The organism is Pararoseomonas sp. SCSIO 73927, assembly GCF_037040815.1.
GTDB lineage: Bacteria > Pseudomonadota > Alphaproteobacteria > Acetobacterales > Acetobacteraceae > Roseomonas.
This window is the reverse complement of record NZ_CP146232.1, coordinates 1,975,224-2,031,270: the sequence shown is the minus strand read 5'-3', so window position 1 is coordinate 2,031,270 and position 56,047 is coordinate 1,975,224. Positions and strand designations below refer to the sequence as shown.

The following is a 56,047-nucleotide window of genomic DNA, read 5'->3' as shown; positions in this document are numbered from 1 at the left end:
GGGCGCGGTGCGCGGCGAAGGGGCGGCCCTCGGCCTCGTCAGCAGGGGCCTCGGCCTGGGCGGCGATGGCGGCGTCTAGCGCATCCTCCAGCGCCGAATCCGGGGCGCCGTGCTCGGGATCGGAGAGGATGGAGTCGATCGCCGCCAGGATGGCCAGCGGCTCGGAGAGGCGGCCCGTGCCGCTCTCCGCCTCCGCCATCAACCCGTCCTCCGGCCCGACGAACTGGACGCCGCGCGCCATCAGCGTCGCCACGTTCGCCCCCGTGGCGGGGTGCGCCCACATGGTCGGATTCATCGCGGGCGCGACCAGCACCGGCCCGTTCCAGGCCAGCAGCACGGCGCCCGCCAGGTCGTCCGCCATCCCCGCGGCCATGCGCGCCAGCCGGTCGGCGGAGGCGGGCGCGACCACCACCAGGTCCGTCTCCCGCGCCAGCCGGATGTGCCCGCGGTCCGCCTCCTCGCGGAGCGACCACAGGTCCTCGGCCAGCTTCCGCCCGGTGATCGCCTGCAGCGCGTGCGGGGTGACGAAGCGCGCCCCGCCCGCCGTCAGCAGCCCCGTGACGGTGGCCCCCGCCTTGCCCAGCAGCCGGGCCAGCTCCAGCGCCTTGTAGGCAGCAACGGAGCCGGAGACGACGAGGAGGACGCGCTTGCCGTTCATGGATTCAGGCCCCGGATGTTTGGGTCGAAGGCAACGGCCGTGCCGGCGTCGAACCACGCGGCGGCATTCCCCGCCCCCGCGCTGCCCAGCGCGGGGTGTCGGCCGAGGCCGGGGACGTAGAGCTGGTCGATCAGCAGGTGCGGGGCCTCGGGCGCGATGACCCGGCGCTCTCCCCCGCCCTCCGCCGTCAGGCCGGGCCCGGCATGCGCGGCCAGGAGGATGCCGGGGCGGATGCGCACGCGCACGATCACGTCGGCATCCGTCCACTCCTGCGGCAGGGCGAGCTGGCGGCGCGCCATCTCGACGAGGCCGACGCCCGCCTGCCGGGCGCGGGAGAGGAGGAGGAACATCCGGTCCTCCTCCATCCACCAGGGCGAGTTGAGCAGGGGCGCGAGGCGCTCGGCCTTGGTCCAGACGCCGCGGCGGGCGTAGGCGAGGGCTGCGAAGCGGTACATGACGTTGTCCTGCGCCAGCACCAACCGGCGCTTGACCATCAGCCCACCGTTGCGCGCGAAGAGCCCGCGCGGGTTGCGCTTCAGCGGGTCCGGGTTGGGGTCCTCGATCTTCGCCCAGTCGCCCCGGCCGCGGTCGTACTGGTAGCCTTCCGCCTCCATACGGAGAAAGCTGTTCGCCCACCAGCGCTCATTCGCGGCCGCCATGATCCCCTCCTAGAGGCGCCAGCCGGAGTGGATCGCCACGATCCCGCCGGAGAGGTTGCGGTAGGACACGTTCTCCATCCCCGCCCCGCGGAACATGCCCGCCAGCTCCTCCTGGTCCGGCATCATGCGGATGCTCTCGGCCAGGTAGCGGTAGGATTCCGAATCGTTCGCCACCCGCGCCCCAATCGCCGGCAGCGCCCGGAAGCTCCAGGCATCGTAGAGCGGGTCCAGCGCCGCCACCTGCAGGCGGGAGAATTCCAGCACCAGCGCCCGCCCGCCCGGGCGCAGCACGCGCCGCATCTCCCGCAGCACCGCCGCCTTGTCCGTGCAGTTGCGCAGCCCGAAGGCCATGGAGATCCGCTCCACGGACCGGTCCGGCAGAGGCAGGCGCTCCGCGTCGCAGCACACGAAGTCGAGGCCCGAGGCCAGCCCGCGCCCCAGCGCCCGCCCCTGCCCCACGTTCAGCATGGCGTGGTTGATGTCGGCCAGGATCACCCGCCCCGCCCCGCGCTCCCTCGCCAGGAAGCCGACATCCCCGGTGCCGGCCGCCAGGTCCAGCAAGGTGTCCCGCGGCCCCGCCCCGATGGCGTTGACGAAGATGCGCTTCCACACCCGGTGGATGCCGAGCGACATGAGGTCGTTCATCACGTCGTATTTCGGCGCCACGCTGTCGAAGACCTCGCGCACCAGCCCGGCCTTGCGGTCCCGGGGGACGGGGGTGAAGCCGAAATCGATGGTCTCGTTCATCCCGGGAAGATAGGCGCCGCCACCCCGGGCGTCACGGGTGCGCCCGCCGTGGACGAAACGGCCCCGCCGCCCCCATATCCCGGCCATGCCCGAACTGCCCGAGGTGGAGACCGTGATGCGCGGCCTCTCCACCGTGCTCACCGGCCGCACCATCGCCCGCGCCGAGACCCGCCGCGCCGGCCTGCGCTGGCCCTTCCCGGAGGGGCTGGCCGAGCGCCTCTCCGGCCGGCGGGTGGAGGGGTTCCGCCGCCGCGGCAAGTACATGCTGATGCGCCTGTCCGAGGGGGAATCCGTGCTGATCCACCTCGGCATGTCCGGCCGCATGGTCGCCCGCCCGCCCGGCGCCGATCCCGTGCCCCGCATCGCCCCCCAGGGCGCCTTCTCCGACGCGCGCGGGGCCCTGAACAAGAATGGGGGGGACGGGCTGGCCCACGAGCACCTGCTGCTGGAGACCGGGGATGGCTGGCGCGTGGGGTTCCAGGACCCCCGCCGCTTCGGCTGCGTGGACCTGATGCCGACCGAAGCGGAGGATTCTCACAAGCTCCTCGCCGGCATGGGCCCGGAGCCGTTGGAGGATGCCTTCACCCCCGCCGCCCTCTCCGCCGCGCTGAAGGGCAAGGCCACCCCGGTCAAGGCCGCGCTGCTGGACCAGGGCGTGGTTGCGGGGCTGGGCAACATCTACGTGGCGGAAGCCCTGTTCCGCGCCGGCATCTCCCCCCGCCGCCTCGCCGGCACCGTCCCTGGCGCCCGCGCCGAACGGCTGGTGCCCGCGATCAAGGCCGTGCTGACCGACGCCATCGAGGCTGGCGGCTCCTCTCTGCGCGACTACGTCCGCAGCGACGGCGAGCTGGGACGCTTCCAGGACCGCTTCGAGGTGTACGACCGCCTGGGCCAGCCCTGCCCCCGCTGCCCCGGCCCGCCCGCCTGCGAAGGCGTGCAGCGCATCGTCCAGGCCGGGCGCAGCACCTTCTTCTGCCCGCGCACGCAGCGATAACGCTTCGGTCCGTGGCCAGGGAGAGGAAGAAGGAATTCTTCCTCTCCCCGGACCCCTCACCATCATCTTTTTCTAGGCTTTGGATTTACTCCGCTGACGGTGCGCCTCGGGTCGACGACCCGAGGCGACTGCGGAGGCAGGAAGAAGCCCCTCACGCAGAGACCCCGTCTCAGGACGGCGCTGCGGCAGCTAGAAGGGGGTCCAGGGGCCTCAGGCCCTTGGCGGGGGTCCAAGGGGCGGAGCCCCTTGGGGCAACCCGGCACGATCCCGCTTGCACGAAGATAGTTTGCCCCCCTACGATCCCGACATGAACGGCGCGCAATTCAGGATGCGCCGGTGACTGGAGGAGCGATTCCGTGGCCCAACCATCGCGGTCCGCGCAGAGCCGTGCCCCGCGTCCGGCCGCCGGGGATGCGCCGCGCCTGCGCGTGCTGCCGGGCGGCGCGCCCGCGCTGCGCCTCGGCCCCTTGGGGGAGGCGTTGGGCTTTCATCTTCGCCTCGCGCAGGAGGCGTCGTTCGCGGCCTTCGCGCGCCGTACCGGGGCATCCGGCCTCAAGCCCGGCTTCTTCGCCACCCTGGCAGTGATCCACGAGAATCCCGGCCTGTCCCAGACCGCGCTCGGCAGTGCCGTGGGGCGGGACAAGTCCACCCTAACCCCGCGCCTGGCGGAGATGGAGCGGGCGGGGCTGATCCGCCGCGGCCGCTCCACGACGGACCGGCGCAGCTACGCCCTGACCCTGACGCCTGCGGGAGAGGAGGCGCTCTCCATCCTCGCCACGCATGCGGCCGCGCACGACGCGCAACTGGACGCGCTGGTGGGGACGGAGATGCGCGGCGCCCTGCTCGACGCGCTGCGACGCCTCAACCAGGGGCTGGAACCGGAAGACGAATGATGGACGGCAACACCACGGCGCGCATGACGGTGCGCGAGGCGACCTTCGCCCTGCTGCGGGGCTTAGGCGTCGACACTGTGTTCGGGAATCCTGGCTCCACGGAGCTGCCCTTTCTCGATCGCTGGCCCGCCGACATCCGCTACGTGCTGGGGCTGCAGGAGGCCAGCGTGGTGGGGATGGCGGACGGCTACGCCCGCGCCACCGGGCGCTGCGCCTTCGTGAACCTGCACTCCGCGGCGGGGGTGGGGCACGCGCTGGGCAACCTGTTCACGGCGCAGAAGAACGCGGCGCCGATGGTGATCACGGCGGGGCAGCAGGCGCGCGCGCTGCTGCCGAACTTCCCCTTCCTCGGCGCCACCGAGGCACCGCAGTTTCCCAAGCCCTACGTCAAGTTCTCCATCGAGCCCGCGCGGGCGGAGGACGTGCCGGCGGCCATCGCCCAGGCGCACCGCATCGCCACCACGCGCCCTTATGGCCCGACCTTCGTCTCCATCCCCTCCGATGACTGGTCCGCCCCCTGCACGCCGGTGCTGCCCCGTGCCTGGTTCCCCGACACGGCGCCCGATCCCGCCGCGCTGGCGGAGGCGGCGCGCCTGATCGCCGCCGCGCGCCGCCCCGTGCTGGTGGTGGGGCCGGAGGTGGACGCAGAAGGCGCGGGCCCCGCCCTGGTGGCGCTGGCAGAGCGCATGGGCGCGCCGGTCTGGACGAGCCCCTTCTCCTCCCGCCTCTCCTTCCCCGAGGACCACGCGCTGCACGCCGGGCACCTGCACGCGGCGCCGCAGCAGGTGAGCGACACGCTGATCGGGCACGATCTGGTGCTGGTGATCGGCGCGCCCGTCTTCACCTTCCACGTGACGGGCGAGTGCGCGCTGTTCCGCTCCGGCATCCCCATCCTGCACATGACGACGGATCTGGAGACCGCCGCCTCCGCGCCGGCCGGCACCTCGGTGCTGGGCAGCCTGCGGCTGGGCCTGCCGGCCCTGGCCGCCCTGTTGCCGGAGGAGGGGCGCCCCTGGCCCGCGCCGCGGCAGCGCCCGGCGCCGCCCGCCGCCTCCAGCCCGCTCAACGCCGCCTACGTGCTGCACCGCCTGGGGCAGGCCATGCCGCCCGGCACGGTGCTGGTGGAGGAGGCGCCCTCCCACCGGCCGGCGATGAACGGGCACCTGCCGGTCCGCGATTGGGGCGGGTTCTACACCATGGCCAGCGGCGGGCTGGGCTACAGCCTGCCCGGCGCCGTGGGCGTCGCGCTCGGGGGGCGCCGGCGCGTGGCCTGCCTCATCGGCGACGGCTCCTTCATGTACTCGCCCCAGGCGCTGTGGACGGCGGTGCAGGAGCGGCTGCCGATGGCGGTGATCGTGATGAACAACGCGGGCTACGGCGCCATGCGCTCCTTCTCCCGCGTGCTGCAGGTGCGGGACGCGCCGGGGATCGACCTGCCGGGGCTGGACTTCGTCGCCACCGCCCGCGGCATGGGCTGCCCGGGGCGCGCCGTGAGCACGCCGGAGGAGCTGGATGCCGCGCTGGCCGAGGCCTTCTCGGCCGATGGGCCGATGCTGGTGGAGGTCGCCGTCGATGGCGCCATCGCCAACCTCTACGACAAGCACTGAAGGAGGAGAGAACGCCATGCTGGACGTGCCGCTGATCATCGGTGAGACCGACCGCCCCGCGACGGGAGAGGCGGTCTTCGAGCGCCGCAACCCCGTGACGGGCGAGGTGGCCACCCGCGCCGCCGCCGCGACGGTGGCGGATGCGGGGGCCGCCTGCGACGCGGCCGCCGCCGCCTTCCCCGCCTGGTCCAAGCTCGGGCCGAATGCCCGCCGCGCCATCCTGCTGAAGGCCGCCGATGCCCTGGCCGCGAAGGCGCCGGAGTTCATACGCCTGATGGCGGAGGAGATCGGCGCCACCGCCGGCTGGGCCGGCTTCAACGTCCACCTCGCCGCCGGCATGCTGCGGGAAGCGGCGGCGATGACCACCCAGACCACGGGCGAGGTCATTCCCTCCGACAAGCCGGGCTGCCTCGCCATGGCGATCCGCGCGCCGGTGGGCGTTGTGCTGGGCATGGCGCCCTGGAACGCGCCCGTCATCCTCGGTGTCCGCGCCCTCGCCCTGCCGCTCGCCTGCGGCAACACCGTGGTGCTGAAGGCCAGCGAGACCTGCCCGGGAACCCACAGCCTCATCGCCCAGGCGCTGCGCGATGGCGGGGTGCCGCCGGGCGTGGTGAACGTCGTCACCCACTCCGCCACCGACGCGCCGGCGGTGGTGGAGGCGATGATCGCCCACAAGGCCGTACGCCGGATCAATTTCACCGGCTCCACCAAGGTCGGCCGCATCGTCGCCATGCACGCGGCGAAGCACCTGAAGCCCGTTCTGCTGGAGCTCGGCGGCAAGGCCCCGATGATCGTGCTGGAGGATGCGGACCTGGACGAGGCGGTGAAGGCCGCCGCCTTCGGTGCCTTCATGAACCAGGGCCAGATCTGCATGTCCACCGAGCGGCTGGTGGTGGTGGAGAGCGTGGCGGACGAGTTCGTGCGCCGCCTGGCCGATTTCGTCGGGACCCTGCCCGTGGGCGATCCGCGCACCGGCAACGTCTTCCTCGGCTCCGTGGTGGACGAGGCCTCGGCCGTGAAGGTGGAGGGTCTCATCGCCGACGCCACCGGCAAGGGCGCAACCCTGCACGGCGGCGGCGCGCGCCAGGGCACGATCATGCCGGCGGCCATCGTGGACCGCGTGACGCCCGAGATGGCGTTGTACGCCGAGGAATCCTTCGGCCCCGTCGTCGCCATGATCCGCGTGGCGGACGCCGAGGAGGCGGTGCGGGTGGCGAACGACAGCGAGTACGGGCTCTCGGCCGCCGTCTTCACCAAGGACGTGGCGCGCGGCATCGCCATCGCGCAGCGGATCGAGAGCGGAATCTGCCACGTGAACGGCCCCACCGTGCACGACGAGGCGCAGATGCCCTTCGGCGGCACCAAGGCCAGCGGCTACGGCCGCTTCGGCGGGCGCGCCGGCATCGCGGAGTTCACGGAGCTGCGCTGGATCACCGTGGAGACCCAGCCCGGCCAGTACCCCTTCCCGCCCGCCGCCAAGGCGCCGCCGCCCGCGACACCGGGCGCGCACTGAGCACCGGACCAGGAGGGAACAACAAGAAATGGCCACCATCACCCGCCGGGCGGCGCTCGCCGCCGTGCCGGCCCTGCTCGCGGCGCCCTCGCTCCGCGCGCAGGGTTCCTACCCGACCAAGCCCGTCCGCATCGTCGTCCCTTTCCCGCCGGGCGGGCTGGTGGACCTCCTCGCGCGCTCCGTCTCGCAATCCCTCGCCGCGCGGATGGGCCAGCCCTTCGTGGTGGACAACCGGGCCGGCGCGGGCGGCAACATCGGCGCGGACCTCGTCGCGAAGGCGGCGCCGGACGGCTACACCCTGCTCGCCGCCTCCATGGGGCCGCTGGCGGTCAACCAGTTCATCTACTCCTCCATGCCCTACGACACCAACGCCGCCTTCGCGCCGATCACCCTGCTGGCCACCACGCCGAAGGTGATCTGCGTGGCGAACAACCGCCCCTGGCGCAGCCTGGGCGAGCTGGTGGCGGCGGCGAAGGAGAGGCCCGGGCAGCTCACCGCCGGCTCCGCGGGCTCCGGCAGCAGCCTTCACCTCGCGCTGGAGCTGTTCAGGGGCGCGACCGGCACGGACATCCAGCACGTTCCCTACCGCGGCGCCGCGCCCGCCGTGACGGACCTCGTCTCCGGCAACATCGACCTCGTCATCGACAACGTGCCGAACATCCTGTCGCAGATCCGCGGCAACGGCGTGCGCGCCCTGGCCGTGGCGACGGAGAGCCGCCTGCCCCAGCTGCCGGAGGTTCCCACCACGGCCGAGGCGGGCGTGAACTTCCGCTTCGGCACCGCCTTCGGCATGGCCGCCCCCGCGGGCACGCCGGACGCCATCGTCAACGCCGTGGCGGAGGCCGTGGCCACCGCCCTGAAGGACCCGGCCATCGGCGGCCGGCTGGCGGAGCAGGGCACCCTCCTCGGCGGCCAGGGCCCGCGCGCCTTCGCGGCCCTGATCGAGGAAGAGAAGCGCACGCTGGAGCCGGTGATCAAGCGGGCGAACATCCGGGCGGACTAGGTCAGTACGACTTCGGCAGCCCCAGCACCTTCTCCGCGATGAAGCAGAGGATGAGCTGCGGGCTGACGGGCGCGATGCGGGGGATCATCACCTCCCGCATGTAGCGCTCCACGTGGTACTCCTTCGCATAGCCGAAGCCGCCATGCGTCATCACCGCCTGCTGGCAGGCCGCGAAGCCCGCTTCCGCCGCAAGATACTTTGCCATGTTGGCCTCGGCGCCGCAGGACATTCCCTTGTCGTAGCGCCAGGCCGCCTGCATCACGCTGAGGCGCGCGGAATCCAGCCGCATCCAGCACTCCGCCAGCGGGTGCTGGATTGCCTGGTTCTGGCCGATGGGCCGCCCGAACACCACGCGGTCCCTGGCGTACTGCGCCGCGCGCTCGATCGCGACGAAGCCCAGGCCCAGCGCCTCGGCGGCGATCAGGATGCGCTCGGGGTTCAGCCCGTGCAGGATGTACTCGAAGCCGCGCCCCTCCTCGCCGATGCGGTCCTCTTCCGGCACTTCCAGGTTGTCGAAGAAGACCTGGTTCGAATCCACGGCCTTCCGGCCCATCTTGTCGATCGGGCGCACTTCGATCCGGGAGCGGTCGAGGTCGGTGTAGAACAGGGAAAGCCCCTGGGTCGGCTTCCGCACATCCTCTAGCGGCGTGGTGCGCGCCAGGATCAGGATCTTCTCCGCGACGCCGGCGGTGGAGATCCAGACCTTCTGCCCGTTCACCACGTACTTGCTGCCCTGGCGCTCCGCCCGCGTGCGAAGGCGCGTGGTGTCCAGCCCCGTGTTCGGCTCCGTCACCGCGAAGCAGGCGCGCTCCTTCCCTGCGATCAGCGGCGGCAGCATGCGGCGGCGCTGGTCGTCCGTGCCGAAGACCACCACGGGCTGCAGCCCGAAGATGTTCATGTGCACGGCGGACGCCCCGCTCATCCCCGCGCCGGATTGCGAGATGGCCTGCATCATGATCGCGGCCTCGGTGATGCCGAGACCCGCGCCGCCGAACTCCTCCGGCATGCAGATGCCCAGCCAGCCGTCGGAGGCCAGCGCCTGGTGCAGTTCCACGGGGAACTCGCCCGTGTGGTCGCGCTCCAGCCAGTAGTCGTCCCCGAAGCGGGCGCAGATGCGGGAGACAGCCTCACGGACCGCCTCCTGCTCCTCGGTCAGCGCGAAGTCCATGCGATCTCCTCGTCGCCATTCCCCGGCAGCGCGGGCGGCGGCCGCAGCGGCGCCTCCTCCTGCCCGGCCCAGTGCCCCACCGGCGCGGTGGAGCGCAGCGTGCCTCCATCCGGCATCGCCGCTTCCCGCCAGTAGCCCACCGCGCGCAGGTGCGGGTCTTCCAGCAGCGCCTCCACGCTGTTCACCGGCGCCGCCGGAATATCCAGGCCGCAGAGCAGGTCCAGCCACTCCGCCGTGCCGCGTCCTGCCAGGATCTCTCCCACTAGCCCGTAGGCATGGTGGAAATTGGCGGTGCGCCCGGCATGGTCGCGCAGCCGGGGATCGGCCTCCATCTCCGCCTCGCGCCCCACGGCGCGGAAGAAGCGGCGCCAGTGGGCGTCGTTGTAGAGGAGCACGGCGATGTGGCCGTCCCGCGTCCGGTAGGGGCGGCGTTGCGGCGTCATCAGCCGGGGGTAGTGCGCCCCGCCCTGCGGCGGATCGAAGCTGAGACCGCCGAGATGGTCGCCCAGCACGAGGTCCGCGAAGGTCTCGAACATCGGCACCTCGATCTCCGCCCCCTCCCCGCCCCGCTCCCGCGCAAACAGCGCGGCGGTGACGGCCTGGGCGAGCTGGATGCCGACCACCCGGTCGCTCAGCGTCAGCGGCACGTAGCGCGGCTCGCCATCCGGGGAGGCGCGGCCCATGACATCGGCCAGCCCGCTGGCCGCCTGGATCAGGTCGTCATAGGCCGGGCGCGTGGCGTAGGGGCCGCCCGCGCCGTAGCCCACCGCCCCTGCCACGATAAGCCGCGGGTTCGCCTCCCGCAGCGCATCGCGCGTCAGGCCCAGCCGCGCGGCGGCATCGGCGCGCATGTTGTGCAGCAGCACGTCCGCGCCCTCCGCAAGCCGCCGCAGGGTCGCCTTCCCCTCCGGCGCCTTCAGGTCCAGCGCCACCGCGCGCTTGCCGCGGTTGAGGTGCGCGAACATCGCCCCGCCCTGGCCGGCGCGGCGCAGCACGTCGCCCTCCGGCGGCTCCACCTTCAGCACCTCCGCCCCCTGATCCGCGAGAAGGCGGGCGGCATAGGGGCCCATCACAACCGACGAACAGTCCAGCACGCGGATTCCGGCCAGCGGGAGAGGCAAGCCCGTCACTCCTTCGGAATGCCTGCGGCCTCGACCAGCTCGCGCCAGACGGTGATCTGCTGCTTCACGAAGTCACCCAGCTCGCCCGGCGTGCCGGAGAAGGCGTCGAAGCCGATATCGGCGAAGCGCTTCTTCACCTCCGGCCGCCCGATCGGCCCGCGGATGGCGGCGTTCAGCGCCTCGATCACCGGCGCGGGCGTGCGGGCCGGCGCGAAGACGCCGTTCCAGGAGGTGATATCGAAGCCCGGCAGCGCCGCCTCCGAGAGGGTCGGCGCCTCCGGCAACAGAGCGGAGCGCTCCTTCGTCGTCATGCCGAGGTTGCGCAGCTTGCCCGCGCGCAGGTTGCCCAGCCCGGCCGCGATGTCCACGAACATGCAGTCCACGCGCCCCGCGATCACGTCGGTGATGGCGGGCGGGGTGGAGCGGTAGGGGACGTGCAGCATCTCCGTGCCGGCCATCCGCGCCATGGTGGCGCCGGAGACGATGCCCGTGCTGTTGCCGCTGGCGTAGGTCATCTGCCCGCGCCGCTGCCGCGCCATGTCGAGGAAGGACTTCGCGTCGCGCGCGGACGATCCCTCCCCCACCACCAGCATGAAGGGCAGGTTTCCCACCCGCGCGACCGGTGCGAAATCCGCCACCGGATCGTAGTCCAGGTGCTTCAGCAGGGCAGGATTGGCGGAGTGCGTGGTGTTGGTGGTGACGAAGATCGTGTGCCCGTCCGGCTCCGCCCGCGCCACGAAGCCCGCGGCGATGGAGCCGTTGGCGCCCGCGCGGTTGTCCACCACGATGCTGGCGCCGCCCAGCGCCTCGCTCATCACCTGCGCCAGGATGCGCGCGCCGGCATCCGTGCCGCTGCCGGCAGCGAAGGGCACCACCATGGTAATGGGGCGCGTGGGGCGCCAGGCCTGGGCAAGGGCGGGGCGGATGGCGGGCAGCGCCAGCGCCGCGCCGAGAAGGAGGCGGCGACGCATCAGCCATGTCCTCCATTGCCGACCGTGGCGCGCCGCGTCACCTTGGCAGGATCCTCGCCATAGGGCGGCGCGTAGATGACCATGAGCTTCAGCGGCTCCTCGCTCGTCACGGTCACCACGTGCTCCACCCCGATCGGGAAGAAGCAGAAGTCGCCGGGGCCGACATCGCGCGTCTCGCCGCCCACCTCCACGCGCGCGCGGCCCTCCATGAAGTAGCAGGTCTGCTCCAGCGCCGGGTGCGCGTGCGGCAGCGCGCCGTTGCCGCGCTCGATCGTGCCGATCAGCACCTCCATCTGCGTCGATCCCACCGTCTCGGGCGCGATCACGCGGCGGTTGCTGGTGCCGGTGTGGTTGGCGGGGCTGTAGGGGGTGACATCCTCGGCGCGCAGGAAGAAGCGGCGCGCCCCCGCCACCGGGATCGGGGCCTCGGGCATCTGGACTGGTCCTCTCCAACGGCCCGCTAGCGCGGGCTCTCTCGTTCGGTGCCGCAGAAGCTGGGAGCGGCCGGGCGATAAGGCAATTGAAAAGTCCTTCTCACCCGATAAGGTCCCTTTATGGACGTGACGCTCAAGGGCCTGCGCGCCTTCCTCGCCATCGCGCGCCACCGCTCCTTCACCCGCGCCGCCGGGCTGCTGCACGTCACCCAGCCCGCCCTCACCGTGCAGATCCGCGGGCTGGAGGCCGCGCTCGGCCTGCGCCTGCTGGATCGCACCCCACAGGGGGTGGAACCGACCGAGGCCGGGGCGGAGCTGGCCCGCGTGCTGGAGGTGCAGCTGCGCGACCTCGACCACACGCTGGAGAACGTGCGCGACCTCGCCGCCCGCCGCCGCGGCACGGTGCGGCTGGCCGCCCTGCCCTCCGTCGCCTCCGGCCCCCTGCCCCGCGCCATGCTGCGGATGCGCGAACGCCACCCGGAACTGCGCGTGCGGCTGCAGGAAGCGGTGACGGGCCGCATCCACGACATGGTGCGGGCCGACATGGTGGATATCGGCATCGCCAGCGGCCCGCCCCCCGGCCCCGACCTGGCGCGGGAACCCCTGTTCCAGGACCGCATCCTGGCGATCCTGCCCGCGGACCATCCCCTGGCCGCGCGCCGCCGCATCCCGCTGGAGGCCCTGGCGCGGGAACACCTGCTGCTGCTGGAATCCAACACCTCCGTCTGGCGCGTGCTGGACGACGCCTTCGCCGCGAAGGGCCTGCGCCTCTCGCCCTTCCAGCAGGCGGTCCATACCGGCTCCCTTATCGGCATGGCGCAGGCCGGGCTCGGCATCGCCCTCCTGCCCTCCACGGCCGTCGAACTCCGCATGGCGCCGGAACTGGCCCGCTGTCCGCTCCAACCCGACCTGGTGCGGGACATCATGGTGGTGCACCGCGCCGGCCGATCCCTCTCCCCCGCGGCCGAGGCGCTGGTGGAAGCCCTGCGCGACGAGGCGGAGGACTGACTCCCGACCTCTCGATCCCAGCAAGGGTTGGTCGGGTTCTTCGCTGCCGGTCCGTGGCCAGGGAGAGGAAGAAGGAGTTCTTCCTCTCCCCGGACCCCTCACCATCATCTTTTTCTAGTAGGTGGTTTTGCCCGGCTGACGGTGCGCCTCGGGTCGATGACCCGAGGCGACTGCCAGGGCAGTAGGAGGCCCGTCAGGCAGAGACCCCGTGTCAGGACGGCGCGGCGGTAGCCAGAAGGGGGTCCAGGGGCCTCAGGCCCTTGGCGGGGGTCTAGGGGGCGGAGCCCCTTGGGTCCCGGACAGCCCAGAGCGCGCGCAACGAGCCCGTGGGAAGCCGCCCTACCGCCGGCGCCGGATCTCCCCGAGGTGCAGCCCGCCGATGGCGTGGGCCAGCCCGAAATACACGCCCAGCCCGACGGTGACGTAGGCCGCGAGGAAGGCGAGGCGCATCGTCGATCCCCCGGGGTCGGGCAGTGCGGCCCGCATTGCCAGCAGGGCCACGGCCATGGCGAGTGTGGCGATGAGCAGGCGCGGCAGGCGGCGGCGCAGGCGGCGGTCCGGCCGCCAGTGGCCGCGCCGGCGCAGCAGCACGGCCAGGGCGATCACGTTGGCCCAGGCGGCGAGGCCGGTGGCGAGCGCGATGCCGACATGGGCGAGGTAGCGGGTGAGGATCAGGTTCAGTGCCAGGTTCAGCGCGACGATGACGAGGCTGACCTTCACGGGCGTCGCCGTGTCGCCGCGCGCGAAGAAGCCGGGCACGAAGGCCTTCACGAGTACGAAGGCGGGCAGGCCGAGCGCGTAGGCGACGAGGGCGACGGAGGTGGCGGCCGCCTCCAGCTCCCCGAAGGCGCCGCGGACGAAGAGGGCGGAGATGATGGGCCAGGCCAGCACGGCCTGCGCGGCGGCGGCGGGCAGGGAGAGGGCGAGGGAGAGCTCCAGCGCCCGGTTCATCGTGCGGTGGGCGGAGAGCGGGCGGCCGCTGCGGAGCTGCTTCACCAGCAGGGGCAGCATTGCCGTGCCGACGGCGGCGCCGATGACGCCGAGCGGAAGCTGCCCGATCCGGTCCGCGTAGTAGAGATAGGAGACGGCGCCGGCGGGCAGAAGCGAGGCGATGATGACGTCCACCGCGAGGTTGAGCTGCGTGACGCCCGCCCCGAAGAGGCCGGGGACCATCCGGCGCAGCACGAGCCGCACCTCCGGCGTGATGCGCGGGAGGGAGACGATGCGGAGCGGCATCCCCGCCCGCGCCGCGGCGACCCAGACGAGGAGGAGCTGCGCGGCGCCGGAAACCGTGACGCCCCAGGCCAGCGCGTGGCCGGGCGTGGGCACGACTGGCGTGAGGACGAAAAGGGCGGCCATGGAGAGGAGGTTGAACAGCACCGGCGCGCCGGCGGCCGCGCCGAAGCGGTCCAGCCCGTTCAGCACGCCGGAGATGAGGGCGGTGAGGCAGATCAGCAGCAGGTAGGGGAAGGTGATCCGGGTCATCTCCACCGCCAGGCCGAAGCGCAGCGGCTCGTCCACGAAGCCGGGGGCCAGCACCGTCAGCACCTGCGGCATGAAGATCATGCCGAGGATCGTGAGGAGGGAGAGCCACAGCGTCATCAGCGTGGACATGCGCTCGGCCAGGAAGCGGGCCTGGGCGGCGCCCTCGGTCGTCAGCGTGGCGGCGAAGGCGGGGACGAAGGCGGCGTTGAAGGCGCCCTCTCCGAAGAGCCGCCGGAAGAGGTTCGGCAGCTTCAGGGCGATGAAGAAGGCATCCGCCACCGGCCCGGCGCCGAGCGAGGCGGCGATCAGCATATCCCGCAGGAAGCCGAGCACGCGGCTGGCCATGGTCCAGCCGCCGACGGTGAGGATGCTCTTCAGCATGGGCGGGAAAGGGTCAGCGCGGCGGCAGGAAGCCGACCAGTTCCTCCGCCTTCGCCACGATCGGCTCCGCGATCTCCCGCGCTCGGTCCGCGCCGCGGCGCAGCAGCGCGTCCACCGCGCCGGGATCGGCCAGGAGGCGGCGCGTCTCGTCCGCGATGGGGGTCAGGTGCGCCACCAGCGCGTCGGCCAGCACCCCCTTGAAGGTGCCGAAGCCCTGGCCGCCGTGCCCGCGCAGAACCTCCTCCGGCGTCGTGTCAGTGATGGCCGCAAGGATGCCGACGAGGTTGCGCGCCTCCGGCCGCCCCTCCAGCCCCTGCATTTCGGAGGGCAGCGGCTCCGCATCCGTCTTCGCGCGGCGGATCTTCAGGGCGATGGTGTCGGCGTCGTCGTTCAGGTTGATGCGCGACTGGTCGGAGGGGTCCGACTTGCTCATCTTCTTCGTGCCGTCGCGCAGGCTCATCACCCGCGCCGCAATCCCCATGATGTGTGGGTCGATGTGCGGGAAGAACTCCACGCCGTAGTCGTGGTTGAACTTCTCCGCGATGTCGTTCGCCAGCTCCAGGTGCTGCTTCTGGTCCTCGCCCACCGGCACGCGCGTGGCGTGGTAGGCGTGGATGTCGGCGGCCATCAGGTTCGGGTAGACGTAGAGGCCGGCGCCCGCGTTGTCCCGGTCCTTCCCCGCCTTGTCCTTGAACTGCGTCATCCGGTTGAGCCAGCCGATGCGGGCCACGCAGTTGAAGATCCAGGCCAGCCGCGTGTGCGCGTGGACATGGGACTGCACGAAGAGGATGCAGCGCTCCGGGTCCAGCCCGCAGGCCAGCAGGGCGGCGGCCATGTCGCGGGTCTGGCGCGTCAGCTCCTTCGGGTCCTGGAACTGCGTGATGGCGTGCTGGTCCACCACGCAGAAGATGCACTCGTTCGTGTCCTGCATCGGCACCCAGTTGCGCAGCGCGCCAAGGTAGTTGCCGAGGGTGGGAACGCCCGAGGGCTGGATGCCCGAGAAGACGCGCTGGGACATGGGAGGTGTTGCTCCTGGCCGCCCGGCGGTTGGAGCGCCGGGGGCTTCGTGGGGTGGGCCCCGGGTGTCCCGCCCCGGGCCCGCCGCGTCAAGGCGGCCCCTTCTACCTCCGCCCCGTCTACGTTTGCCCCGTCTATGTTCGCCCCGGCTCCCACCCCGGCGGCGCCATCTCGAAGCCATCGAACAGGAAGGCGGGGCTGACGGTGCAGCCCACCAGCGTCCAGGCGCCCAGGCTCTCCGCCGCCTGCCAGTGGCCCTGCGGAACCATCGCGAAAGGCGTCTCCCCGGCGGCGAGGTCCGGCCCCAGCCGCACCCCCTCCGGCGCGCTCCCGTCCGAGACGCGGAGGAGGAGAGGTGCGCCGGCGTGCCAGTGCCAGCCCTCCGCCGCGTCCACCCGGTGCCAGTGGCTGCGCTCCCCGGCCGCGAGGAGGAAGAGGATGGAGGTTCCCGCGCCCCGCCCGCCATCGGCCGGGGCATCGCGCCAGGTCTCGCGGTAGTGCCCGCCCTCCGGGTGGGGGCGCAGGTCGAGGGCCGCGACGATGTCGGCCGCCGCCAGCCCGGTGTCGCGCAGGTTCATGCGGCGGTCAGCCCTTGAACACGTCCTTCGCCGCCCGCCGCGCGGCCAGCGTCGCTTCGTCCCCGGCGCGCAGGAAGGGGTTGGTGGCACGCTCCTCGTCCAGGGTGGTCGGCACGGTGGGGTGGCCGGCCTTGCGCTGCTCCCGCACCTCCTCCGCCCGCGCCCGTAGCGCGGCGTTGTCCGGCTCCACCGTCAGGGCGAAGCGGGCGTTGCTCTCGGTGTACTCGTGGCCGCAGAGCACCAGCGTGTCCCCGGGCAGCGCGTCCAGCAGGCGCAGGGCGCGGAACATGTCGGCCGGCGTCCCCTCCAGCAGCCGCCCGCAGCCGAGCGAGAAGAGGGTGTCGCCGCACAGCACCGCGTGCGCCTCGGGGATGAACAGCGCGACATGCCCGATCGTGTGGCCCGGGCTATCCAGCACCTCGATCGTGCCGCTCCCCAGCGGGATCGAATCGCCGGGGTGCACGGACAGGTCCAGCGCCGGCAGCCGGTGGCCGTCGGCCGCGGCCCCCAGCACCTTCGCCCCCGTCGCGGCCACCACCTCCGCCACGCCGTCGATGTGGTCGGGGTGGTGGTGGGTCAGCAGCACCCAGTCCAGCCGGCCGGGCTCCGGCATGTCCTGCAGCGCCGCCAGGTTCGGCTCCGCCTCCCCGGGGTCGCAGAGCGCCACGGTGCCGGTGGCCTCGTCCCGCAGCAGCCAGGCGTAGTTGTCGGAGAGGTTGGGCACCGCCCGGATCGTCCAGTTCCCGCTGCTGATCATGCGCCGCGCTCCTCCGCTGGTGTCAGGCCGTGTTCGCGGTCCTATATCGGACGCATGGCCGCCGAGGTCCACTTCACCGCCCGCGGGCTGCAGGGCTTCTACGAGGCGCCGCTGGGCGCCACCACGCGCCGCATCCTGCGCGCGCGGCTGCGCCGCGCCTGGCCGGAACTGACGGGGCTGGAGGTGCTCGGCCTCGGCCATGCCGGGCCCTATCTTCGCCTCTGGCGCCGCGGCGCCGCCCGCCTCGTCTCCGCCTCGCCCGAGGCCCTGGGCACGGGCGGCCTGCCGCCCTGGCCGCCGGACGGCCGCAACGCCACCGCCCTGGTGGAGGAGGACCGCCTCCCCTTCCCCGACCTCTGCTTCGACCGGATCCTCCTCGTCCACGGGCTGGAAGGGGCGGAGAACGCCCGGCGCCTGCTGCGGGAGGCCTGGCGCGTGCTGCGGCCGGAAGGGCGGCTGCTCGCCGTGGCGCCCAACCGCCGCTCCGTCTGGGCGCACCTGGAGCACACCCCCTTCGGCCACGGCCAGCCCTACTCCCCCCGCCAGCTCGCCCGGCTGCTGGAGCGCGCCATGTTCACGGTGGAGAGGCGGGAGGCCGCGCTCTTCGTCCCGCCCTTCGCCTTCCGCCCCCTACTGCGCGGCGCCCGGCTCTGGGAAAGGGCAGGCGAGGCCCTGGCCCCCCAGTTCGGCGGCGTGACGCTGATCGAGGCCCGGAAATCCGTGCTGTCCCCCATCGGCCGAAAGGCCGCGCCAGCCCGCGCCCGCCGCGTGCTGGCACCCCAGCTCCTGCCGCAGGGAGCATGGCAAAATCTGGGCAATGAAGCCGCGGCAACAACGGCGCGTTCTTCGCTCCCGTCCGGGGAAGCGCCCGGGGCCAGCTGAACGGCCCCCGTCGCCACCTCGGCCCAAAGCTGAGGAGAAATGCCATGAAGCGTACCGCTACCTTCGCCGCAGCCGCCCTGCTCGCCTTCGGCGGCGCCGCCCTCGCCCAGACCACCACGACCAATCCGCCGGGCACGCCCCCCGGCACCGTCGCCCCGGGCACCGTCATCCCCGGCCAGGGCGTGGTGCTGCAGCCCGGCCAGCCCATCCCGCCGGGCATGGTGCAGTCCGGCACCGTGATGACCCCGCCGCCCGGACAGAGGGCCGGCAACACCCGCGTCGGCCAGCTGCAGTGCGACGTCTCCGGCGGCATCTCCTTCGTCTTCGGCTCGACGAAGGACCTGTCCTGCGAGTTCAAGCCGGCGAACGGCCCCGCGGAGCGCTACAGCGGCGAGATCCGCCGCTTCGGCGTGGATATCGGCTTCACCGGCCGCGGGACCATGATCTGGACGGTGGTGAACACCGGGCCGGACATCGCCCCGGGCAGCCTCGCCGGCACCTATGGCGGGGCCTCCTCCAACGTCTCGGCGGGCCTCGGCCTCGGCAGCAACGTCCTGATCGGCGGCAGCCGCGACCAGGTGGCCCTCCAGCCCCTCTCCATCGAGAGCAGCACGGGCCTCAACGTGGCGGCCGGCATCGCCGAGATCACGCTGCGCGCGGGCGGCTGAGCCGCGGGGAAGTCCAGCCTCCCCGGTTCATCCCTTCGGCGGGTTCCTGTTCCGGCCTTTTGCCGGCCCGCCGTGGCCAGAGGGAGGAAGAAGGAATTCTTCCTCCCTCCGGACCTCCCACCATCATCTTCTTCTTCGACTTGGAGATCCTTCGTTGACGGTGCGCCTCGGGTCGATGACCCGAGGCGACTGCAAGGGCGGGATGAGGCGCCCAGGCCTCGGCGCACCGGTTCCGTTCAATCCCGCGGCAGCCCCCTGGGGTTCCAAGGGCCTCAGGCCCTTGGCGGGTGTGAGGTCCGGAGAGGGCGGCGCCCGCTCCGGTCCCGAAAGTGCAGAATAAGACCCCGCCGGATTCACCCCCGGTCGTAGGCCAGCCGCCCGGCCACGTAGGTCGCCCGCACCGCCCGCTCGTCGCCCAGGGCCATGAGGGCGAAGAGCCGGTCCACCGGGTCCCGCGCGCCCGCCGTCCGCAGGGCCAGTTCCGGGGTGGCGGCCGGGTCCAGCACCACCAGGTCGGCTTCCATGCCGGGGGCCAGGGTGCCGATCCGGTGCTCCTGCCGCATCGCCTCCGCCCCGCCGCGCGTGGCCAGCCACAGGGCCTGGGCCGGGTGCAGCCGCGCCCCGCGCAGCCGCGCGACCTTGTAGGCGTCGCCGAGGGTGCGGAGGGTCGAGAGGCCCGTGCCCGCGCCGACGTCGCTGCCCAGCCCTATCCGCACCCCGGCGGCGGTCGTGTCGTGCAAAGGGAAGAGCCCGCTGCCGAGGAAGAGGTTGGAGCTGGGGCAGTGCGCCACGCCGCAGCCCGTCTCGCGTAGCCCGGCCAGGTCGCCTTCCGTCACGTGGACGGCGTGGCCCATCACCGCGCCCGGCCCGGCCAGCCCGGCGCCGCGGTACACGTCGAGGTAGGAGGGGGCGGCGGGAAACAGCTCCCGCACCCAGGCCATCTCCGCCTCCGTCTCGCAGAGATGGGTCTGCACCAGGGTGCCGGGGTTGTCGCACCACAGCCGCCCGGCCGCCCGCAGGGCCTCGTCCGTGCAGGAGGGGGCGAAGCGCGGGGTGATGGCGTAGAGCAGCCGCCCGCGCCCGTGCCAGCGGTCGATCAGCCTCTGGGTCGCAGGGATGCCGTGGTCGGGGCCGTCCAGCAGCGCGTCCGGCGCGTTGCGGTCCATCAGCACCTTGCCGGCCGCGATCCGCATGCCCAGCCGCTCCGCCTCGGCGAAGAGGGCGTCGGCCGAGTGCTCATGCACCGTGCAGTAGGCGCAGGCCGTGGTGGTGCCGGCGCGCAGCAGGGCTGCGAGAAAGGCCTTCGCCACCCGCGCGGCGTGGGCGGGCTCGGCGAAGCGCGCCTCGGCGGGGAAGGTGTAGCGCCGCAGCCAGTCCAGCAGCGTCTCCCCGTAGGAGCCGGCCATCTCCATCTGCGGGTAGTGGACATGGGCGTCCACAAAGCCGGGCAGGATCAGCCCGTCCGGGTGGTGGTGCACGGGCAGGTCGGCCGGGTGGCGGGGGCCCTCCGCGGCGTGGTCCCCGAAGCCGGCGATGATCCCGGCCCGCATCACGACCAGCGCGTCGGGCCAGTGGACCAGCGCGGTGTCGGCATCCCCCCGGAAGGGATCGTGGCGGAAGGTCAGGGCGGGGCCGCGCAGGCCGAGGCCGCTTCCTCCGGGATGCTGGGTCACTCGGCGCTCCCTCGCTGCCGGCCCATCATGCCACCGCGCACCGATCCTTGAAGGCGTGGGAGAAGGCGCGGCACCGATGGCGGCTTGCCGGCCGGCCGCTTCCATGGCCAGTTCGGACACAATCCGGAAGGAAGCCGCCATGCGCCGCCGCCACGTCCTGCCCCTTCTCGCCGCGCCCCTCGCGGCGCCCCTCGCAGCACCGGCCCTGACCGGGCGCGCCTCCGCCCAGGGCAGCCAGGGGCGCCCGATCACCTTCGTCGTGCCCTACGCCGCCGGCGGCGGGACGGACATCGTGGCGCGGGAGCTCGCGCCCATCCTGATGGAGGGGCTCGGCCAGAACGTCATCGTGGAGAACCGCGGCGGCGCGGCCGGGCATGTCGGCGCCACCTCCGTCGCCCGCGCGCGGCCGGACGGCACGACCCTGCTCTTCGCCGTCTCCACCAACATCGTGGTGAACCCGCACCTGCAGCGGAACGACCGGGTCAACCTCTCCACGGCGCTCACGCCCGTCACCAAGGCCAGCTCCTACCAGTACGTGCTGGTGATCGACCCCAAGGTGCCGGCGAAGAACCTCCAGGAGCTGATCGCGGCGGGCAAGCGCCCGAACGCCGGCTTCACCTTCTCCTCCGGCGGCGTCGGCTCCAACAATCACCTCGCCGGCATCCTCTTCGCGGAGGCCGCCGGGGTGGAGATGGAGCACATCTCCTACCGCGGCACGGCGCCGGCCCTGCAGGACGTGGTGGGCGGGCGCGTGACGATGAACTTCTCCTCCCCGCCGCCCGCCGTGCCGCTGGCCAGGGACGGGCGGCTGCGCGCCCTCGCCGTCACGGGCGACCACCGCCTTCCCTCCCTGCCGGATGTTCCGACGCTGTCGGAGGCCGGGCTGCCCGGGATCGTCATCCTTGGCTGGCACGGCATCTTCGCCCCGGCCGGCACGCCGGAGGCGGAGCTGAGCCGCCTGGAAGCCGCGGCCAACAAGGCCATCCGCGACCCTCGCTTCGCCCGCAGCCTGGAGCGCGACGGGCTGGAGGTGGCGGCCGAGCAGCCGCGCGGCGACTTCGGGAGGGCGATCCGGGAGGAGTACGAGTTCTGGGGCCGCAAAGTGCGGGAGTTGGACCTGAAGGCGGAATAGCCCCGGTAGGAACAACCCGGCGGGCCATCGGAAAAGGCCGAGCCCCGCCGGGCACTCTACGATCGGAAGTTGCGCGAACCGGCGCAGGCGCAACCTAAGTTGAATTTACCTTCTACGCAACATGAAGTTTTCGCCGGAAACACCGGATCCGTCGCGATATTTCCGATGCCACGATTGCGCGGACGAGGCGAGGCGCGGCGGCATCTTCCGGGCTGGGAATGCTGGATCGGTGAACGCGAAGACAGTGCGCGGATGCCCGGCAGGCCGCGGAGAAGGCTCGCAGCCCGCCGGGTTTCTCCGATCGGCGCGTAGACCGGCGCTCGCGGCTTAACCTATGTGTGCATCCGAATCGGGCGCAAGACATTCTGGCCCGGCCGACAGAGAAAGCTTCGTGACGGCGCCCTCCGTCCCGCCCCCGTCACCCTGACCCGCCCCGCCCCCCGAGGTCCGGTCCGGCGCCGCGCGCGGGTCACACAAGGTTCACGCCGTCCGCCCCCGCCCCCCCGTAAGGACACGGCCGGGATGTCGATGCGGCCACGGAGCGGAACGGGGCCCGGCGGCAACGGGGGGAGCTCTCGGCTTGGGATCTGACGCGCATGGCCGGCACGGGCTGAAACCCCGCTGATGCAGCCCACCCCCTCCGCCAGGGCCGGCTTCGGCGCGCTGGGCCGCGCGGCCGCCGGAGAGCCGCTGGCCCGCAACGCCGGAGAGGGCTCCGCCCCCGCCCACGCCGCCCACCGGTACGCGCGCGAGGTGGCGGCCCGCCTCTCCGCCCCCGTCTCCCCCGCGCGCATCCTCATCGTGACCGACGCCTGGCGCCCCCAGGTGAACGGCGTCGTCCGCACCCTCTCCACCGTGGTCGACCACCTCCGCGGCGCCGGCGACGTGGTGGAGGTGATCGGGCCGGAACGCTTCCGCACCGTCGCCCTGCCCTCCTACGCCGAGATCCGCCTCGCCCTCGTCGGCCGCCGCCGCTTCGCGCGCATGGTGGACGCCTTCGCGCCCAGTGCCGTCCACATCGCCACCGAAGGCCCCCTGGGCTGGGCCGCCCGCGCCCTGTGCCGCCGCCGCGGCTGGCCCTTCACCACCTCCTTCCACACGCGCTTCCCGGAATACCTGCACCTTCGCGCCCGCGTGCCCCAGGCCCTCTCCTGGGCGTTGCTGCGCCGGTTCCACGCGCCGGCGGCCAACACCCTCGCCGCCACCGCCTCGCTGCTGGGCGAGCTGGATTCCCGCGGCTTCCGCCACCTGCGCCGCTGGTCCCGCGGCGTGGACCTGGACCGCTTCCCGACCGCGCCGCGCGACCCCTGGGCTGGCCTGCCCCGCCCCGTCTTCCTCTACGCCGGCCGCGTCGCCGTGGAGAAAAACATCGAGGCCTTCCTCTCCCTCGACCTCCCGGGATCCAAGGTCGTGGTCGGCGACGGCCCGCACCGCGCCGCCCTCCAGGCCCGCTTCCCCGAGGCCCACTTCACCGGCTACCGCGAAGGCACATCCCTCGCCGCCGCCTATGCCGGGGCGGACGTCTTCGTCTTCCCCTCCCGCACCGACACCTTCGGCCTGGTGCTGCTGGAAGCCCTGGCCACCGGCACCCCCGTGGCGGCCTTCCCCGTCGCCGGCCCGCTGGACGTGATCGGCGGCGCGACCGAGACCGTGGGCGCCCTGGACGAGGACCTTCGCGCCGCCTGCCTCGCCGCCCTCGGCGCGGACCGGGCGGCCTGCCGCCGCCACGCCGCGAAATGGTCCTGGGCCGCTTCCGCAACCCAGCTGCGGGACGCGCTGATCGCCCTTCCGCGGGGCTGAGGCGGGGATGCTGCGCCGGATGGGCCCGGGACCAGGGGGCGCCGCCCCCTGGAACCCCCGCCAGGAGCCTGAGGCTCCTGGACCTGCATCGGGCTGCCGCGGGAATGGCCTGCGCTGTCGGCCCAGGACGATCGGCGCCTTTCCGGCCCTTGCAGTCGCCTCGGGTCATCGACCCGAAGCGGACCGTCAGCGACGCAAGCCTAACTTGAAGACGATGATGGTGAGGGGTCGGAGGAGAGGAAGAATTCTTTCCTCCTCTCTCCGGGCCGTCCTGTCAGCCGGGAAGCCGCAGCAGCGCTTGCCCCGCGCGGATCGTATCCCCTTCCCGCACGCCCTCGTGCAGCCGGAACCCAGGTGGCGCGAAGACCACGATGGTCGATCCGTGCTGGAACCAACCCATCTCCTCGCCCTTCTGCAGCGGCACGTCGCAGTCGATGCGGCGCGGCCCGGCCTTTCGCAGGTCCAGCTCCGCGTCGAGGAAGCCGAGGCGGATGCTCGCCACGAGGATGGCGGCCACCGGCACGAGGGTGATGGCGTGGCCCGTGGCGGCCAGCCGCGCGCGGATGGGCGCGCGCTCGTTCTTGCAGAACAGGCGCTCGATCCGCTTCAGCGCGATGGGGTTCACGTTCCAGGTGTCGCCGGAGATGTAGGTCACGGATTCCACCCGCAGGTCGTGCGGCGCGTGGAAGCGATGGTACATGGCGGAGGTGAGGCGCAGCGTGACGTAGCTGCCGCCCTCGTAGCGCGCGGCCTCGGCGGCATCCCCCAGCAGGTCGTGCAGCGGGTAGGGGAAGCCCTTCACCTGGAGGACCTGGCCCCGCTCCACCGTGCCGTGGGCGCCGACGATGGCGTCGCTGGGGCTGGCGAGGATCGTGGGGTCCGGGTCCACGGGGCGGGCGCCGTCCTTCAGCTGCCGGATGAAGAGGTCGTGCAGGCTGCGGAAGCGCGCCTGCCGCGCGTCGCTGAGGTCAAGGTCGGTGAAGAGGCGCCAGGTGGCGATCGAGAGGTCGCGCACCACCGGGTTCTCGATCCGGCTGAACCAGCCGATGAACCGCGTCGCCAGGCGGCGCGGGATCCGGTTGGTGAGGAGGAAGTTGAGATCCTCCTGCTGCGCCACCCGCGCGAGGGTGGTGCGAAGTGTCGGCATCGTTGTCAGCCCTGTCCTGGAAAACCGGAATGTTGAGCATGCAGATCGGCGCCTTCGCGCCCTACGCCGCGGGGGCGGGGGCCCTCGCCGCGCTCCTCGTGAAGGGGCGCGCGCGGCTCGCACTCTCCCGCGCGAAGCACCGGTCGCTGACCGGGCACGCGCGGATGGCGCGACGCGTCGCCTCTCTCATTCCCTTCTACGAGTACGGGGAGGACCGCTTCTTCTCCTCCGACGGCGCGTCGGACGACGTGGTCGCGCGCCGGCGCCAGGGCTTCCACGCTCTCGCCGGGCTCTACCGTGCCCGGTTCCCACGCAGCGCGGCGATGACGGAGGAAGCGAAGGCGGGGCTGTCCGACCTGCAGTTCACCGCCGCCTATCGCGTGCCCTTCCAGTACAGCCGCTACCTCCGCCAGCACCTCTCGGGCGGCAGCTTCCTCGCATCCTCGGCGGGGGTGACGGTGACGGATCTGGACGGCAACACGCTCTACGACCTCACCGGCTCCTATGGCGTGAACCTGATGGGGTACGACTTCTACAAGGACTGCATCGAGGAGGGCGCGGCGCGCGTGCGCGACCTCGGCCCCGTCCTCGGCGCCTACCACCCCGTTGTGGCCGAGAACGTCGCGCGGCTGCGCGCCCTCTCCGGCATGGACGAGGTGTCCTTCCACATGTCCGGCACGGAGGCGGTGATGCAGGCGGTGCGCCTGGCCCGTTACCACACCGGCCGCTCCCACCTCGTCCGCTTCTCCGGCGCCTATCACGGCTGGTGGGGCGACGTGCAGCCCGGCATCGGCAACCCCGTGCCGGCGGACCGGACCTACACCCTGTCGGAGATGTCGGAGCGCACGCTGCACGTGCTGCGCACGCGCGGGAACATCGCCTGCGTGCTGGTGAACCCGCTGCAGGCGCTGCACCCGAATTCCGGCGCCCCGGCGGATTCCTCGCTGGCCGATAGCGGCCGCCGCGCCGCCTACGACCGCGCGGCCTACACGGCCTGGCTGAAGCAACTGCGGCAGGTCTGCACGGAGCGCGGCATCGCCCTGATCTTCGACGAGGTCTTCATGGGCTTCCGCCTCGCCCCCGGCGGCGCCCAGGATTACTTCGGCGTGCGGGCCGACCTCGTCACCTACGGCAAGACCCTCGGCGGCGGTCTCCCCATCGGCGCGCTCTGCGGCAAGCGGGAACTGATGCGCCGCTACCGCGACAGCAATCCCGTGGATGTCTGCTTCGCCCGCGGCACCTTCAACTCCCACCCCTACGTCATGGGCACCATGGACGCCTTCCTGCGGCGCCTGGAGACGCCGGAGGTGCTGTCCCTCTACGAGGGGCTGGAGGAGCGCTGGGACGGCCGGGCGGCGGCGCTGAACGCGCGGCTGGAGGCGGAGGGGCTGCCGGTGCGGGTGGCCGGCATGTCCACGGTCTGGACCGTCCTCTACCCGCGCCCCTCGCGCTACAACTGGATGCTGCAATACTACCTCCGGGCGGAGGGCCTGGCGCTGAGCTGGGTGGGGACGGGCCGCCTGATCTTCAGCCTGAACTACGGCGATGCGGAGTTCGCGGCGGTGGCGGACCGCTTCGTGGCGGCCGCGCGGGCCATGGAGCGGGACGGCTGGTGGGCCGGGCCGGAGACCACGAACAAGGCCATCCGGCGCGGGATCTTGCGGGAGATGATCCGGCACCGGGGAGGACGGGCCGCGGCCTGATCCTTCGCCGGGCCGCCGTGGCCAGGGAGAGGAAGAAGGAATTCTTCCTCTCCCCGGACCCCTCACCATCATCTTTTCTTAGGCCCTGGAGTCATCCCGCTGGCGGTGCGCCTGAGGTCTTCGACCTCAGGCGACTGCAAGGGCAGGATCTTGCCCTTCATGCGGAGACCCCATCCCAGGACGGCGCGGCGGCAGCCGGATGGAAGGTCCAGGAAACTCAGTTTCCTGGTGGGGGTCCAGGGGGCAAGGCCCCCTGGCTCCGCACAGGGCCGCGACGCGGTCAGGCCTTGCGCTCTTCCGGCTCGGCCACCCAGTCCTCGTCCTCCGCATCGTCCTCGTCCGGGTGGTGCCGGCCGTGGGCGGGGTCGATCAGCTGGCCCTGCAGCAGGTAGCCCGGCGCGCGGTGGTACAGCTTGATGTCGTGGAAGGGGTCCGTGATGATCTTCGTGGCCCAGACCAGCGCCGTCTGCACGTCGCGGATGATCATCAGCTGCGCCACGCGGAACAGCAGCCCGCCGACGCCGACGAAGAACCAGAGGTAGCCCACGTCGTGCACGAAGCCGCCGAAGCTCTCGGCCGGCGTCATGAGGCCGAACAGGGTGGGGTCCAGCACCAGCAGCAGGGGCGAGGCGGCCCAGAACGCCATGAGGACGATCTTGCGGTTCAGGTTGTACCCGACCTTGATCTCCTCCTTGTGCTCGTGCGTCGCCTTGTTGACGTGGTCGTAGCCCCGCGGCTCGAAGAAGAAGTGGCCGGCCTGGCGGCTGTTCATCGAGACGGTCCACGCGATCAGCGCCGCGGTCGCGGGGTCCTTGAACGCCACCATGTAGGCGCAGAGGAAGCTGATCGCGCTGAGCAGGTGCAGGCTCTGGTTGATCCGGCTGTGGTGGTAGTAGCGGTGGTCGTCCCACCGCTGCTCCCGCAGCTGCTCAAGAAAACCGTTCATCACGACTCCTTCTCGGGTGACGAGGCCATGCGCTGCGCCACCGGCCCCCCGCCGGCGGACGCGGCCGTGCCTGCCATGGTTACGTTGGCCAAGCTGGGGGCAGCCTTCGGTGCCCGCTCGTCCTTGGTGATGCGGACGAGCGAGAAGTGGCCGAGCGGCGGCAGGGCGCGCCGCTCCAGCAGCTGCGCGCCGGACGCGCCGGCGATCCAGTCCGCGTAGCGGCTCCAGGGGAACTCCGTGCGCCAGCCCAGCCGGCTGGTCACGGGCATCAGCGCGCGCTCGATCGTGCCGCGCAGCCCCGTCTCCGCGCCCACGCGGGTCGCGATGATGATCTCGCCGCCCGGCCGCACCACGCGCAGGAACTCGTCCAGCGCGCGCTCGGGGTTCGGCACGGCGGTCACGACGTACTGCGCCACGATCACGTCGAAGCTGTCATCGGCGAAGGCCAGCCGCTCGGCGTCCATCACGGCCAGGCCGCCGACATGGCCGAGGCCCTGCCGCTCCACCCGGGTGCGCGCCTTCCAGAGCATCGGGGCGGAGATGTCCATCCCGAAGATCGTGTTCTCCCGCCGGTAGCCGGCGAGCGAGAGGCCGGTGCCGACGCCCACCTCCAGGATGCGGCCGCCCACGCGCTCCGCCGCCTGGGTCGCCACGCGGCGCCCCTCGCGGAACACCGGCCCGAAGACCAGGTCGTAGATCGGCGCCCAGCCGTCATAGGCGAGGGCGACGCTGTCCGCCCCATTCCTCTCGGTCAACTCTCGTGATCCTCAGCGGTGAACCGGTCGCGGCGCGCCCGCTTCCCCGGGCCGGGCGGCCTGGGGGGCGGGCATCAGGCGGCGTGCGGCCGGGCGCGGGCAGGGCATCATGTCGGGACCGCTTCAGCCAACCGTCTCTGAATGGGCGGACGAAGTGTCACGGAACGGGCGGGGTTACCAGAGACGGGATTCTGGCAGAACCGTTGCGAAAGGATGACAGCTGGCGGCGGTGCGGCACGGCCGGGCCGGGGACGCCCGTGCCGCACCGCCTCTCCGCCGGCATCGATAGGCCCTGACGATCAGTCAGATCGACGCTGCCGTCATGGTCAGCGCGGCCGACGGCCCGCACTGTCGTGCCAGGCATTCCCAAGGAGATTCGGCCATGTCCCAGAAGCCCATGCGCCCCGAGGCGCTCGAGAAGGTGGTCGGTGGCGCCCACCTGCCCGGCACGAACGGGAGCGACTTCGCGATCGGCACCGACGCGCCCGACAGCATGCCCCTCGGCGACGGAAACGACTACGCTGAGGGCCGTGGCGGCAACGACTACATCGAGGCCGGAGCGGGGAACGACGAGGTCTACGGCGATGCCGGGGATGATGCGATCGTCGCCGGTGCGGGCAGCGACTTCGCCGCCGGTGGCGCGGGCAACGACTACATCGAGGGCGGGGACGGCAACGACGTGATCCTCGGCGATGCCGGCACCGACGCCCTGACCGGCGGCGCGGGCGACGACACCGTCATCGGCGGCGACGGCGTGGACCACATGCAGGGCGATGCCGGGAACGACAACCTGATCGGCGGCTTCAACGACCGCGCCACGGACACCGCCTTCGGCGGCGAGGGAGACGACACCTTCGTCTGGAGCCCCGGCGGCGGCAACGACTACTTCGACGGCGGGAGCGGCGGGGACACGCTGAGCATTCCGGGTGTGAGCCTGTCCCAGTTCCAGCAGGGCCTGCAGCTCCACACCCCCGGGCTGGAGATGCTGCAGAACAGCGCCGGCGGGGTCGTCTTCGTCAACGCCCAGGGCCAGCCGCAACCCTTCAGCGGTCAGCTCACGATCGGCGGGGAGACGCTGCGCTTCGACAACGTGGAGCGCATCCAGCTCGGCTGACCCGGCCGGCGGGGCGGGGCCCCGCCGCCCCGCCCCGCCCGTGCCACCCGCCGGGACGGCCCGGCCCTGGGAGCACCCGGCGAAACCCCGACAGGATGCTTTACCAGAGCGTATCGGCCATTCCTTAAACGTTCCGGCGCGGGCATAGTCGCGCAGGGGCCAGGATCGCCGGGCTCTCCCAACAAGGTCGAACACCCCGGCATGTCCACGCCTCCCCTCTTCCGCAGCCGGGCCGTGGCCGAGGCCGCGGCCCCGGACCGCTACGACGAACCCCTCCGCGTCATGCGCCCCTGGACCTGGGCAGTCGGGGGATCGCTCCTCGCCCTCGCCGTCATCGGGATCGTCTGGTCCTCGCTGGTGGACGTGCCGCTGAAGGTCACCGGGCGGGGCATCCTGCTGCCATCCGGCGGCGTGGTGGACATCGTGGCGGACACGGATGGCCGGATCGACCGCCTCCTCGCCAGGCCGGGCGACCGCATCCGGGCCGGCCAGACGATCGCGGCGGTGGACCAGTCCGAGGTGCGGCTCCAGCTCGCCCTCGCGGAAGGCCAGGCCGCCGACGCCAGGCGCCACCGCGACGAGCTGCGCGCCTTCCACGGGCGGGAGGCGGCGGCGGCCGACGCATTCCGCACCGCGCGGGACGCCGCGCTGGCCGGCAACCTGCGGATGCTGGACGAGCGGCTGGGCATGATGACCCAGCGCGAGGAGGTGATGCGCGGGCTGATGCAGCAGAACCTCATCAACCGCGACCGCGCCCTCTACGCCCGGGTGGAGGTGTTCCAGGTGCGCGAGCAGATGGCCACCTCCCGCAACGAGCGGGAGCAGCTCGTGCTCGACCAGGCGATGAAGCGCACCCAGCAGGAGCGCGAGGCGCTGGAGGCCGAGCGGCGCCTGGACGAGGCCGCGCGGCAGGTGGAGGCGCTGCGCGCCCGCCTCGGGCGGCTGGGCGAGGTGATCGCCCCCTATTCCGGCACGGTGGTGGAGCAGAAGGCGAATGACGGCCAGGTGGTGCAGCGCGGCACTGCCCTGCTGACGGTGGAGCGCGACCCGGAGGGCGGGGCGGGCGCGCTGGTGGCCGTGGTCTACGTCACCGCGCAGGACGGCAAGCGCCTCTCCCCCGGGATGGAGGTGGAGGTCTCCCCCTCCTCCACCCGGCGGGAGGAGGACGGCTTCATTCACGGCCGCATCACCCGCGTGGCCGCCACGCCCTCCTCCTCGGCGGGGCTGCTGCGGACCCTGCAGAACGACCAGCTGGTGCGGAACTTCACGACCGAGCTCGGCGCGCCCTTCGAGGTGGAGGTGGCGCTCTCGCCCGATCCCGCCACGCGCAGCGGGCTGCGCTGGTCCACCGCCGCCGGGCCGGACTTCCCGATCGAGTCCGGCACCCTCGCGGGCGCCGACATCACCGTCCGCTCCGTCCGCCTCATCGGCCTCGCCTTTCCCGCCGTGCGGGGCTGGCTGACCCGCAACGCGGAGGCGGTGACGTCCCCTGGCGCGGCAGGGGCCGCGACGTCCTCTCGCGTGGCAGAGGCCGCGACGTCTTCTCGCGCGACAGAGGCCGCGACGCCTTGAGCGCGACCACGGCCGCCGCCTCGTCCCGCGCCCGGACCGGCCGGGCGCGCACGCCCACGCTGCTCCAGATGGAAGCATCCGAGTGCGGTGCCGCCGCGCTGGGCATCGTGCTCGGCAGCTTCGGGCGCTGGGTGCCACTGGAGGAGCTGCGCGCCGCCTGCGGTGTCTCCCGCGACGGCAGCCGGGCCAGCCACGTCGCCGCCGCGGCCGGGGGGTACGGGCTGGCGGTGGAGGCGTACCGGGTGGAGCCGGCCGACCTGCGCGGCATGGCGATGCCGCTGATCGCCCACTGGGGCATGAACCACTTCGTCGTCATCGAGGGCGTGGACCGCGCCGGCGCCCGCATCAACGACCCCGCCACCGGCCCGCGCCGGATCACGGCGGAGGAGCTGGACCGCAACCTCACGGGCGTCGTCCTCTCCATGCGGCCGGGGGAGGGCTTCCGGCGCGGCGGGGAACGGCCGCGGGCGCTGCGCGGCATCCTGCGCCGGCTGCGCGGCAACGGGGCGGGCTTCGGCTTCCTCCTCGGCCTCAGCCTGCTGATGACGATCCCCGCGCTGCTGGTCCCCGCCTTCTCCCAGGTCTTCGTGGACGACGTGCTGGTGGGCCGCTTCGAGAGCTGGCTAGAGCCGCTGCTCTGGGGCATGGCCGGCACCTCCCTCGTCATGGGCCTCATCACCTGGCTCCAGCTGGACCTGCTGCTGCGGCTGGAGACGCGGCTCTCCGTCTCCGGCTCCGCCGCCTTCCTGGACCGGCTGACGCGGCTGCCCGTGGCCTTCTTCGCGCAGCGCCACCCCGGCGACATCGCCGGCCGCGTGGTGCTGAACGACCGCATCGCGCGGCTGGTCTCGGGCGATGTCGGGCGCGGGCTGCTCGGCCTCGTCACCGCGCTCGCCTATGCCGCCGCCATGCTGCTCTACGACGCGCTGCTGGCCGGCGTGGTGGTGCTGGCGGCGGCCGTGAATCTCGGCGCGCTCGTGGGGCTCGGCCGGTCCCTGAGCGACGACAACGGGCGCCTCCTCTCGCGCAACCTCCGCACGGAGGGGCTGGCGCGGGGCGGGCTGCGGATGATCGAGACCTACCGCGCCTCTGGCAGCGAGGGGCTGCTGCTGGCCCAGCTCGCGGGCACGCGGGCCGGCTCCGCCAACGTCACCCAGCGCCTCGCATTGCGGCGCGCCCTGCTGGAGGGGCTGCCGGCCTTCATCGCTATTGCCGCCGCCGCCGCCGTGCTCGTCCTCGGCGGGCGCCGGATCATGGAGGGCTCCATGACGGTCGGCCAGCTCGTCGCCTTCCAGGCCCTGACGATGGGCTTCATGGGGCCGGTCGCCCAGCTCGTCGGCGTGGCTACCCAGATGCAGGACGCGAAGGCGAACCTCACCCTGCTGGAGGACACGCTGCACCACCCGCTGGCGCCGGAGTTCGAGACGCCATCCGACGCCGCGCCCGGCGCCATCACCCGCCGCCCCGGCGCGCGGCTCGGCGGCCATGTGGAGCTGCGGGACGTCGTCTTCGGCCATAGCCGCCTCGCCCCGCCGCTGCTGGACGGCGTCTCCATCACCATCGAGCCGGGCCGCCGCCTCGGCATCGTCGGCGGCTCCGGCTCCGGCAAGTCCACCCTCGCCCTGCTGATCGCCGGCCTCTACCGCCCCTGGTCCGGCGAGGTGTTGATCGACGGCCGCCCGATCGAGGCCATCCCGCGCGCGGAGCTGCGGCGGGAGGTCTCCGTGATGGACCAGGGGGGCTTCCTGTTCGACGGCACGGTGCGGGACAACATCGCCATGTGGGACCCGACGCTGGCCGACGAACGCCTGGTTGAGGCCGCGCAGGACGCCATGATCCACGACGAAATCCTCGCCCGCCGCGGCGGCTATGCCGGCCCGGTGGCGGAGGAGGGGCGCAACTGGTCCGGCGGCCAGCGCGCGCGGATGGAGCTGGCCCGCGCCATCGTCACCGACCCCGCCATCCTCGTGCTGGACGAGGCGACGGCGGCGCTGGACAACGCGGCGGAGGCGGCGGTCATGGCCAACCTGCGCCGGCGCGGCTGCACCATGATCGTCATCGCCCACCGTCTGGCCCTGGTGCGGGACCTCGACGAGGTGATCGTGATGGAGGCGGGCCGCATCGTGCAGCGCGGCCACCCGGACGCGCTCGCCGCCGCCCCCGGCCCCTTCCGCACCATGCTGGCGAGCAGCTGATCCGTGCCCGACGACATCGCGCCCCCGCCCCCCGCCCTGCCCGCCGCCGCACCGGATGCCGCTCCCACCGGGACGCCCCCCGGATCGTCGCCGACGCGCCCCATCCCCCTGGCCACCCCCTTCCCGGCCCATGCGCCGCTGCGGCTGGACGATCCCTCCATCCGGTGGCTTGTCGTCGCCGGCACCGTCACCCTCTTCGCCACCGCCGCCCCGCAGCCCCCGGCCACGGAGGGGCCGCGGCGCTATCTCGGCACCGTGAGGGCCGGCGGGATGCTCTGCGGCGTCGGCACCGCCCTCACCGGCGCCACCCTTCTCGCGGTCGGCGGCGCCGATGCCCGGCTGCTGCCCCTGCCCGAAGGGGAGGACGCGCCGGCGCTGCTGGCGGCGGCGGTGGATGGCTGGGGCCGCGCCCTCGCCTCCGGCCTCGCCCGCCCCATGTCCCCCCGCCCGCGCACGGACCTCGCGGTCTCCGGCGGCACCGGCACGCTCTACCCGCCCGCCGGCACCGTGGTCGCCGCGCGGGGCGCGCCCACCTGGGTCCGCATCACCGGCGAGGGCTGGCTGCTGCTGGGGCTGGAGCCCGTCGAGGGCCTGCTTCCCCTGCCGGCCGAGGCGTGGCTCGTCGCCGGCAACGGCAGCCTTCGGCCCCTGGCCGCCGAGGAGGCGCTGGCCGAACCGGACTGGGAGGCCGGGCTCGCCGCCCTCAACGCCGCGGGGCTGGACGCCCTACCCGCCGCCCTGGCCCTGGGCGCCGCCGACGAGCTGAACCGCCGCCGCCTGCGCGAGGAGCGCGAGGCGGAGGCCGAGGCGGAGGGGCGCGCCTCCTTCGCCGCCATCCTCGGCAACCCCGTGGAACGCCCCGAGCCGGCGAATGCCGACCCGCTGATGCCGGTGTTCCGCGCCGTCGCCGCGAGCCTCGGCCTCCGTGCCCGCCGTCTGGTGCGCGTCCGCAGCACGGACGTGGACGCCACCTCCACGCTGGAGGAGCTGGCCCGCGCCTCCGGCCTGCGCCTCCGCCCCGCCCATCTGGAGGGGCGCTGGTGGGAGGAGGACCACGGCCCCCTCTTCGCCACCCGGGCGGACGGCGCCACCGTCGGCCTGCTGCCGGAGGAGCGCGGCTACCGCCTCGTCACCCCCGAGCGCCCGGACGGCGCGCGGCTGGACGCGGCGACGGCGGGGACCCTCTCGCGGGAGGCGCAGGCGCCGATCCTGCCGCTGCCGCGCAAGGCTCTCGGCCTGTCGGACCTCGTTGGGGCGGGGATGCGGCGCGCGGGCGGGGACGTGACGGCGATCTTCGCCACGATGCTCGTCGGCGCGGCGCTCGGCCAGGCCGTGCCGCTGGCCACCGGCGTCGCCTTCACCCTGCTCATCCCCGGCGGCCACCTGCCGGAACTGGCCCAGCTCGGCCTCGCTATGGTCCTCGTCGCCGCCGTCGCGTGGGCCACCCGTCTGGGCGGGGAGATCGCGCGCCAGCGCATCGAGGCCCGCGCCGGCCCCGCCCTGCACGCCGCGATCTGGGACCGGGTGATCCGCCTGCCCCTCTCGGTTCTCAACCGTCAGACGGTGGGCGAGACGGCGGGGCGCGCGGCCACCACCATCTCCCTCGCCGCGCAGCTTCGCGGCTTTCTCTTCGCCGCCGTCTCGGCCGTCTCCGTCATCCTCTCTGCCGGTGCGGTGATGCTCGTCTCGCAGCCCATGGCGGCCGCCATCGGCCTGGGCCTGCTCGCCGTCCAGCTCCTCGCCGCCAACCTTGCGGGCTGGCTGCAGGCCCGCGCCTTCGCGAGCGGGGAGGCGCTGTCGGGCCTCGCCGACGCCATGGTGTTCCAGATCGTCTCCGGCCTCGTGAAGCTGCGCCTGGCAGGGGCGGAGCACCGGGCCGCCGCCGTCTGGGCCGCGCGCTTCGCCGGGATGCGCGCCCGCCTCGCCGCCTCCCGCCGCGTCGGCAACGGCTACGACGCCTTCGCGGCCGGCTTCGCCGTGCTCTCCACCGCCGCCGCCTTCCTCGTCATCGCGGGGCTGCAGAAGGTGGAGCCGGGGCAGGCGCCCCCGTCCCTCTCCTCCGTCATGACCTTCCTCTCGGCCTACGGGCTGATGGCCGGCTCCGGCACGCAGCTCGCCCGGGCCGTCTTCTCGCTCTGGCTCATGGCTCCCAGCCACCGCTTCGCCAAGCCGCTGCTGGACTCCCTGCCGGAGGCCGAGGACGGGCGCGTGGACCCCGGCCGCCTCAGCGGCGGGCTGGAACTCTCCAACCTCGCCTTCCGCTACGGCCCGACCGACCCCTGGATCTTCGCCGGCCTCAGCCTGCGCGTGGAGCCCGGCGAGTTCGTCGCGATCGTCGGCCGGTCCGGCGCCGGCAAGTCCACCCTCGTCCGCCTCCTCCTCGGCCTGGAGCAGCCCGCCAGCGGCGCCATCTTCATGGACGGCCACGATATCCGCACCCTCGACCTCGGCGTGCTGCGCCAGCAGGTCGCCACCGTGCTGCAGGCCGGCCGCGTGCCACCGGGCAGCGTGCGCGACGCCGTGCGCGGCCTCACCCCCGCCGACGATGCCGCCGTCTGGGCCGCACTCGACGCCGCCGCCCTCGGTGCCGACATCCGCGCCATGCCCATGGGCTTGGAGACCGTGCTGACCGACGCCAGCCGCGTCCTCTCCGGCGGCCAGGCCCAGCGCCTGCTGCTCGCCCGCGCCCTGCTGCAGAAACCCGCCCTGATGATCCTGGACGAGGCGACCAGCGCCCTCGACAACGTCACCCAGCGCGCCACCATGCGCGCCATCCGGACGGTGTCGGCCACCCGCATCGTCATCGCCCACCGCCTCTCGACCATCCGGCACGCGGACCGCATCGTGGTGCTGGACAATGGGCGGATCGCGGAGACGGGGAGCTTCGACGAGCTGATCCGGCGCAAGAACGGCCTCTTCGCGCGCCAGTTCGCGGAGGAGGCGCGCTGGCAGGCCTCGACGCGCCGCTCCTGACGGGTCCGGAGCCAGGGGGCGCCGCCCCCTGGAACCCCCGCCAAGGGCCTGAGGCCCCTGGACCCCCGTCCGGCTGCCGCCGCCCCGTCCTGAGACGGAATCGCCGCGTGAGAGGCTTCTTCCTGCCCTTGCAGTCGCCTCGGGTCATCGACCCGAGGCGCGCCGGCAGCCGAGAGAGACCAACTTCTAGAAGAAGATGATGGTGAGGGGTCCGGGGAGAGGAAGAATTCCTTCTTCTCTCCCTGGCCACGGACCGACAGCGAGGAACACGCCATCCCATACCCTTACTTAACCCTTGTGCCCTAACCTGCCGCCCATGAGCACGCAGGCAGTGCATTCCATCGCGCCGCGGACCGCGCGCCCGGCCAAGGCCGTTGCGAAGACGGCGGACTTCAAGGGCGCGCTGGTCCGCGCACAGGCTCCGTTCGTGCCCGCTACCCGGCCCGCAGCCTCGCCCGGTTCGGTGGCCATGGCCGCGCGCGGAGGGGATGCCACGTTCCGCAACCGCATCGCCGCGCAGGAGAGCGCGGGGGCGGGCTGGGCTGCCCGCAACGCCGCCTCCGGCGCCATCGGGCGCTATCAGATGCTGCCCGTCGCCCTGCGCGACATCGGCTGGCAGGGGGCGGATGGTGGCTGGACGGAGCGCGCCGCGGCCCTGGGCGTGCGGAGCGAGGCGGAGTTCCTCGCCAACCCCGCCGCGCAGGAGGCTGCGATGAGCCAGTATCTCCAGCGCACGGAGCGGCAGCTTGCCGCGAACGGGGCGCTGGGGGCGGCCGGGCGCACCGTCACGGCCACGGACGGCCAGCCGCTGGCCATCACGCAGGCCGGGCTTGTCGCCGCTGCCCATCGGCGTGGCGCCGGCACCGTGGCGCGCTGGCTGGACCACCGCACCCGCACGCCGGACGCCCCTTTGCCGGAGCCCACCCGCGCCGCCTTTGCCAGCGTGGAGCGGCGGCTGCGCGACTTCGCCGGCACCAGCGTCGCCGCGCGGCCGGGGGCCGGGGCGCTTCCTGCCTGAGCGGTGCCGGGCTGGGAACGGGGGCTCAGCCCTTCCGCATGAAGAGCACCGGCAGGGTCACGCCGCCGCCCACGTGCCGCTCCCCCGCGCGGTCGGCCACGTAGCCAAGGCTTTCATAGAGGGGCACGGCACCGAGATAGGCGCGCAGCACGAAACGCCCGTGGCCCGCGACGCGCGCCCGCTCCTCCGCCGCCCGCACCAGCCGCGTCGCCAGGCCCTGCCGCGCGGCGTCCGGGTGCACGAAAACCTTTCGGATCCGCGCGGCCCCGTCCGGCTGCGGCAGCCAGCCCGCGCTGCCCAGCAGGGCGCCGTCCCGCTCCGCCACCCAGATGTCGCTCGCCAGCACCTCCGGCACGTAGTCCGGCGCCTCCAGCATCGCGCGGTAGGCCGGCACGACGGAGGGCGGGTAGGCGGTGGCCAGCGCCGCGAAGGAGGCGCCGTGCAGGGCCACCAGTGCCGGGATCTCCCCGTCACGCAGGGGGCGCAGATGGGATGGGCTCATCACGGCTTCCGGGAAGGGGTCGTCGGGCGCAAGATCGCCGCCTGGAACGGCCCCGCCAAGGGCCGCGCAACGGGCCGAGGAAACACCATGCGCTCCCCCACCACCGGCCGCCGGCCCTTCCTGGCCGCGGCCCTGCCGGCACTGGCCGCCCCCGCCCTCATCCCCCGCGGCGCGCTGGGCCAGGGCGGGTTCCCGAACCGCCCGGTCCGCCTCGTCGTCGCCTTCGCCGCCGGCGGCAACTCGGACACCATGTCCCGCCTCATTCAGCCCCGCCTCTCGGAGTTCCTGGGGCAACCGGTGGTGGTGGAGAACCGCGCGGGCGCGGGCGGCGCGCTGGCCGCCGGGCAGGTCGCGGGCGCCCCGGCGGACGGGCACACCCTGTTCTTCGACGCCGCCTCCTTCATCATCGCCCAGTTCATCCACCGCAACCTGCCCTTCGACTACGAGCGGGACTTCCAGCCCGTCGGCATGGTGGCGGAGGTTCCCTACATCCTCGCCGTCACCACCGGCACCGGCATCCGCGACCTGAAGGGCTACCTGGAGCAGGCGAAGATCGCGCGGGACGGCCTGCCCTTCGGCTCCCCCGGCGTCGGCAACACCGGCCACCTCGCCGGTGCCCTGCTGGCCCATCGCAGCGGGACGAAGATGGAGCACATCCCCTACCGCGGCGGCGCGGAGGTCGCGCGCGACCTCGCGGGCGGCACCCTCCCCTCCGGCTATCTCTCCCTCAACTCCCTCTCCCCCGTGCTGGAGGCCGGCAAGGCCCGCGCCATCGCCCTGACCAGCGGCACCCGCATGGGCATCGAGAGCGTGCCCACCATCGCCGAATCCGGCTTCCCCGGCTTCGACCTGACAAGCTGGAACGCCATCTTCTGCCGCACCGGCACCCCCGAGCCGATCCGCCGCAAGCTGGAAGAGGCGGTGAACTTCGCCACCCGAGACGCGGAGGTGCGCCAGCGCCTGGCCGCCATGGGCGCGACCGCCGTTCCCGCCGATGCGGACCGCCTGGCCGCGCGCCTAGTGAGCGAGCGGGCGCTGGTTCAGAACCTGATGCGGGATACGGGGATCAGCTTCGGGTAAGGAGCTTCAGGTCCTGCGATGGCGGTCCGTGGCCAGGGAGAGGAAGAAGGAATTCTTCCTCTCCCCGGACCCCTCTCCATCATCTTCTTCTAGGCTTTGAGGCTAATCCGGCTAACGGTGCGCCTCGGGTCATGGACCCGAGGCGACTGCAAGGGCAGGAAGGGGCCCGGCACCCCGAAACACCGCCCCAGAACGGCGCGGCGGCAGCCAGAAGGGGTTCCAAGGGCCTCAGGCCCTTGGCGGGGGTTCCAGGGGGCGGCGCCCCCTGGCTCCGAACCTGTCAGAACCGGGCGCCCCCAGCCTAATCCACCTGCCGCTTCTCGAGCTTTCGCGCCAGCGTTCGCCGGTGCAGCCCGAGCCGCCGCGCGGATTCGGAGACGTTGAACCCCGTTTCCGCCAGGGTCTGGTGGATGCGCTCCCACTCCAGGGTCTTGATGGAGGTTGGGCGGTGGCCCAGCGGGATCTCGGCGTTGCCCTCGGCGCGGCCGAAGGCGGCCTCGATGTCGTCGGTGTTGGAGGGCTTGGCGAGGTAGTGGCAGGCGCCGAGCTTGATGGCTTCCACGGCCGTCGCGATGCTCGCGAAGCCCGTCAGCACCACGATCCGCATGTCCGGGTCGTGCTCGTGCAGGGCCTGCACGCAGGTGAGGCCGCTGGCGCCCTCCAGCTTCAGGTCCACCACGGCGTAGTGGGGCGTCCGTTCCTTCAGCAGCGCCGCCATCTCCTCGGGGCCGGAGGCGACCATCACCTCGTAGCCCCGCCGCTCGAAGGAGCGGCGGAGGGTGCGGGAGAGGCTGACATCGTCCTCCAGGATCAGCAGCAGCCGCTCAGGCGGCGTCTCGTCCGGCACCTTCACCTCCCTTTCCGATCGAGATCGCGGAGAGAGGCAGCGTGACCGTGACGACGGCCCCTCCCCCCGGCCGGTTGGCGGCCGAGACGCCGCCGCCGAGCTTGCGCACCACGTTCACCACCAGGAACAGGCCGAGGCCGCGGCCCTGCTTGCCCTTGGTGGAGGAGTAGGGCTGGCCCAGCCGCGCCAGCATCTCCGGCGGAAAGCCCGGGCCGTCGTCGCTCATCGCCAGGCGCAGCAGGCGGTCCTCCCGCGCCGCGGTCAGCCGGATATGGGCGGCGGGGGCCTCCTGCGCGTTGCTCGCCAGGTTGAACAGGACCTGCTTCAGAATCGGGTCGGCGGCGATGGCCAGTTCCGGGCCGGAGCGGTCCTCGAATTCCAGGGTGCTGCCAGGGCGGGTCTCGTTCCACTCCGCCACGAACTCCGCCAGGAAGGCGCGGAGGGTCGTCGCGGCCGCCTCCTCGCCCCGCGTCTCGCCGGCGGAGAGGAGGATGCCGGAGATGATCGTCTTGCAGCGGCGCACCGCGGTCTGCATCTCCTCCATCTCCGCCCCCAGATCGGGGATGGCGCGCAGCGCCGGCATGCGCTGCCAATCGCCGAGGATGACGGAAAGGGTGGCCAGTGGCGTCCCCAACTCGTGCGCGGCGCCGGAGGCGAGGAGGCCCATCCGCACGATGTGCTCCTCCTGCATAGCCTGTTGCCGCAGATGGGCGAGGCGCGCGTCCCGCACCCGCAGGTTCCGGCTGATGCGGGTGACGAAGACGACCAGCAGCACCGCGTCCAGCACGAAGCACACCAGGAAGCCCTGGAGGTGCAGGCGATAGGGGTCGGCACCGAGCGCCTCGGGCAGCGCCAGCGGCCGGTGCAGGAAGGAGAGGCCGAGCACGCAGAGGCAGGTGACGGCGGCCACCGCCCAGGCCCAGCGCAGCGGCAACAACACGGCGGCGAGCGTGACCTGCAGCAGGAAGAGGGAGATGAACGGGTTCGTCACCCCGCCGCTGAGGAAAAGCTGCGCGGTCAGCGCCGCCACGTCCAGCATCACGACGAGGAAGAGTTCCCAGGACCGCACGGGCGCCCGCAGCCGCAGGCGGAGCAGGGAGGCGAGGTTCAGCAGCACCAGCCCTGCGGCGACGGCGCCCATCGCCACCAGCGGCACGGAGACCCCCAGCCCCACATGGGTAAAGCCCGCCGTCACCACCTGTCCGAACACGGCCATCCAGCGCAGCTGCACGAGCTGCAGCATGTTCTTGCGCCCGGCCGTGTCGGCCCGCGCCGCGGGGAGCGGGGGGAGCTCCGCCATCGCTCCGACGGCCTCCGCGTTCCGGCCCATCGCGCCCTCCGAACCTGGCCCACCGCTCTTCCGGCCCGCGGGCACCCCTGAAGCCTCCGGATCGGGCGCGGCGTTATCGAGGGCATCATGCCCGGCCCGCCCGCACCCGCCACTCCGACAGGAGCAGGAAGCAGATGGCCCCGGCCAGCATCAGCGCCAGCCCGTACCAAGTCAGCGCGTAGAGCAGGTGGGTGTTGCGGAAGGAAACGACGGTCAGGCCGCCCACCGGCGGCGACGCCGCGGCCGAGGCCTCGGCATCCACGAAATAGGGCGCGACCGCGCCTTCCAGGCCCCGCGCGGCCGCGATCGCCGCCACGTCGCGCGAGTACCACCACCCCCCGGCCGGGTCGTTGGCGCGCAGGAATCCGCCGCCGGGCTCTGTGATCCGCAGCAGCCCGACGATCTCCGTCCCTTCCGCCGGGGGCGGCGCGGCCCGCTGCGTCGCGACGCTCCGCTCCCCCGGCACGAAGCCGCGGTTCACCAGCACCTGCCAGCCCTCATCCGTGCGGAAGGGCTCCAGCAGCCAGAAGCCGCCGCCGAGCGCGGTGGTGGCCGCCACCAGCGTTCCCCGCCCTGGCAGGAAGCGGCCGGAGAGGCGGACGCGCCGGTACTCGTCGGAGGCGACGTCCAGGCCGGGCCAGGCATCCGGCCCGGGGGCCGGCACGGCGGGCGCGTGCACCCGCGTCTCCACCCGCTCGATCAGGTCCAGCTTCCAGGCCCGGCGCGCCACCTGCCAGTTGCCGAGCGCGACGGTCACGCCCAGCCCCAGCAGCAGCAGCGCCAGAAAGGCGAGGAGCCGGGCCGGCCGCCGGGCTGCCCCGTCCGCCGCGCCCGGCTCCCCATCCACGGTCATGCGTTCGGGCGCCCGTCAGTCCATGTTCCGCATGTCGTGCGGCATCGGCATCATGTTGGCGTTCATGTGGTACATGACCCAGATCGAGCCCGCGAGGGTGATCACCACCACCACCAGCGTGAAGATCAGCGCCAGCATGGTCCAGCCGCCCTCGGCCCGGCTGTTCATGTGCAGGAAGTAGACCATGTGGACGACGATCTGCACCACGGCCAGCGCCATGACGACGAAGGCCGTGATCCGCGTGTCGGAGAACACGTTCCCCATGACCAGGGCGAAGGGAATGACCGTGAGGATCGCGGCCAGCAGGAACCCCGTCAGGTAACCCTTGAACGAGCCGTGCGGCGCTCCGCCGTGCTCGTCCTGCCCGTGACCGCCATGACCGTGTTCGCCATGGGCGCCCTGCGCCGCGTGGCCGTCGGCGCGCACCGCTTCCGCGCTCATCACAGCACCCCCATCAGGTACACGTAGGAGAAGACGCCGATCCAGATCACGTCGAGGAAGTGCCAGAACAGGCTGAGGCACATCAGGCGGCGCTTGTTGTCCTCGATCAGCCCGCGCTGGGCCACCTGCACCATCAGCACCACCAGCCAGAGGATGCCGAAGGACACGTGCAGCCCGTGCGTGCCCACCAGGGTGAAGAAGGAGGAGAGGAAGGCGCTGCGCCAGGGCCCCGCCCCCACATGGATCAGGTGGGAGAACTCGTAGAGTTCCAAGCAGAGGAAGGCCACGCCGAACAGGCCGGTGACGCCGAGCCAGAGCAGCGTGCCCCCCTTCCTGCCCGCCGCCATCTGCAGCATCGCGAAGCCGTAGGTGATGGAGGAGAAGAGCAGCATGGCGGTGTTGGCCGCCACCAGCGGCAGGTCGAACAGCTCCTTCGGGGTCGGCCCGGCCGCGTAGTTGCGGCCGAGCACGCCGTAGCAGGCGAAGAGCACGGCGAAGATGAGGCAGTCGCTCATCAGGTAGAGCCAGAAGCCCAGCGCGGTGCTGGACCCGGCATGCGCGTGCTCGTCCTTCTCGAGGTAGAAGACGACCTTCTCGCCGTCGGCGGCAGGTCCCACGGATGCGGACATGGCCCTACTCCCCCGCCAGGGCGGCGCTGCGGGCCTGCTCGGTCCGCGCCACCTCGTCGGCTGGGATCCAGTAGTCCCGGTGGTAGTTGAAGGTGTGGGCGATGGCGACGAGCACGATCAGCGCGAAGCTGCCGGCCGCCAGCCACCACATGTACCAGATCATGCCGAAGGCGAAGGCGATGGAAAGGACCGAGAGGATCACCCCCGTGCCCGTGCTCTTCGGCATGTGGATGGGCTGGAAGCCCGCCAGCGGCCGCGTGTAGCCCCGCTTCTTCATGTCGGACCAGGCGTCGTGGTCGTGGATGATGGGGGTAAAGGCAAAGTTGTAGGCCGGCGGCGGGGAGGAGGTGGCCCACTCCAGCGTCCGCCCGTCCCACGGGTCGCCCGTCACGTCGCGCAGCTCGTTCCGGCGCAGGTAGCTCACCACGAGCTGGACCAGGAAGCTGGCAATGCCGCAGGCGATCAGCACGGCGCCAAAGGCCGCGATGATGAACCAGATCTGGATCGAGCTGTCCTCAAAGTGGTTCAGGCGGCGCGTCACGCCCATGAGGCCGAGCACGTAGAGCGGGGTGAAGGCCACCCAGAAGCCCACGAGCCAGAACCAGAAGGACATCTTCCCCCAGAACGGGTCCAGCTTGTAGCCGAAGGCCTTGGGGAACCAGTAGGTGATGCCGGCCAGCATGCCGAACAGCACGCCGCCGATGATCACGTTGTGGAAGTGCGCCACCAGGAACAGCGTGTTGTGGAACTGGAAGTCCGCCGGCGGGATGGCCAGCATCACGCCCGTCATGCCGCCGATCACGAAGGTCGGCATGAAGCCCACCACCCACATCATCGGCACCTCGTACCGGATGCGGCCGCGGAACATGGTGAACAGCCAGTTGAAGATCTTCGCGCCCGTCGGGATCGAGATGATCATCGTCGTGATCCCGAAGAACGAGTTCACGCTGGCCCCCGACCCCATGGTGAAGAAGTGGTGCAGCCAGACCAGGTAGGCGAGGATGGTGATGACCACGGTCGCGTAGACCATGGAGGTGTAGCCGAAGAGGCGCTTGCCGGAGAAGGTGGAGGTGATCTCGGAGAAGACGCCGAAGGCCGGCAGGATCAGGATGTAGACCTCCGGGTGGCCCCAGATCCAGATCAGGTTCACGTACATCATCGCGTTGCCGCCGAGGCCCGCGGTGAAGAAGTTCGTGCCGACGTAGCGGTCCAGCGAGAGCAGCGCCAGCGTTGCGCCCAGCACGGGGAAGGAGGCGACGATGAGGATGTTGCTGCACAGCGCCGTCCAGGTGAAGACGGGCAGCTTCATCATCGTCATGCCCGGCGCGCGCATCTTCACGATGGTCGCGATCAGGTTCACGCCGGACAACGTTGTCCCGACGCCCGCCACCTGCAGCGCCCAGATATAGTAGTCTACCCCCACGCCCGGGCTGTTCGTGATGTCGGAGAGCGGCGGGAAGGCCAGCCAGCCCGTCATCGCGAACTCGCCGATGAAGAGGGACATCATCACGATGACCGCGCCCGCCGCCGTCATCCAGAAGCTGAAGTTGTTCAGGAAGGGAAAGGAGACGTCGCGGGCACCGATCTGAAGCGGCACCACGAGGTTCATCAGCCCCGTCACCAGCGGCATGGCGACGAAGAAGATCATGATCACGCCGTGGGCGGTGAAGATCTGGTCGTAGTGGTGCGGGGGCAGGAAGCCCTCGTTCCCGAAGGCGACGGCCTGCTGGCCGCGCATCATCAGCGCGTCCGCAAAGCCGCGCAGCAGCATCACGATGGCCAGGACCACGTACATGATCCCGATCCGCTTGTGGTCCACGCTCGTGAACCACTCCTTCCACAGGTAGCCCCAGAGGCGGAAGTAGGTGATCGCCCCCAGCAGCGCGAGCCCGCCCAGCGCCACCACGACGAAGGTGCCGACGAGGATGGGGTCGTGGATCGGGAAGCTCTCCAGGGAGAGCCGCCCGAAGACGGAGGTCCAGAAATCCGGGTTGGAGAACATGGCTTACTCAGCGGTTCCGGTCAGGGGGGTAGGGGCGAGGGCCAGGACAGGCCCCGCCTCGCTGGTCTCGGTGGGCAGGCCCGTGGGCCGGCTCGGGGTGCAGAAGTCCAGCACGTAGGGGCGGTCGGACTCGTGGCCCACGCCCTCGCGCCGGGCCACGCCGCCGGCGTGGACGCGCCGGGTGGCCGTGTTGATCGCGGCCACGGGGCCGATGCCGCCGCGCGCGTCCAGCCGCGCCATCTCGCTCATGCACATCCGGCCGGGCTCCACGCACTGGTCGGCGATGGCGCCGAACAGGCCGGGATCGACGGAGGCGAAGCGGCGCGGCGCGTCCTTGATGCTCGGCCGGGCGAGGGTGAGGTACTCCTCGCGCCCGAGATTGCCGCCCTGGCCCGCCCTCGTCTCGGCCACCCAGCGGTCGAAATCGGCCTGGGGCATGGCGCGCATGGTGAAGCGCATGTCGGAGAAGCCCGCGCCGCTGTAGTGGCCGGAGAAGCCGTGGTAGTCGCCCGGCTTGTTCATCACGGCGTGCAGCTTCGTCACCATCCCCGGCATGGCGTAGATCATCCCCGCCATCTCCGGCACGGAGAGGGTGTTCATCACGGAGGAGGCGCTGAGCCGGAACTGGATCGGCACATCCACCGGCACGGCCAGCTCGTTCACGGTCGCGAAGCCCTGCTGGGGGTAGATGAACAGCCACTTCCAGTCGAGCGCCACCACGTCCACCTCGATCGGCGCCACGCCCTCCGGCACGGGCCGGGCGGCGTCGATCCGCGCCAGCGGGCGGTAGGGGTCGAGCAGGTGCGTGCTCACCCAGGTGAGCGCGCCCAGCGCCACGATGATGACCAGCGGCGCGGTCCAGATGAGAACCTCGAGACTCGTGGAGTGGTACCAGTCCGGATCGTACTTCGCCTTCGTGTTGGAGGCGCGGTAGCGCCAAGCGAAGTAGAAGATGAGCAGCAGCACCGGCACGACGATGATGAGCATCAGCACGGTGGAGGCGACGATGAGGTCGCGCTGCTGCACCGCCACGTCCCCCGAGGGGTTGAGGATGGAGAGCTTGCAGCCGGTGAGGAGGGCCATGATGGCCATCAGGGGCAGAAGACGCAGGATCTTGCGGGACATGCCGTTCACTCGTGGACCATGGTGCAGCGCAGCGCGGACATAGAGATTCCGCAACCCGAGGGGGATAGGACACTTTGTCCTATCGGTTCCACGCGCAATGCCATGACATATGGCGCGGGCGCGCTGCACCGGCGTTCCCGCCCGGCGTTCCCGCGCGTACGCAGGATTGCCTTATATTAGGTGAGGGTTGGACTTGAGCACGAGCATCGGGCCCCAGGGCATGGCGCACTCCGCCGGCCAGCCGCATTCGACGGAGCTGGAACGCCACGCGCGCGAGGCCAACCGCACCCACGGGGCAAAGGAGCACCGCGTCGCACCGGGCGAGATCGCCATCGGCGTGGTCATCGGCCGCACGTCGGAGTTCTTCGACTTCTTCGTCTACGCCATCGCCACGGTCCTGGTGTTTCCGCGCTTCCTCTTCCCGGAATCCAGCCCGAACACGGCGATGCTCCTCTCCTTCGCCCTTTTCGCGCTGGCCTTCGTGGCCCGGCCGATCGGGTCCGCCATCTTCATGTGGCTGGACCGGCGCCATGGCCGGGCGGTGAAGCTCACCATCGCCCTCTTCCTGCTGGGCTCCGCCACCGCCGGCATCGCCTTCCTGCCGGGCCATGGCTGGGTCGGCGGCTGGGCGGCGGTCCTGCTCGGCCTGTTCCGCTTCGCGCAGGGCCTCGCCCTCGGCGGCACCTGGGACGGGCTGGCCTCCCTCCTGGCCCTCAACGCCCCCCACGAGAAGCGGGGCTGGTACGCCATGCTGCCCCAGCTTGGCGCCCCGCTGGGCTTCCTTCTGGCGGCGGCCATCTTCGCCTTCCTCCTCTCCGCCCTGCCGGACGCGGATTTCCAGGAATGGGGCTGGCGCTACCCCTTCTTCGTGGCCTTCGCGGTCAACGTGGTGGCCCTCTTCGCCCGCCTCCGCATCGTGGCCACCGACGAGTTCTCCAACCTGCTGGAGAAGGACGAGCTCCAGCCCGTCGGGATCGGGGAGCTGGTGAACACCAACGGGCGCAACGTCCTCATCGGCGCCTTCGTCCCGCTGGCCACCTTTGCCCTGTTCCACCTCGTCACCGTCTTCCCGCTGGCCTGGATCATCCTCCAGACCGACCGCGACGGCCGGGACGTGCTGGAAGCCCAGATGATCGGCTCCGCCATGATGCTGTTCACGGTCCTGCTCTCTGGCTGGCTCGGCGACCTCATCGGCCGCCGGCGCCTGCTCGCCATCAGCGCGGTCCTCATCGGCGCCTTCGCGATCGGCGGCCCCTTCCTCCTGGCCGGGCGCAGCTCGGGCCCGGACACCTTCGTCATCCTTGGCTTCGCCCTGCTCGGCCTCTCCTTCGGCCAGTCCAGCGGCGCCGTGGCCTCCAGCTTCAACCGCCGCGTCCGGTACACGGGCTCCGCCCTCACCTCGGACATCGCCTGGCTCATCGGCGCAGGCTTCGCCCCCCTGGCGGTCCTGGCCCTGTCCAACGCGTTCGGCGTGGCCTCCGTCGGGGCCTATCTCCTCTCCGGCGTCGTCTGCACCCTCGTGGCGCTCACCACCAACCGGCAGATGGAAATGCGGGACCGCTGAGCGCCGGCCCATCCCACGGAAAGGCGGGCGGCCCCAGGGGCGCCCGCCTTTTTTGTGTCCGCGGCGCAGGTGGCCCCAGGGGAGAGAAGGAGTTCTCTTCCCCGTTGGAGGCAGTGCCTCCAACCCCCTCACATTTTCTTCTAAGGAGCTGCCGCGGGATGCCCGGCTGACCGCGGCGGCCCGGGCCGACACGGTGTCGAAGGTCCTCAAGCGCCGCCCTCGACCACCACATCCGCGGCAGCCCGATCGCGGGATCCGGGGTGGCCGCCGCTACCCCGGTGGGGGTTCCAAGGGGCAAAGCCCCCCGGGGAACGACCGGTGCGCCACCCCGACGCCGGCGGCGAGGGCCGTGCAAGACCCGGATCAGGGCGAAGCGGACGCCGCGATGCCCAAAGAAAAAGGGCCGCCCCTCGCGGGACGGCCCCTTTCAAACTGCCTCCCGGCGGACGATCACTCGTCCGAGGAGAGGTTCCGGCGGCGGATGGCCGCGCCGAGGATGTCGCCCAGCGAGGCGCCGCTGTCGGAGGTGCCGTAATCCTGCACCGCCTGACGCTCCTCCTCGATCTCCTTGCCCTTGATGGTCAGGGCCAGGCGGCGGGCGGCGCGGTCCACGGCCGTCACCTTCGCATCGACCTTCTCGCCGATCGCGAACTTCTCGGGCCGCTGGTCGTTGCGGTCGCGGGCCAGCTCGGCGCGGCGGATGAAGCCCGTCAGGACCTCGTCAACCTTCACCTCGATGCCGTTGGCCTCGACCTTGGTCACCGTGCAGGTGACGACATCGCCCTTGCGCACCTTGTCCAACACCTCGGCGGCCGGGTCGGCCTCGAGCTGCTTGATGCCGAGGGAGATGCGCTCCTTCTCGATGTCGATGTCGAGGACCTTGGCCTTGACCGTGTCGCCCTTGTTGTAGTTCGCCATCGCCTGCTCCGGCGACAGGTCCCACGACAGGTCGGACATGTGGACCATGCCGTCGATCTCCGGCGCCAGGCCCACGAACAGACCGAACTCGGTGATGTTGCGGACCTCGCCCTCGACGATCGTGCCCGGCGGGTTGGCCTCCATGAAGACCTCCCAAGGGTTGCCCTGGGCCTGCTTCAGGCCGAGCGAGATGCGGCGCTTCGGCTCGTCCACGTCCAGAATCATCACCTCGACCTCCTGGGAGGTGGCGACGATCTTGCCGGGGTGGACGTTCTTCTTCGTCCAGGACATCTCGGACACGTGCACGAGGCCCTCGACGCCCGGCTCCAGCTCCACGAAGGCGCCGTAGTCGGTGATGTTCGTCACGCGGCCCGAGAACTTGCCCTGCACCGGGTACTTGGCGGCAACGCCATCCCACGGATCGGCCATCAGCTGCTTCATGCCGAGGCTGATGCGCTGGGTCTCCGGGTTGAAGCGGATCACCTGCACCTTGACGGGCTGGCCGATGGTCAGCGCCTCGGAGGGGTGGTTGATCCGGCGCCAGGCGATGTCCGTGACGTGCAGCAGGCCGTCCACGCCGCCCAGGTCCACGAAAGCGCCGTAATCGGTGATGTTCTTCACCACGCCGTCGAGCACCATGCCTTCCTTGAGGCCCTGGATCAGCTCGGAGCGCTGCTCCGCACGGGTCTCCTCGAGGACGGCGCGGCGGCTGACCACGATGTTCCCGCGGGCGCGGTCCATCTTCAGGATCTGAAAGGGCTGCGGGGAGCCCATCAGCGGCCCGACGTCGCGCACCGGGCGGATATCCACCTGGGAGCCGGGCAGGAAGGCGACAGCCCCGCCGAGGTCGACCGTGAAGCCACCCTTCACGCGGCCAAAGATCACGCCGTTGACGCGGACATTCGCCTGGAACTGCTTCTCCAGGTTCGTCCAGGCCTCCTCGCGGCGGGCCTTCTCGCGGCTCAGCACGATGGAGCCGTCGCGGTCCTCGTAGCGCTCCACGAAGAGCTCGACGAGGTCGCCCGGCTTCACCTCGGGCTTGGCGCCCTGGGGGGCGAACTCACGCAGGGGCACGCGCCCCTCGGACTTGAGACCGACATCGACGACCGCGACGTCGTCATCGATGCGGATCACCTTGCCGGTGACGACCGAGCCGGCAAACCCGGTGTCGGCGCCCAGCGTGGCATCGAGAAGGGAGGCGAAATCCTCGCCGCCGGCGCCCATGGAGGACGATGCCCGGTCGAGGGTGGTGGCAGAAGCCATGTAGCTCTGTTTTCCTGAGAAGGCGGCAAGCCGCCCTGGGGTCCTGCGCCCCACCCCGCGCCCGCCATGGGCCGGCCGGATGGCACGTCTTGCCCGGCTCACCGGGCCATTGCAGAGGGAAACACCCACGTATGGGTGCGCAACCGCGGGTTAAACCCTCGGCCGCGACCGTGCTTTACGCCAACCCGAGTGCGAAAGGCAAGCTCTTCGCCGCCCAAGGGGCTCCGCCCCCTGGACCCCCGCCAAGGGCCTGAGGCCCCTGGACCCCCATCTGGCTGCCGCCGCGCCGTCCTGGGACGGTGTTTCGGGGTGACGGGCCCCTTCCTGCCCTTGCAGTCGCCTCGGGTCATCGACCCGAGGCGCACCGGCAGCAGGGTGAGACCACAGCCTAGAAGAAGATGATGGTGAGGGGCCCGGGGAGAGGAAGAATTCCTTCTTCCTCTCCCTGGCCACGGACCGACAGCCCAGGATCAGCGCCGTTGCAGCGACGCATGAGGGTGCATCGCGACCGAAGGGCTCGGCAGCACCTTCTCTGCACGCCCCGCCAACGACGCGAGTTCCCTTGCCTGCATCCTGATCCGGGCAGCCCTTCGTCCGGACGCCGGGACCATCCCCCTTGCTTAATGGGGAGGGGTCCAGCCATGGTAGGCGCAACAAAGAATTTGAGGGAGCGTTCGGGTGGGCGAGCACGCGCCGATCCTGCGGGCGGATTCCGTGTCCCTGCGCTTCGGCGGCATCAGGGCGCTGACGGATCTGTCCTTTGCCGTGCAGCAGGGCGAGGTCTTTTCCGTGATCGGCCCGAACGGCGCCGGCAAGACCTCCATGCTCAACCTCGTCTCCGGGCGGTACCGGCCGACGGAGGGGCGGATCCTGTTCGACGATCAGGACATCACGCGGATGCGGCCGAACCGGCGCGCGGCGATCGGCATCGGGCGGACCTTCCAGAACCTCGCGCTGTTTGGGCACATGAGCGTGCTCGACAACATCATGGTCGGCCGCCACCACCTGCTGCGCTCCGGCTTCCTCTCCGGCATGGCCTACTGGTTCGGCGGGGCGCAGCAGGAGGAGCTGGCGCACCGGCGGGAGGTCGAGGAGATCATCGACTTCCTGGGCATCCAGCACATCCGCAAGGCGCAGGCCGGCACCCTCTCCTACGGGCTGCGCAAGCAGGTGGAGCTGGCGCGCGCCGTCGCGCTGCGGCCGAAGCTGCTGCTGCTGGACGAGCCGATGGCCGGCATGAACCTCGAGGAGAAGGAGGAGATGGCCCGCACCATCCTCGACCTCAACGAGGAGTGGGGCATGACGATCCTGATGATCGAGCACGATATGGACGTGGTGATGGACATCTCGCACCGCGTCATGGTGCTGGATTTCGGCCGCAAGCTGACGGAGGGGCGGCCGGAGGAGGTGCTGGCCCACCCGGAGGTGCGCCGCGCCTATCTCGGCGAGGACGACGCGGTGCCGGAGACGGTGGAGGCATGAGCGCCCCTCACCGGGCGCCCGAGGACACGCTGCCCCGCCTTCTCCGCCGCAACGCCCGCGCCCATGGCGGCGAGGTGGCGTTGCGTGAGAAGGCTTTCGGCATCTGGCGCTGCTTCACCTGGGCCGAGTACGAGGCACGCACCCGGGCCATCGCGCTCGGGCTGCGATCCCTGGGCGTGGACGGGGAGTCGGTGATCGGGCTGATCGGCGACAACCGGCCGGACTGGGTGATGGGGGAGATCGCGGCCCACGCGCTCGGCGCCCGCTCCCTCGGCCTCTACCGCGACGGGCTCGAGGACGAGGTGGCCGACCTCCTGCTCCGCGCCGGCGCCACGGCGGTGATCGCGGAGGACGAGGAGCAGGTGGACAAGCTCCTTAACATCGCGGAATCCGTGCCGTCGCTGCGGCACATCATCTATTCCGACCCGCGGGGGATGCGGAAGTACAGCGATCCCCGCCTGCTGCCCATGGCCGACCTCGTTGCGGCAGGAGAGGCGGCGCACGCGGCGGACCCGGCGGCCTGGGACGGGCTGGTGGACGCGACGGATGGCGAGCGCTGCGCCGTCCTCTGCACGACATCCGGCACCACCGCCCGCCCGAAGCTCGCCATGCTCTGCGGCCGCGCGCTGGTGCGGCACGCCGAGACCTACCTGGCGGCCGATCCGAAGGGGCCGGGGGACGAGTACGTTTCCGTGCTGCCGCTGCCCTGGATCATGGAGCAGATGTACGTCTTCGGCTTCGGGCTGGTGGCGCGGATGCGGGTTTCCTTCGTCGAGGAACCCGAGACGACGATGGCCGACCTGCGGGAGGTCGGGCCGAGCTTCGTGCTGCTGGCCCCCCGCGTATGGGAGACGATCGCGGCGGAGGTGCGGGCGAAGGTGATGGACGCCTCCCCCCTCAAGCGCCGGGCCTTCGACTGGGGCCTGAAGCTGGGGCTGGCGGCGCAGGCAAAGGGGCGGCGGTCCCGGCTGGCGGACCTGCTGCTGTTCCGCGCCCTGCGGGACCGGCTGGGCTTCACGCGCCTGACCTCGGCGGCCACGGGCGGCGCGGCGATGGGGCCGGACACCTTCCGCTTCTTCCAGGCCATGGGCGTGCCGCTGCGCCAGCTCTACGGCCAGACGGAGCTGCTGGGGGCCTATACCCTGCACCGGCCGGAGGCGGTGAGCCTGGATACGGTCGGCGTGGCCTTCGAGGGTGTCGAGCTTCGGGTGCTGGACCCCGACGCCAACGGCGTGGGCGAGATCGTCACGCGGCACGGCAACATGTTCAGCGGCTACCACGGCGTGGTGGAGAACTCCGACATCCGGGACGGCTGGCTGCACACCGGGGATGCCGGCTACTTCGACAAGGACGGCCAGCTCGTCGTGATCGACCGCGTGAAGGACATCGCGACGACCGAGCGCGGGGAGCGGTTCAGCCCGCAGTTCATCGAGAACAAGCTGAAGTTCAGCCCCTACGTCGCGGAGGCCGTGGTGCTGGGCGACGGCCGCCCGCATCTGGCGGCGCTGATCTGCATCCGCTTCCCCATCGTCTCCAAGTGGGCGGAGCGGAACCGGATCGCCTTCACCACCTATTCCGACCTTTCGGCCCGCCCGCAGGTGCTGGATCTGCTGCGGGGCGAGGTGGAGAAGGTGAACGCCACCCTGCCCCCGGCACAGCGGATCCGCGACTTCGTGCTGCTCTACAAGGAGCTGGACGCGGATGACGAGGAGCTGACCCGCACGCGAAAGGTCCGCCGCGGCGTGATCAACCGGAACTACGGCGGGATCATCGACGCGATCTACGCCGGCGAGGAGGCGATCCCCGTGGACACCACCATCACCTTCCAGGACGGCACGAAGCAGCGGGTACGGACCACCCTCCGCGTCGCCTCCATGAACCGCGTGGCGGAGGCGGCCTGATTATGGGCGGGTCCTTCCTCCTCCAGCTTCTCGTCAACGGGCTGATCGTCGGCGCGCTCTACGGCGTGGTCGCGATGTCCTTCGTGCTGATCTACAAGGCATCCCAGGTGGTGAACTTCGCCCAGGGCGAGTTCCTCCTCGTCGGCGCCTGGGTGTGCTGGTGGTTCCTGACGGAGTGGCAGCTGCCCTTCGCGGTCGGGTTCCTCTTCACCCTCGTCTTCATGACGCTGTTCGGGATCATCCTGCAGGCCGTGGTGCTGCGGCCCCTGATCGGGGAGCCGGTGATCAGCGTGATCATGGCCACCATCGGGCTGGGCATCTTCTTCCAGGCGCTGATGAAGTGGATCTTCGGCGTCTTCGCCAAGCCCTTCCCGGCGGTGTTCGCGACCGAGCGCGTCTCCGTGCTGGGGCTGGAGGTGCAGTCCGCCTACCTGCTCTCTCTCGGCATCTCCCTCGCCATCATGGCGGGGTTCGGCTGGTTCTTCCGCTACTCCCGCCACGGGCTGGCCATGCGGGCCACGGCCTTCGACCAGCAGGTGGCGCAGTCGCTCGGCATCTCCGTTCCCCGCGTCTTCGCCATGGCCTGGGCGATCTCCGCGGCCGTCTCGGCGGTGGCCGGCGTCACGGTTGGCATGGTGAACGGCGTCTCCGCGGCGCTCTCGGTCTACGGCATCAAGGTCTTCCCGGCCGTCATCCTCGGCGGGCTGGATTCCGTGGTGGGCGCGGTGCTGGGCGGGCTGATCGTCGGCGTGCTGGAGAACCTGGCGCAGTACGTGGACAGCGAATGGCTGAACCTCGGCAACATGTATCAGGTGGCGCCCTTCTACGCCCTGCTGCTGATCCTGCTGATCAAGCCCTACGGGCTGTTCGGCACGAAGAACATCGAGCGGATCTGACCCCATGGCCGTTCTCGCTCCCACCGGCGACTTCCGCACGAGCTACCGCGCGGACACGACGATCTTCCCGACCTTCGGGAGCCGCGCTGCCCTCTGGGTCGGGCTGGCGCTGCTCTGCCTCGCGCCGCTGGTGCTGGACCGCTACCTTCTGGGGCTGCTCATCAACATCGGCACGCTCGGCATCGCGGCGCTGGGGCTGAACATCCTCGTCGGGTTCAGCGGGCAGATCAGCATCGGGCACGCCGCCTTCTTCGGGCTCGGCGCCTTCGCCTCGGCCTGGCTGCACGAGCGCTTCGGGATACCCGTGCTGCTCTGCATCCCGCTGGCCGGGGTGATCGCGGCGGCGGTGGGGCTGATGTTCGGGGCACCGGCCGCGCGGCTGAAGGGCCTCTACCTCGCAATCGCGACGCTGGCCGCCCAGTTCATCCTGGAGGACTTCTTCGCCCGCGCGCAGTGGTTCACCGGCGGCGTCTCCGGGCGGATGACGGAATCCCCCACCCTCGGCGGCTTCGCCTTCGACCGGGAGGAGAGCTACTTCTACCTCGTCCTCGCCTTCGTCGTGATCATGTTCGTGGCCGCCGCCAACCTGATGCGCACGCGGGACGGGCGGGCGCTGGTCGCGGTGCGGGACCACTACCTCTCCGCCGAGATCATGGGCATCAACCTCGCCTATTACCGCACCCTCTCCTTCGGGATCGCGAGCTTCTACGCGGGTGTCGGCGGCGCGCTCTACGCGCACCACCTCCTCTTCGTCTCCGTGGAGGCCTTCAACATCCTCTTCTCCATCCAGTTCCTGGGGATGGTGATCATCGGCGGGCTCGGCTCCATCATGGGCAGCCTCATGGGCGCGGCCTTCATGGTGGCGCTGCCGGAGGTGGTGCAGTCCGGGGCGGACCTGCTCGCGGGCGGCGCGCTGGACCGGGCGCTGAAGATCGGCGGCAACATCTCCTTCCTGCGGGAGATGGCGATCGGCGCCGCGATTATCCTGTTCCTGATCTTCGAGCCGGATGGGCTGGCCCATCGCTGGAAGCTTATCAAGGCCTACTGGAAGCTCTACCCCTACTCGCACTGAACCCATTCTTAGCGACGACGAGCCGCGGAAAGCGGCCGGCAACAACAGAGGGAAACGGACGTATGAAGGCACTCCTCGCCCTGGCGGCGACCATTGCGATCGCGGCGCCGGCGGTGGCGCAGCAGCGCATCCCCGTCGGGCACCTGATGGACAATTCCGGCGCCACCTCCGACGTCGGCGTGCCCTATGGCCAGGGGGTGGCGGACACGCTGGCCTGGGTGAACCAAACGCGCCAGGGCGTGGGCGGCCGCCAGTTGAACGTGCTGGGCTTCGACTACGGCTACCAGGCGCCGCGCGCCGTCTCCCAGTACCAGGCCTGGACGGGCCGGGAGCGGGTGGTGGCCATCCAGGGCTGGGGCACGGCGGACACGGAGGCGCTGGTGCGCTTCGTGAACCGGGACCGCATCCCCTTCATCTCCGGCTCCTACTCTGCCGCGCTGACGGATGCGGGCGGCAAGTCCGGTCGCGCGGGCGTGGAAGCATCCCCGTACAACTTCTTCTTCGGCCCCTCCTACTCGGACGCGCTGCGGGGGATGCTGCGCTGGGCGGCGGATGACTGGAAGGCGCGGGGACAGTCCGGCCGGCCGAAATACGTCCACATGGGCGGCAACCACCCCTACCCGAACTCGCCGAAGGAGGCGGGGGAGGCCATGGCGCGGGAGCTGGGCTTCGACGTGGTGCCGGCGATCCAGTTCGCCCTCGCTCCCGGCGACTACACCGCGCAGTGCCTGACGCTGCGCCAGCAGGGCGTGAACTACGCCTATCTCGGCAACACCGCCGGCTCCAACATCTCCGTGCTGCGCGCCTGCCAGGCGGCGGGGGTGCAGGTGCAGTTTATGGGCAATGTCTGGGGCATGGACGAGAACGCCATGAAGGCCGCGGGCACGGCGGCCAACGGCGTGGTCTTCCCCGTGCGGACGCAGGTCGTCACCGGGCAGGACGCGCCGGGGATGGAGGCGATCCGGGCAATCAGCCGTATCTCCGACCCCGCCGGCACCGCCTACCGCCCCGTCCACTATCTCGCCGGCGCCTGCGCCGCGATGCTGATGGTGGAGGCGATGGACACCGCCGCCGCCAATGGCGGGCAGGTGACGGGCGAGCGCATCCAGAAGGCCTTCTACGAGCGCACCAATTGGGTGCCGCGCGGCTTCGAGGGCGTCTGCACCCCCTCCACCTTCACCGCGGAGGACCATCGCGGCACCATGCGGGTGGCGATCTACCGCGCCGTGGTCACGGGCGACACAGCCCAGGGCTCGGTGGGCGAGCTGATCCGCGCGGGCACGATGCGGCTGGAGCCTGTGACGACCGTGGAGCTCGAGCGCAAGCGCGAGCTGCTGGGCTGGTGATGTTGGACGCCGCGCAGCAACCCTCCCCCACCCCGGCGGCGGCGGTCGCGACGCCGCTGCTCGAGGTGGCGAACATCGAGGTCGTGTACAACGACGTCATCCTCGTGCTGCGCGGACTCTCCCTCGCGGTGCCGCAGGGCAAGATCGTGGCGCTTCTCGGGGCCAATGGCGCCGGGAAGTCCACCACGCTGAAGGCCATCAGCGGCCTGCTGAAGACCGAGGAG

At 71.8% G+C, this 56,047-nt stretch carries 48 protein-coding genes (2 of these 48 only partly in view); 24 read left to right on the top strand and 24 right to left on the bottom strand.

Annotated elements, in window-relative coordinates; all coding sequences use genetic code 11:
- The 3 genes in view from VQH23_RS09640 to VQH23_RS09630 are tightly spaced (at most 9 nt apart) and all read right to left on the bottom strand, a layout consistent with a single transcriptional unit that may run on beyond the window.
- On the bottom strand, positions 1–658 hold the 5' portion of the coding sequence (locus VQH23_RS09640) for a bifunctional phosphopantothenoylcysteine decarboxylase/phosphopantothenate synthase (protein ID WP_338665424.1). It extends 809 nt beyond the left edge of the window; the window shows 658 of its 1,467 coding nt (coding positions 1–658); it begins with the start codon at positions 656–658; its stop codon lies off the left edge, out of view.
- The gene (locus VQH23_RS09635; RefSeq protein ID WP_338665422.1) at positions 655–1,317 is read right to left on the bottom strand and encodes a hypothetical protein; all 663 of its coding nucleotides are present in this window, start codon (positions 1,315–1,317) and stop codon (positions 655–657) included. The genes VQH23_RS09640 and VQH23_RS09635 overlap by 4 nt, the downstream gene beginning before the upstream one ends.
- 9 nt (positions 1,318–1,326) lie before the next feature.
- Positions 1,327–2,064: a class I SAM-dependent methyltransferase gene (locus tag VQH23_RS09630; protein WP_338665421.1), complete on the bottom strand. Its 738-nt coding sequence runs from the start codon at positions 2,062–2,064 to the stop codon at positions 1,327–1,329.
- A gap of 85 nt (positions 2,065–2,149) precedes the next feature.
- Between VQH23_RS09630 and mutM the strand changes: the two genes are divergently transcribed.
- From mutM to VQH23_RS09605, 5 genes are all read left to right on the top strand, one after another.
- Positions 2,150–3,058: a bifunctional DNA-formamidopyrimidine glycosylase/DNA-(apurinic or apyrimidinic site) lyase gene (gene mutM / locus VQH23_RS09625; protein WP_338665420.1), complete on the top strand. Its 909-nt coding sequence runs from the start codon at positions 2,150–2,152 to the stop codon at positions 3,056–3,058.
- A gap of 356 nt (positions 3,059–3,414) precedes the next feature.
- The gene (locus VQH23_RS09620; RefSeq protein WP_338665419.1) at positions 3,415–3,951 is read left to right on the top strand and encodes a MarR family transcriptional regulator; all 537 of its coding nucleotides are present in this window, start codon (positions 3,415–3,417) and stop codon (positions 3,949–3,951) included.
- Complete coding sequence (gene mdlC, locus VQH23_RS09615; RefSeq protein WP_338665418.1) at positions 3,951–5,558, top strand: benzoylformate decarboxylase; 1,608 nt, start codon at positions 3,951–3,953, stop codon at positions 5,556–5,558. Before VQH23_RS09620 ends, mdlC begins: the two co-directional genes overlap by 1 nt.
- A 16-nt stretch (positions 5,559–5,574) precedes the next feature.
- On the top strand, positions 5,575–7,071 hold the full coding sequence (locus VQH23_RS09610) for an aldehyde dehydrogenase (protein ID WP_338665417.1): 1,497 nt from the start codon (positions 5,575–5,577) through the stop codon (positions 7,069–7,071).
- A 28-nt stretch (positions 7,072–7,099) separates the two neighbouring features.
- Entirely contained in the window at positions 7,100–8,074 is a 975-nt protein-coding gene (locus VQH23_RS09605; protein ID WP_338665416.1) for a tripartite tricarboxylate transporter substrate binding protein, read from the top strand.
- A gap of 1 nt (position 8,075) precedes the next feature.
- Here VQH23_RS09605 and VQH23_RS09600 read toward each other — a convergent pair whose 3' ends face one another.
- From VQH23_RS09600 to VQH23_RS09585, 4 genes are read right to left on the bottom strand one after another with little or no spacing between them, the layout of a single operon-like run.
- The gene (locus VQH23_RS09600) at positions 8,076–9,242 is read right to left on the bottom strand and encodes an acyl-CoA dehydrogenase family protein (RefSeq protein ID WP_338665415.1); all 1,167 of its coding nucleotides are present in this window, start codon (positions 9,240–9,242) and stop codon (positions 8,076–8,078) included.
- On the bottom strand, positions 9,227–10,363 hold the full coding sequence (locus VQH23_RS09595; RefSeq protein ID WP_338665414.1) for a CoA transferase: 1,137 nt from the start codon (positions 10,361–10,363) through the stop codon (positions 9,227–9,229). The genes VQH23_RS09600 and VQH23_RS09595 overlap by 16 nt, the downstream gene beginning before the upstream one ends.
- A 5-nt stretch (positions 10,364–10,368) precedes the next feature.
- On the bottom strand, positions 10,369–11,334 hold the full coding sequence (locus tag VQH23_RS09590; RefSeq protein WP_338665413.1) for a tripartite tricarboxylate transporter substrate binding protein: 966 nt from the start codon (positions 11,332–11,334) through the stop codon (positions 10,369–10,371).
- Entirely contained in the window at positions 11,334–11,768 is a 435-nt protein-coding gene (locus tag VQH23_RS09585) for a cupin domain-containing protein (RefSeq protein ID WP_338665412.1), read from the bottom strand. The genes VQH23_RS09590 and VQH23_RS09585 overlap by 1 nt, the downstream gene beginning before the upstream one ends.
- 120 nt (positions 11,769–11,888) lie before the next feature.
- On the opposite strand from VQH23_RS09585, the gene VQH23_RS09580 reads away from it, so the two are divergent.
- On the top strand, positions 11,889–12,776 hold the full coding sequence (locus tag VQH23_RS09580) for a LysR family transcriptional regulator (RefSeq protein WP_338665411.1): 888 nt from the start codon (positions 11,889–11,891) through the stop codon (positions 12,774–12,776).
- A gap of 339 nt (positions 12,777–13,115) precedes the next feature.
- Here the strand turns inward: VQH23_RS09580 and murJ are convergent, their stop codons facing one another.
- The 4 genes from murJ to gloB form a co-directional block, all read right to left on the bottom strand.
- A complete protein-coding gene (gene murJ, locus VQH23_RS09575; protein WP_338665410.1) occupies positions 13,116–14,642 on the bottom strand; it encodes a murein biosynthesis integral membrane protein MurJ in 1,527 nt (508 codons plus the stop codon).
- A gap of 13 nt (positions 14,643–14,655) precedes the next feature.
- Positions 14,656–15,660, bottom strand: a complete 1,005-nt coding sequence (gene trpS, locus VQH23_RS09570) for a tryptophan--tRNA ligase (RefSeq protein ID WP_338665409.1) — start codon at positions 15,658–15,660, stop codon at positions 14,656–14,658.
- A gap of 133 nt (positions 15,661–15,793) precedes the next feature.
- Entirely contained in the window at positions 15,794–16,237 is a 444-nt protein-coding gene (locus VQH23_RS09565; protein WP_338665408.1) for a cupin domain-containing protein, read from the bottom strand.
- A 7-nt stretch (positions 16,238–16,244) separates the two neighbouring features.
- Complete coding sequence (gloB, locus tag VQH23_RS09560; protein WP_338665407.1) at positions 16,245–16,994, bottom strand: hydroxyacylglutathione hydrolase; 750 nt, start codon at positions 16,992–16,994, stop codon at positions 16,245–16,247.
- A gap of 54 nt (positions 16,995–17,048) precedes the next feature.
- Here gloB and VQH23_RS09555 point away from each other — a divergent pair, with 54 nt between their 5' ends.
- Together VQH23_RS09555 and VQH23_RS09550 are read left to right on the top strand one after the other, a co-directional pair.
- Positions 17,049–17,876 carry a methyltransferase domain-containing protein gene (locus tag VQH23_RS09555; protein ID WP_338665406.1) on the top strand — a complete coding sequence of 276 codons (828 nt, stop codon included), beginning with the start codon at positions 17,049–17,051 and terminating at the stop codon, positions 17,874–17,876.
- 44 nt (positions 17,877–17,920) lie between these two features.
- A complete protein-coding gene (locus VQH23_RS09550; RefSeq protein ID WP_338665405.1) occupies positions 17,921–18,544 on the top strand; it encodes a DUF992 domain-containing protein in 624 nt (207 codons plus the stop codon).
- Between the two features lie 353 nt (positions 18,545–18,897).
- Here the strand turns inward: VQH23_RS09550 and guaD are convergent, their stop codons facing one another.
- Entirely contained in the window at positions 18,898–20,217 is a 1,320-nt protein-coding gene (gene guaD, locus VQH23_RS09545) for a guanine deaminase (protein ID WP_338665404.1), read from the bottom strand.
- A 139-nt stretch (positions 20,218–20,356) separates the two neighbouring features.
- Here guaD and VQH23_RS09540 point away from each other — a divergent pair, with 139 nt between their 5' ends.
- Together VQH23_RS09540 and VQH23_RS09535 are read left to right on the top strand one after the other, a co-directional pair.
- On the top strand, positions 20,357–21,349 hold the full coding sequence (locus VQH23_RS09540; protein WP_338665403.1) for a tripartite tricarboxylate transporter substrate binding protein: 993 nt from the start codon (positions 20,357–20,359) through the stop codon (positions 21,347–21,349).
- 624 nt (positions 21,350–21,973) lie between these two features.
- Complete coding sequence (locus VQH23_RS09535; protein WP_338665402.1) at positions 21,974–23,149, top strand: glycosyltransferase family 1 protein; 1,176 nt, start codon at positions 21,974–21,976, stop codon at positions 23,147–23,149.
- Between the two features lie 274 nt (positions 23,150–23,423).
- Here VQH23_RS09535 and asd read toward each other — a convergent pair whose 3' ends face one another.
- Positions 23,424–24,296: an archaetidylserine decarboxylase gene (gene asd / locus VQH23_RS09530; protein ID WP_338665401.1), complete on the bottom strand. Its 873-nt coding sequence runs from the start codon at positions 24,294–24,296 to the stop codon at positions 23,424–23,426.
- Between the two features lie 38 nt (positions 24,297–24,334).
- On the opposite strand from asd, the gene VQH23_RS09525 reads away from it, so the two are divergent.
- Positions 24,335–25,999 (top strand): aminotransferase class III-fold pyridoxal phosphate-dependent enzyme, encoded by a 1,665-nt coding sequence (locus VQH23_RS09525; RefSeq protein WP_338665400.1) that lies wholly within the window; start codon positions 24,335–24,337, stop codon positions 25,997–25,999.
- A gap of 280 nt (positions 26,000–26,279) precedes the next feature.
- Here VQH23_RS09525 and VQH23_RS09520 read toward each other — a convergent pair whose 3' ends face one another.
- Both VQH23_RS09520 and VQH23_RS09515 read right to left on the bottom strand, forming a co-directional pair.
- Positions 26,280–26,945 carry a hypothetical protein gene (locus VQH23_RS09520; RefSeq protein WP_338665399.1) on the bottom strand — a complete coding sequence of 222 codons (666 nt, stop codon included), beginning with the start codon at positions 26,943–26,945 and terminating at the stop codon, positions 26,280–26,282.
- Positions 26,945–27,700, bottom strand: a complete 756-nt coding sequence (locus VQH23_RS09515; RefSeq protein WP_338665398.1) for a class I SAM-dependent methyltransferase — start codon at positions 27,698–27,700, stop codon at positions 26,945–26,947. The genes VQH23_RS09520 and VQH23_RS09515 overlap by 1 nt, the downstream gene beginning before the upstream one ends.
- 382 nt (positions 27,701–28,082) lie before the next feature.
- Here VQH23_RS09515 and VQH23_RS09510 point away from each other — a divergent pair, with 382 nt between their 5' ends.
- The 5 genes from VQH23_RS09510 (at position 28,083) to VQH23_RS09490 (ending at position 36,572) form a co-directional block, all read left to right on the top strand.
- Positions 28,083–28,814: a calcium-binding protein gene (locus tag VQH23_RS09510; protein ID WP_338665397.1), complete on the top strand. Its 732-nt coding sequence runs from the start codon at positions 28,083–28,085 to the stop codon at positions 28,812–28,814.
- 201 nt (positions 28,815–29,015) lie between these two features.
- Positions 29,016–30,386, top strand: coding sequence for an NHLP bacteriocin system secretion protein (locus tag VQH23_RS09505; RefSeq protein ID WP_338665396.1), 1,371 nt, complete (start codon positions 29,016–29,018; stop codon positions 30,384–30,386).
- Positions 30,383–32,581, top strand: coding sequence for an NHLP family bacteriocin export ABC transporter peptidase/permease/ATPase subunit (locus VQH23_RS09500; RefSeq protein WP_338665395.1), 2,199 nt, complete (start codon positions 30,383–30,385; stop codon positions 32,579–32,581). The genes VQH23_RS09505 and VQH23_RS09500 overlap by 4 nt, the downstream gene beginning before the upstream one ends.
- A gap of 3 nt (positions 32,582–32,584) precedes the next feature.
- Entirely contained in the window at positions 32,585–35,554 is a 2,970-nt protein-coding gene (locus VQH23_RS09495; protein WP_338665394.1) for an ATP-binding cassette domain-containing protein, read from the top strand.
- A 316-nt stretch (positions 35,555–35,870) separates the two neighbouring features.
- Positions 35,871–36,572, top strand: coding sequence for a hypothetical protein (locus VQH23_RS09490; RefSeq protein WP_338665393.1), 702 nt, complete (start codon positions 35,871–35,873; stop codon positions 36,570–36,572).
- A gap of 25 nt (positions 36,573–36,597) precedes the next feature.
- Here the strand turns inward: VQH23_RS09490 and VQH23_RS09485 are convergent, their stop codons facing one another.
- Positions 36,598–37,074, bottom strand: coding sequence for a GNAT family N-acetyltransferase (locus VQH23_RS09485; protein ID WP_338665392.1), 477 nt, complete (start codon positions 37,072–37,074; stop codon positions 36,598–36,600).
- An 87-nt stretch (positions 37,075–37,161) separates the two neighbouring features.
- On the opposite strand from VQH23_RS09485, the gene VQH23_RS09480 reads away from it, so the two are divergent.
- The gene (locus tag VQH23_RS09480) at positions 37,162–38,154 is read left to right on the top strand and encodes a tripartite tricarboxylate transporter substrate-binding protein (protein WP_338665391.1); all 993 of its coding nucleotides are present in this window, start codon (positions 37,162–37,164) and stop codon (positions 38,152–38,154) included.
- Positions 38,155–38,455: 301 nt separating this feature from the next.
- On the opposite strand, the gene VQH23_RS09475 is transcribed toward VQH23_RS09480, so the two are convergent.
- From VQH23_RS09475 to cyoA, 7 genes are all read right to left on the bottom strand, one after another.
- Positions 38,456–39,001, bottom strand: a complete 546-nt coding sequence (locus tag VQH23_RS09475) for a response regulator transcription factor (RefSeq protein ID WP_338665390.1) — start codon at positions 38,999–39,001, stop codon at positions 38,456–38,458.
- Entirely contained in the window at positions 38,979–40,301 is a 1,323-nt protein-coding gene (locus VQH23_RS09470) for an ATP-binding protein (protein WP_338665389.1), read from the bottom strand. Before VQH23_RS09470 ends, VQH23_RS09475 begins: the two co-directional genes overlap by 23 nt.
- A 115-nt stretch (positions 40,302–40,416) precedes the next feature.
- Positions 40,417–41,184: an SURF1 family protein gene (locus VQH23_RS09465; RefSeq protein WP_338665388.1), complete on the bottom strand. Its 768-nt coding sequence runs from the start codon at positions 41,182–41,184 to the stop codon at positions 40,417–40,419.
- A gap of 15 nt (positions 41,185–41,199) precedes the next feature.
- Entirely contained in the window at positions 41,200–41,625 is a 426-nt protein-coding gene (cyoD, locus tag VQH23_RS09460) for a cytochrome o ubiquinol oxidase subunit IV (protein WP_338665387.1), read from the bottom strand.
- Complete coding sequence (gene cyoC, locus VQH23_RS09455) at positions 41,625–42,254, bottom strand: cytochrome o ubiquinol oxidase subunit III (RefSeq protein WP_338665386.1); 630 nt, start codon at positions 42,252–42,254, stop codon at positions 41,625–41,627. Before cyoC ends, cyoD begins: the two co-directional genes overlap by 1 nt.
- 4 nt (positions 42,255–42,258) lie before the next feature.
- A complete protein-coding gene (gene cyoB, locus VQH23_RS09450; RefSeq protein WP_338665385.1) occupies positions 42,259–44,256 on the bottom strand; it encodes a cytochrome o ubiquinol oxidase subunit I in 1,998 nt (665 codons plus the stop codon).
- Positions 44,257–44,259: 3 nt separating this feature from the next.
- A complete protein-coding gene (gene cyoA / locus VQH23_RS09445; protein ID WP_338665384.1) occupies positions 44,260–45,381 on the bottom strand; it encodes a ubiquinol oxidase subunit II in 1,122 nt (373 codons plus the stop codon).
- 193 nt (positions 45,382–45,574) lie between these two features.
- Here cyoA and VQH23_RS09440 point away from each other — a divergent pair, with 193 nt between their 5' ends.
- Positions 45,575–46,945 carry an MFS transporter gene (locus VQH23_RS09440; protein WP_338665383.1) on the top strand — a complete coding sequence of 457 codons (1,371 nt, stop codon included), beginning with the start codon at positions 45,575–45,577 and terminating at the stop codon, positions 46,943–46,945.
- Between the two features lie 450 nt (positions 46,946–47,395).
- On the opposite strand, the gene rpsA is transcribed toward VQH23_RS09440, so the two are convergent.
- Complete coding sequence (rpsA, locus tag VQH23_RS09435) at positions 47,396–49,126, bottom strand: 30S ribosomal protein S1 (RefSeq protein ID WP_338665382.1); 1,731 nt, start codon at positions 49,124–49,126, stop codon at positions 47,396–47,398.
- Positions 49,127–49,804: 678 nt separating this feature from the next.
- On the opposite strand from rpsA, the gene VQH23_RS09430 reads away from it, so the two are divergent.
- The 6 genes from VQH23_RS09430 to VQH23_RS09405 all read left to right on the top strand — a co-directional run.
- Positions 49,805–50,608, top strand: coding sequence for an ABC transporter ATP-binding protein (locus tag VQH23_RS09430; RefSeq protein ID WP_338665381.1), 804 nt, complete (start codon positions 49,805–49,807; stop codon positions 50,606–50,608).
- Positions 50,605–52,509, top strand: a complete 1,905-nt coding sequence (locus tag VQH23_RS09425; RefSeq protein ID WP_338665380.1) for an AMP-binding protein — start codon at positions 50,605–50,607, stop codon at positions 52,507–52,509. The genes VQH23_RS09430 and VQH23_RS09425 overlap by 4 nt, the downstream gene beginning before the upstream one ends.
- A 2-nt stretch (positions 52,510–52,511) precedes the next feature.
- Positions 52,512–53,405, top strand: a complete 894-nt coding sequence (locus tag VQH23_RS09420) for a branched-chain amino acid ABC transporter permease (RefSeq protein ID WP_338665379.1) — start codon at positions 52,512–52,514, stop codon at positions 53,403–53,405.
- A gap of 4 nt (positions 53,406–53,409) precedes the next feature.
- A complete protein-coding gene (locus tag VQH23_RS09415; protein WP_338665378.1) occupies positions 53,410–54,477 on the top strand; it encodes a branched-chain amino acid ABC transporter permease in 1,068 nt (355 codons plus the stop codon).
- Between the two features lie 62 nt (positions 54,478–54,539).
- The gene (locus VQH23_RS09410) at positions 54,540–55,823 is read left to right on the top strand and encodes an ABC transporter substrate-binding protein (RefSeq protein ID WP_338665377.1); all 1,284 of its coding nucleotides are present in this window, start codon (positions 54,540–54,542) and stop codon (positions 55,821–55,823) included.
- Positions 55,823–56,047, top strand: partial view of an ABC transporter ATP-binding protein gene (locus VQH23_RS09405; protein WP_338666080.1) — the 5' end (the start) only. It continues 615 nt past the right edge of the window; 225 of the gene's 840 nt are visible here — the first part of the coding sequence; the start codon lies at positions 55,823–55,825; its stop codon lies beyond the right edge, outside the window. Before VQH23_RS09410 ends, VQH23_RS09405 begins: the two co-directional genes overlap by 1 nt.

What these genes read in the sequence shown, in the direction of transcription:
- VQH23_RS09635 (WP_338665422.1), bottom strand. Translation starts at nt 1,317, where the DNA reads ATGGCGGCCGCGAATGAGCGCTGGTGGGCGAACAGCTTTCTCCGTATG.
- VQH23_RS09630 (WP_338665421.1), bottom strand. Translation starts at nt 2,064, where the DNA reads ATGAACGAGACCATCGATTTCGGCTTCACCCCCGTCCCCCGGGACCGC.
- mutM (WP_338665420.1), top strand. Translation starts at nt 2,150, where the DNA reads ATGCCCGAACTGCCCGAGGTGGAGACCGTGATGCGCGGCCTCTCCACC.
- mdlC (WP_338665418.1), top strand. Translation starts at nt 3,951, where the DNA reads ATGGACGGCAACACCACGGCGCGCATGACGGTGCGCGAGGCGACCTTC.
- VQH23_RS09610 (WP_338665417.1), top strand. Translation starts at nt 5,575, where the DNA reads ATGCTGGACGTGCCGCTGATCATCGGTGAGACCGACCGCCCCGCGACG.
- VQH23_RS09605 (WP_338665416.1), top strand. Translation starts at nt 7,100, where the DNA reads ATGGCCACCATCACCCGCCGGGCGGCGCTCGCCGCCGTGCCGGCCCTG.
- VQH23_RS09600 (WP_338665415.1), bottom strand. Translation starts at nt 9,242, where the DNA reads ATGGACTTCGCGCTGACCGAGGAGCAGGAGGCGGTCCGTGAGGCTGTC.
- VQH23_RS09590 (WP_338665413.1), bottom strand. Translation starts at nt 11,334, where the DNA reads ATGCGTCGCCGCCTCCTTCTCGGCGCGGCGCTGGCGCTGCCCGCCATC.
- VQH23_RS09585 (WP_338665412.1), bottom strand. Translation starts at nt 11,768, where the DNA reads ATGCCCGAGGCCCCGATCCCGGTGGCGGGGGCGCGCCGCTTCTTCCTG.
- VQH23_RS09580 (WP_338665411.1), top strand. Translation starts at nt 11,889, where the DNA reads ATGGACGTGACGCTCAAGGGCCTGCGCGCCTTCCTCGCCATCGCGCGC.
- murJ (WP_338665410.1), bottom strand. Translation starts at nt 14,642, where the DNA reads ATGCTGAAGAGCATCCTCACCGTCGGCGGCTGGACCATGGCCAGCCGC.
- trpS (WP_338665409.1), bottom strand. Translation starts at nt 15,660, where the DNA reads ATGTCCCAGCGCGTCTTCTCGGGCATCCAGCCCTCGGGCGTTCCCACC.
- VQH23_RS09565 (WP_338665408.1), bottom strand. Translation starts at nt 16,237, where the DNA reads ATGAACCTGCGCGACACCGGGCTGGCGGCGGCCGACATCGTCGCGGCC.
- gloB (WP_338665407.1), bottom strand. Translation starts at nt 16,994, where the DNA reads ATGATCAGCAGCGGGAACTGGACGATCCGGGCGGTGCCCAACCTCTCC.
- VQH23_RS09555 (WP_338665406.1), top strand. Translation starts at nt 17,049, where the DNA reads ATGGCCGCCGAGGTCCACTTCACCGCCCGCGGGCTGCAGGGCTTCTAC.
- VQH23_RS09550 (WP_338665405.1), top strand. Translation starts at nt 17,921, where the DNA reads ATGAAGCGTACCGCTACCTTCGCCGCAGCCGCCCTGCTCGCCTTCGGC.
- VQH23_RS09540 (WP_338665403.1), top strand. Translation starts at nt 20,357, where the DNA reads ATGCGCCGCCGCCACGTCCTGCCCCTTCTCGCCGCGCCCCTCGCGGCG.
- VQH23_RS09535 (WP_338665402.1), top strand. Translation starts at nt 21,974, where the DNA reads ATGCAGCCCACCCCCTCCGCCAGGGCCGGCTTCGGCGCGCTGGGCCGC.
- asd (WP_338665401.1), bottom strand. Translation starts at nt 24,296, where the DNA reads ATGCCGACACTTCGCACCACCCTCGCGCGGGTGGCGCAGCAGGAGGAT.
- VQH23_RS09525 (WP_338665400.1), top strand. Translation starts at nt 24,335, where the DNA reads ATGCAGATCGGCGCCTTCGCGCCCTACGCCGCGGGGGCGGGGGCCCTC.
- VQH23_RS09520 (WP_338665399.1), bottom strand. Translation starts at nt 26,945, where the DNA reads ATGAACGGTTTTCTTGAGCAGCTGCGGGAGCAGCGGTGGGACGACCAC.
- VQH23_RS09510 (WP_338665397.1), top strand. Translation starts at nt 28,083, where the DNA reads ATGTCCCAGAAGCCCATGCGCCCCGAGGCGCTCGAGAAGGTGGTCGGT.
- VQH23_RS09505 (WP_338665396.1), top strand. Translation starts at nt 29,016, where the DNA reads ATGTCCACGCCTCCCCTCTTCCGCAGCCGGGCCGTGGCCGAGGCCGCG.
- VQH23_RS09490 (WP_338665393.1), top strand. Translation starts at nt 35,871, where the DNA reads ATGAGCACGCAGGCAGTGCATTCCATCGCGCCGCGGACCGCGCGCCCG.
- VQH23_RS09485 (WP_338665392.1), bottom strand. Translation starts at nt 37,074, where the DNA reads ATGAGCCCATCCCATCTGCGCCCCCTGCGTGACGGGGAGATCCCGGCA.
- VQH23_RS09480 (WP_338665391.1), top strand. Translation starts at nt 37,162, where the DNA reads ATGCGCTCCCCCACCACCGGCCGCCGGCCCTTCCTGGCCGCGGCCCTG.
- VQH23_RS09470 (WP_338665389.1), bottom strand. Translation starts at nt 40,301, where the DNA reads ATGGCGGAGCTCCCCCCGCTCCCCGCGGCGCGGGCCGACACGGCCGGG.
- VQH23_RS09465 (WP_338665388.1), bottom strand. Translation starts at nt 41,184, where the DNA reads ATGACCGTGGATGGGGAGCCGGGCGCGGCGGACGGGGCAGCCCGGCGG.
- cyoD (WP_338665387.1), bottom strand. Translation starts at nt 41,625, where the DNA reads ATGAGCGCGGAAGCGGTGCGCGCCGACGGCCACGCGGCGCAGGGCGCC.
- cyoC (WP_338665386.1), bottom strand. Translation starts at nt 42,254, where the DNA reads ATGTCCGCATCCGTGGGACCTGCCGCCGACGGCGAGAAGGTCGTCTTC.
- cyoB (WP_338665385.1), bottom strand. Translation starts at nt 44,256, where the DNA reads ATGTTCTCCAACCCGGATTTCTGGACCTCCGTCTTCGGGCGGCTCTCC.
- cyoA (WP_338665384.1), bottom strand. Translation starts at nt 45,381, where the DNA reads ATGTCCCGCAAGATCCTGCGTCTTCTGCCCCTGATGGCCATCATGGCC.
- rpsA (WP_338665382.1), bottom strand. Translation starts at nt 49,126, where the DNA reads ATGGCTTCTGCCACCACCCTCGACCGGGCATCGTCCTCCATGGGCGCC.
- VQH23_RS09425 (WP_338665380.1), top strand. Translation starts at nt 50,605, where the DNA reads ATGAGCGCCCCTCACCGGGCGCCCGAGGACACGCTGCCCCGCCTTCTC.
- VQH23_RS09420 (WP_338665379.1), top strand. Translation starts at nt 52,512, where the DNA reads ATGGGCGGGTCCTTCCTCCTCCAGCTTCTCGTCAACGGGCTGATCGTC.
- VQH23_RS09415 (WP_338665378.1), top strand. Translation starts at nt 53,410, where the DNA reads ATGGCCGTTCTCGCTCCCACCGGCGACTTCCGCACGAGCTACCGCGCG.
- VQH23_RS09410 (WP_338665377.1), top strand. Translation starts at nt 54,540, where the DNA reads ATGAAGGCACTCCTCGCCCTGGCGGCGACCATTGCGATCGCGGCGCCG.